Origin of the sequence: Shewanella sp. SP1S1-7 (assembly GCF_031932105.1) — a bacterium.
Classification (GTDB): Bacteria; Pseudomonadota; Gammaproteobacteria; order Enterobacterales; family Shewanellaceae; genus Shewanella; species Shewanella baltica.
Genome location: NZ_JAUOEU010000007.1, coordinates 57,672 through 115,342, shown reverse-complemented (window position 1 = coordinate 115,342; position 57,671 = coordinate 57,672). Strand labels below are relative to the sequence as shown.

The 57,671-nt window shown below is 47.2% G+C and carries 44 protein-coding genes and 2 pseudogenes (1 of these 46 only partly in view); 33 read left to right on the top strand and 13 right to left on the bottom strand.

Annotated elements, in window-relative coordinates; translation table 11 throughout:
• The first annotated feature begins 104 nt into the window (after positions 1-104).
• The 3 genes from Q4Q49_RS08035 to Q4Q49_RS08025 all read left to right on the top strand — a co-directional run bounded on the left by Q4Q49_RS08035 (position 105) and on the right by Q4Q49_RS08025 (position 3,989).
• Positions 105-800, top strand: coding sequence for a DUF4336 domain-containing protein (locus tag Q4Q49_RS08035; RefSeq protein WP_311999076.1), 696 nt, complete (start codon positions 105-107; stop codon positions 798-800).
• A gap of 460 nt (positions 801-1,260) precedes the next feature.
• Complete coding sequence (locus Q4Q49_RS08030; RefSeq protein WP_311999075.1) at positions 1,261-1,839, top strand: porin family protein; 579 nt, start codon at positions 1,261-1,263, stop codon at positions 1,837-1,839.
• Between the two features lie 1,313 nt (positions 1,840-3,152).
• Positions 3,153-3,989, top strand: coding sequence for a hypothetical protein (locus tag Q4Q49_RS08025; protein WP_311999074.1), 837 nt, complete (start codon positions 3,153-3,155; stop codon positions 3,987-3,989).
• Between the two features lie 423 nt (positions 3,990-4,412).
• Here the strand turns inward: Q4Q49_RS08025 and Q4Q49_RS08020 are convergent.
• From Q4Q49_RS08020 to Q4Q49_RS08010, 3 genes and pseudogenes are all read right to left on the bottom strand, one after another.
• Positions 4,413-4,799 (bottom strand): annotated as a pseudogene (locus Q4Q49_RS08020) (phosphoribosylaminoimidazolesuccinocarboxamide synthase); the annotation flags it as partial.
• A 300-nt stretch (positions 4,800-5,099) separates the two neighbouring features.
• Positions 5,100-6,203: a phosphoribosylaminoimidazolesuccinocarboxamide synthase gene (locus tag Q4Q49_RS08015; protein ID WP_006083223.1), complete on the bottom strand. Its 1,104-nt coding sequence runs from the start codon at positions 6,201-6,203 to the stop codon at positions 5,100-5,102.
• Entirely contained in the window at positions 6,190-6,618 is a 429-nt protein-coding gene (locus Q4Q49_RS08010) for a hypothetical protein (RefSeq protein ID WP_259574080.1), read from the bottom strand. Before Q4Q49_RS08010 ends, Q4Q49_RS08015 begins: the two co-directional genes overlap by 14 nt.
• Before the next feature lie 75 nt (positions 6,619-6,693).
• Between Q4Q49_RS08010 and Q4Q49_RS08005 the strand changes: the two are divergent.
• The 5 genes and pseudogenes from Q4Q49_RS08005 to nrfD form a co-directional block, all read left to right on the top strand.
• A pseudogene (locus Q4Q49_RS08005) lies at positions 6,694-6,816 on the top strand (SRPBCC domain-containing protein); the annotation flags it as partial.
• A 105-nt stretch (positions 6,817-6,921) separates the two neighbouring features.
• Positions 6,922-7,584 (top strand): pentapeptide repeat-containing protein, encoded by a 663-nt coding sequence (locus tag Q4Q49_RS08000; protein WP_311999073.1) that lies wholly within the window; start codon positions 6,922-6,924, stop codon positions 7,582-7,584.
• 431 nt (positions 7,585-8,015) lie between these two features.
• Positions 8,016-10,298: a thiosulfate reductase PhsA gene (gene phsA / locus Q4Q49_RS07995; RefSeq protein ID WP_311999072.1), complete on the top strand. Its 2,283-nt coding sequence runs from the start codon at positions 8,016-8,018 to the stop codon at positions 10,296-10,298.
• A gap of 12 nt (positions 10,299-10,310) precedes the next feature.
• A complete protein-coding gene (locus Q4Q49_RS07990; protein WP_113940053.1) occupies positions 10,311-10,877 on the top strand; it encodes a 4Fe-4S dicluster domain-containing protein in 567 nt (188 codons plus the stop codon).
• Between the two features lie 2 nt (positions 10,878-10,879).
• Positions 10,880-11,827: an NrfD/PsrC family molybdoenzyme membrane anchor subunit gene (gene nrfD, locus Q4Q49_RS07985; protein ID WP_311999071.1), complete on the top strand. Its 948-nt coding sequence runs from the start codon at positions 10,880-10,882 to the stop codon at positions 11,825-11,827.
• A gap of 104 nt (positions 11,828-11,931) precedes the next feature.
• Here nrfD and Q4Q49_RS07980 read toward each other — a convergent pair whose 3' ends face one another.
• Positions 11,932-12,675 carry a sulfite exporter TauE/SafE family protein gene (locus Q4Q49_RS07980; protein ID WP_012196613.1) on the bottom strand — a complete coding sequence of 248 codons (744 nt, stop codon included), beginning with the start codon at positions 12,673-12,675 and terminating at the stop codon, positions 11,932-11,934.
• Between the two features lie 134 nt (positions 12,676-12,809).
• On the bottom strand, positions 12,810-13,124 hold the full coding sequence (gene metJ, locus Q4Q49_RS07975; RefSeq protein WP_105251319.1) for a met regulon transcriptional regulator MetJ: 315 nt from the start codon (positions 13,122-13,124) through the stop codon (positions 12,810-12,812).
• Between the two features lie 212 nt (positions 13,125-13,336).
• Between metJ and metB the strand changes: the two genes are divergently transcribed.
• The 11 genes from metB (at position 13,337) to Q4Q49_RS07920 (ending at position 25,374) form a co-directional block, all read left to right on the top strand.
• Positions 13,337-14,500 carry a cystathionine gamma-synthase gene (gene metB / locus Q4Q49_RS07970; RefSeq protein ID WP_311999070.1) on the top strand — a complete coding sequence of 388 codons (1,164 nt, stop codon included), beginning with the start codon at positions 13,337-13,339 and terminating at the stop codon, positions 14,498-14,500.
• A gap of 11 nt (positions 14,501-14,511) precedes the next feature.
• Positions 14,512-16,905: a bifunctional aspartate kinase/homoserine dehydrogenase II gene (locus tag Q4Q49_RS07965; protein ID WP_311999069.1), complete on the top strand. Its 2,394-nt coding sequence runs from the start codon at positions 14,512-14,514 to the stop codon at positions 16,903-16,905.
• Positions 16,906-17,122: 217 nt separating this feature from the next.
• Positions 17,123-18,010 carry a methylenetetrahydrofolate reductase gene (metF, locus tag Q4Q49_RS07960; protein ID WP_006083212.1) on the top strand — a complete coding sequence of 296 codons (888 nt, stop codon included), beginning with the start codon at positions 17,123-17,125 and terminating at the stop codon, positions 18,008-18,010.
• A gap of 301 nt (positions 18,011-18,311) precedes the next feature.
• Positions 18,312-18,785 (top strand): transcriptional regulator SlyA, encoded by a 474-nt coding sequence (gene slyA / locus Q4Q49_RS07955; protein ID WP_006083211.1) that lies wholly within the window; start codon positions 18,312-18,314, stop codon positions 18,783-18,785.
• A gap of 8 nt (positions 18,786-18,793) precedes the next feature.
• Entirely contained in the window at positions 18,794-19,852 is a 1,059-nt protein-coding gene (locus Q4Q49_RS07950) for an HlyD family secretion protein (RefSeq protein ID WP_311999068.1), read from the top strand.
• A 210-nt stretch (positions 19,853-20,062) separates the two neighbouring features.
• A complete protein-coding gene (locus Q4Q49_RS07945) occupies positions 20,063-21,091 on the top strand; it encodes a DUF2955 domain-containing protein (protein ID WP_311999067.1) in 1,029 nt (342 codons plus the stop codon).
• 227 nt (positions 21,092-21,318) lie between these two features.
• Positions 21,319-21,945 carry a c-type cytochrome gene (locus Q4Q49_RS07940; protein WP_006083208.1) on the top strand — a complete coding sequence of 209 codons (627 nt, stop codon included), beginning with the start codon at positions 21,319-21,321 and terminating at the stop codon, positions 21,943-21,945.
• A gap of 10 nt (positions 21,946-21,955) precedes the next feature.
• Complete coding sequence (locus Q4Q49_RS07935) at positions 21,956-23,023, top strand: c-type cytochrome (protein ID WP_311999066.1); 1,068 nt, start codon at positions 21,956-21,958, stop codon at positions 23,021-23,023.
• An 850-nt stretch (positions 23,024-23,873) separates the two neighbouring features.
• On the top strand, positions 23,874-24,236 hold the full coding sequence (locus Q4Q49_RS07930; RefSeq protein WP_115335589.1) for a hypothetical protein: 363 nt from the start codon (positions 23,874-23,876) through the stop codon (positions 24,234-24,236).
• A gap of 75 nt (positions 24,237-24,311) precedes the next feature.
• Positions 24,312-24,719 (top strand): hypothetical protein, encoded by a 408-nt coding sequence (locus Q4Q49_RS07925; protein ID WP_115335588.1) that lies wholly within the window; start codon positions 24,312-24,314, stop codon positions 24,717-24,719.
• Positions 24,720-25,044: 325 nt separating this feature from the next.
• On the top strand, positions 25,045-25,374 hold the full coding sequence (locus tag Q4Q49_RS07920; protein ID WP_311999065.1) for a cysteine-rich CWC family protein: 330 nt from the start codon (positions 25,045-25,047) through the stop codon (positions 25,372-25,374).
• Between the two features lie 17 nt (positions 25,375-25,391).
• Here Q4Q49_RS07920 and Q4Q49_RS07915 read toward each other — a convergent pair whose 3' ends face one another.
• Together Q4Q49_RS07915 and Q4Q49_RS07910 are read right to left on the bottom strand one after the other, a co-directional pair.
• On the bottom strand, positions 25,392-26,504 hold the full coding sequence (locus tag Q4Q49_RS07915; RefSeq protein ID WP_311999064.1) for an energy transducer TonB: 1,113 nt from the start codon (positions 26,502-26,504) through the stop codon (positions 25,392-25,394).
• A 295-nt stretch (positions 26,505-26,799) separates the two neighbouring features.
• Positions 26,800-27,603 carry a hydratase gene (locus Q4Q49_RS07910; RefSeq protein WP_261273587.1) on the bottom strand — a complete coding sequence of 268 codons (804 nt, stop codon included), beginning with the start codon at positions 27,601-27,603 and terminating at the stop codon, positions 26,800-26,802.
• A gap of 316 nt (positions 27,604-27,919) precedes the next feature.
• Between Q4Q49_RS07910 and Q4Q49_RS07905 the strand changes: the two genes are divergently transcribed.
• Positions 27,920-28,894 (top strand): DMT family transporter, encoded by a 975-nt coding sequence (locus tag Q4Q49_RS07905; RefSeq protein WP_311999063.1) that lies wholly within the window; start codon positions 27,920-27,922, stop codon positions 28,892-28,894.
• A gap of 76 nt (positions 28,895-28,970) precedes the next feature.
• The gene (locus tag Q4Q49_RS07900; RefSeq protein ID WP_259511494.1) at positions 28,971-29,585 is read left to right on the top strand and encodes an HAD family hydrolase; all 615 of its coding nucleotides are present in this window, start codon (positions 28,971-28,973) and stop codon (positions 29,583-29,585) included.
• On the opposite strand, the gene Q4Q49_RS07895 is transcribed toward Q4Q49_RS07900, so the two are convergent.
• Positions 29,582-29,953: a DUF6677 family protein gene (locus Q4Q49_RS07895; protein WP_220776946.1), complete on the bottom strand. Its 372-nt coding sequence runs from the start codon at positions 29,951-29,953 to the stop codon at positions 29,582-29,584. The genes Q4Q49_RS07900 and Q4Q49_RS07895 overlap by 4 nt on opposite strands.
• Positions 29,954-30,169: 216 nt before the next feature.
• On the opposite strand from Q4Q49_RS07895, the gene Q4Q49_RS07890 reads away from it, so the two are divergent.
• Complete coding sequence (locus tag Q4Q49_RS07890; protein WP_106649350.1) at positions 30,170-30,694, top strand: type II secretion system protein; 525 nt, start codon at positions 30,170-30,172, stop codon at positions 30,692-30,694.
• A 145-nt stretch (positions 30,695-30,839) separates the two neighbouring features.
• On the opposite strand, the gene Q4Q49_RS07885 is transcribed toward Q4Q49_RS07890, so the two are convergent.
• The 3 genes from Q4Q49_RS07885 to uvrA all read right to left on the bottom strand — a co-directional run bounded on the left by Q4Q49_RS07885 (position 30,840) and on the right by uvrA (position 37,167).
• Positions 30,840-32,738: a DEAD/DEAH box helicase gene (locus tag Q4Q49_RS07885; protein WP_220591926.1), complete on the bottom strand. Its 1,899-nt coding sequence runs from the start codon at positions 32,736-32,738 to the stop codon at positions 30,840-30,842.
• A 195-nt stretch (positions 32,739-32,933) separates the two neighbouring features.
• The gene (locus Q4Q49_RS07880; RefSeq protein ID WP_311999062.1) at positions 32,934-34,103 is read right to left on the bottom strand and encodes a M20/M25/M40 family metallo-hydrolase; all 1,170 of its coding nucleotides are present in this window, start codon (positions 34,101-34,103) and stop codon (positions 32,934-32,936) included.
• A 181-nt stretch (positions 34,104-34,284) separates the two neighbouring features.
• Positions 34,285-37,167, bottom strand: a complete 2,883-nt coding sequence (uvrA, locus tag Q4Q49_RS07875; RefSeq protein WP_311999061.1) for an excinuclease ABC subunit UvrA — start codon at positions 37,165-37,167, stop codon at positions 34,285-34,287.
• A 415-nt stretch (positions 37,168-37,582) separates the two neighbouring features.
• Between uvrA and Q4Q49_RS07870 the strand changes: the two genes are divergently transcribed.
• The 6 genes from Q4Q49_RS07870 to yidZ all read left to right on the top strand — a co-directional run bounded on the left by Q4Q49_RS07870 (position 37,583) and on the right by yidZ (position 46,113).
• Positions 37,583-38,950 (top strand): MFS transporter, encoded by a 1,368-nt coding sequence (locus tag Q4Q49_RS07870; protein WP_006083193.1) that lies wholly within the window; start codon positions 37,583-37,585, stop codon positions 38,948-38,950.
• A 109-nt stretch (positions 38,951-39,059) separates the two neighbouring features.
• On the top strand, positions 39,060-39,764 hold the full coding sequence (gene ssb / locus Q4Q49_RS07865; RefSeq protein WP_006083192.1) for a single-stranded DNA-binding protein: 705 nt from the start codon (positions 39,060-39,062) through the stop codon (positions 39,762-39,764).
• 241 nt (positions 39,765-40,005) lie between these two features.
• Complete coding sequence (locus tag Q4Q49_RS07860) at positions 40,006-40,590, top strand: hypothetical protein (RefSeq protein ID WP_311999060.1); 585 nt, start codon at positions 40,006-40,008, stop codon at positions 40,588-40,590.
• 353 nt (positions 40,591-40,943) lie between these two features.
• Positions 40,944-43,751, top strand: coding sequence for an insulinase family protein (locus tag Q4Q49_RS07855; protein WP_311999121.1), 2,808 nt, complete (start codon positions 40,944-40,946; stop codon positions 43,749-43,751).
• Between the two features lie 228 nt (positions 43,752-43,979).
• Positions 43,980-45,173, top strand: coding sequence for an MFS transporter (locus Q4Q49_RS07850; RefSeq protein WP_311999059.1), 1,194 nt, complete (start codon positions 43,980-43,982; stop codon positions 45,171-45,173).
• Positions 45,148-46,113 (top strand): HTH-type transcriptional regulator YidZ, encoded by a 966-nt coding sequence (gene yidZ / locus Q4Q49_RS07845; protein ID WP_311999058.1) that lies wholly within the window; start codon positions 45,148-45,150, stop codon positions 46,111-46,113. The genes Q4Q49_RS07850 and yidZ overlap by 26 nt, the downstream gene beginning before the upstream one ends.
• Positions 46,114-46,130: 17 nt before the next feature.
• Here yidZ and Q4Q49_RS07840 read toward each other — a convergent pair whose 3' ends face one another.
• Entirely contained in the window at positions 46,131-48,848 is a 2,718-nt protein-coding gene (locus tag Q4Q49_RS07840; protein ID WP_311999057.1) for a DEAD/DEAH box helicase, read from the bottom strand.
• Positions 48,849-49,223: 375 nt separating this feature from the next.
• Between Q4Q49_RS07840 and Q4Q49_RS07835 the strand changes: the two genes are divergently transcribed.
• Both Q4Q49_RS07835 and Q4Q49_RS07830 read left to right on the top strand, forming a co-directional pair.
• Positions 49,224-50,597, top strand: coding sequence for a DUF4397 domain-containing protein (locus tag Q4Q49_RS07835; RefSeq protein WP_311900675.1), 1,374 nt, complete (start codon positions 49,224-49,226; stop codon positions 50,595-50,597).
• A 158-nt stretch (positions 50,598-50,755) separates the two neighbouring features.
• Entirely contained in the window at positions 50,756-51,877 is a 1,122-nt protein-coding gene (locus tag Q4Q49_RS07830) for a sterol desaturase family protein (protein WP_106651750.1), read from the top strand.
• Between the two features lie 190 nt (positions 51,878-52,067).
• Here the strand turns inward: Q4Q49_RS07830 and Q4Q49_RS07825 are convergent, their stop codons facing one another.
• Complete coding sequence (locus tag Q4Q49_RS07825) at positions 52,068-53,513, bottom strand: LysM peptidoglycan-binding domain-containing protein (protein WP_311906030.1); 1,446 nt, start codon at positions 53,511-53,513, stop codon at positions 52,068-52,070.
• Between the two features lie 220 nt (positions 53,514-53,733).
• Between Q4Q49_RS07825 and Q4Q49_RS07820 the strand changes: the two genes are divergently transcribed.
• The 3 genes from Q4Q49_RS07820 to Q4Q49_RS07810 form a co-directional block, all read left to right on the top strand.
• Positions 53,734-55,089: a leucine-rich repeat-containing protein kinase family protein gene (locus Q4Q49_RS07820; protein WP_311999055.1), complete on the top strand. Its 1,356-nt coding sequence runs from the start codon at positions 53,734-53,736 to the stop codon at positions 55,087-55,089.
• Positions 55,090-55,384: 295 nt separating this feature from the next.
• Entirely contained in the window at positions 55,385-56,605 is a 1,221-nt protein-coding gene (locus tag Q4Q49_RS07815; RefSeq protein WP_311999054.1) for an efflux RND transporter periplasmic adaptor subunit, read from the top strand.
• Positions 56,605-57,671: the start of an efflux RND transporter permease subunit gene (locus tag Q4Q49_RS07810; protein ID WP_311999053.1), read on the top strand. It continues 2,011 nt past the right edge of the window; the window shows 1,067 of its 3,078 coding nt (coding positions 1-1,067); the start codon lies at positions 56,605-56,607; its stop codon lies beyond the right edge, outside the window. The genes Q4Q49_RS07815 and Q4Q49_RS07810 overlap by 1 nt, the downstream gene beginning before the upstream one ends.

The window sequence follows — 57,671 nt, the reverse complement described above, 5'->3', positions numbered from 1 at the left end:
TTTTCATACTTTTGTGATGATGGCTGGCGGCTGATTTCGTGCTTCAATGTACGGTAAAGCGAAAGCTATTATTGATGGAATGATTGGCAGCATGGAGAGTTGATATGAAGCAACTAGCAAAGAACCTGTGGATTTTTGATGGTGAGGCCGTACCATTTTTTACCTTGCCCTATACCACACGGATGACAGTGATCCGTTTGAATAATGGCGCTTTGTGGGTACATAGCCCAATCAAACTCACCTCTGAACTTCAAGCACTGGTCGAAGCGTTAGGCGAAGTTCGTTATCTTATTGCGCCTAACCACTTGCACCACCTATTTTTAAAGGACTGGCAGCAACGTTATCCGCAGGCCCAAAGCTTTGGCACTGCGGAAGTTCAAACAAAGCGGCCAGATCTTCACTTTGATGGGCTGTTCACCGCTCAATTTCATGCCATGTGGGCGGCTGATATTGACCAACTTTTATTTACGGGCTCTCATTTCATGCAGGAATGTGTGTTCCTTCATAAAGCATCGCGTACTTTGATTGTGACGGATCTTATCGAAAACTTTTCACCCGAATCTTTTAATGCCTTGCAGCGGTTATTGGCTCGCGGAGCGGGAATACTCGCTCCAAACGGTAAAATGCCCTTAGATTGGCGCTTAAGTTTTATGTTTGCTAAGACACAAGCGCGCAGTCATATTGATAAAATATTAGCTTGGGAGCCAAAAGCCATCATCATGGCCCATGGTCTTATTATCGAGAATGATGCAACGGCATTTTTGGAAAAATCATTTTCTTGGGTAAATAGGGAAGGGTAATTTTATTATATTTTCCCAATGTCATTTTAGCGTTTAAACCGCTATATATTATCAGCGAATAAAAACGGACACTTTATAGTTGGATTCTGGCGTTAACTATCTGCAATATTATTTAAAATTAACCAGTGCGACATGAATGATGACTAATTTATGAGAGGTAGTAGGTTGATGGGATGTAGCGGGGTTGTGAATATATTTATTATCTATGAAATAGTTACAATGCAATAGGCAATAAATACATTCGCCAGAGTGAGTGCAACTTACAACTATTAATATATAAGTGATTTTAGCTGTTATTTTAGACGGTTTTTCTTCATTTTAAATTATCTTGGTTAAGGTATAGCATTGATAGTAATGTTTTTTATTAACTTTCTTAAATCTATTTAGCTTGAGTTCGGTAAGTCTGGCATTACTTTTGTAATGTACTTAGCGTATTTAAATAATTAACTAGGAGTACATTATGAAAAATACCATTCTTACTTTGGCCGCCATTATTTCTTTAGCCTCTGTTAGTGTTTACTCTCATGCGGAGAATATGAAAAATAATGATGTCGCAGAAGATGGCATTTATGTTGGTGCTAACTATGGTTATTTAAAAGTTGATGGTAAAGATGACTTCGATGACAATAGCGATGTTATTCAAGGACTTGTAGGTTATCGCTTCAACCAATATTTAGCTATCGAAGGCGGATACGTCAACTTCGGTGATTATGGCAATAGCCTTTCTAATGCAGAAACAGATGGTTATACCGCTGCGCTAAAAGTCTCATATCCCATTGTAGATCGCGTTGAGTTGTACGCTAAAGGTGGGCAACTATGGTATTCCACTGATTATGATGTGTTAGGTTATTCTGGAAATAAAGATGATGAAGGTGTGTTCGCCGGTGCCGGTGTTGCATTTAAAGTCACAGATCGATTCTTAATTAATGCCGAGTACACTTGGTATGATGCAGGAATTACCGTTGAGAATGTTAGCAACGGTGCAGATACAGACACAGACTTTAAACAAGCCAGTTTAGGTGTTGAATATCGATTCTAATTATTCGTTTTTGATATTTATAATTTAAGAATTAATTATCTAGGTGTGACACGCTAAGTGTCACACCTTTTTTATATTACTAATAAGCCCCTCCGAGTTTTTATTTTTAAATCAAAGTCAAAATCAAGGTCAACGTCGTGGGGTTTCACCCCACACCCGACCAAGAGGGGATCAACAGCAATTCCCTCTTGGATCTCCCTTGCCGCTCCCTAACGGAGTTGAAAGCCCCTTGGGCAATTAGCGCCCTTATGCTATCGCGTCAGACGCTCGTCCCTGATTCGACTGACGCTATCTCGGCATCTGATAGGCAGGATGCCTGAATGTCGTGAAGTGCATGGATGCACGAGAACGACCATGCCTCGCTCACGCAACGAACGCAAATGCCCGGCTGCAACTCCGAGGAGAGGTGAACTTCTGTCGCCGCGGTGTTGGCCGCAACCCCAAGAGAGTTATGCATGTCCGATCTTTGCATCCAAGTTCAGCACGGAGTTTGGTAAGTTATTTCATGTCCCATTCATTTTTGGTAGCTGGGCTCTTTGCCTTTAGCAACCAACGCCAACATTAAGCACTGTCATTCCAGTGACACGCCGCCTATATCTTAAAAAAGCAGTATCCATGAGGGCTCGACGGCGGCATCTGCTGCATATGGATGTGCGAATGCCGCGGTCACATGGATGTGAAAGAGCGGCCATGCCGCCAACCGTCACTTCCATATCAGTGCTTAATTTCGTTAATTTCCGAGTATACCTGTGGCTAAATTTAACAATGGCTGTCTCGGTAAAGCTGCAACTCCGAGGGGCGGTGAACTTCTGACGCCGCAGTGTTGGCCGTAATCCCAAGAGAGTTATGCATGTCCCATTTTTAAATCAATTTACAGTATGAATAAAAGTAAATAACGTCCATCAAAGCACAACAGCGGTAATGGTATTAATGAGTTAAACGGTTTGTCTTACTCAAAACCTGATCGGGACAGTGACCTTCGAGGTCATGTGGCTGCCTAGGAGGGTAAGACGTCAATTTTAATCTCATTAGGGCGCAACAGACGCCGGCGCTTTATTTTTTACATCAGGTCGCAAGACCGCGAACCATTAACGACTGATACCCCGTTGTGAAAGGTGATTTATCGATTAACGTAAATGTAGTTTGAACAAAATAGGACATTGACCTTGCTAAACCCGAGGTGACCATATATGTCCCATCATTTCGTTAATACTCACAGAACTCGTACCAAGCAGAGCTGGAATATAATAGATGAATGAGGCAAACTGAGTTAAGTGCTTAGCCAAAATACTTTGATAATTCAGGATAATATCATGAGTCGCCTTAACATTAAATCCGCAACACTGAGAAACCTCTTCCTTCGTTCTGGCAATCAGTGCGCTTTTCCTAAATGTGATGTAGAAATAGTTAACTCTTACGATCAGTATGTTGGAAATGTCTGCCATATTGAAGCAGCTGAAAAAGGAGGAGAGCGTTATAACCACTATCTGACAGATGAGGATCGTCGAGCTGATAGTAACTTAATTCTTCTTTGTGCAAACCATCACAAAGTAACCAATGATGTAGAAATGTATCCTGTTAAAGTTTTGCATTTAATGAAAATGGAGCACGAGAATACGGTTTATGGAAGAAATGTCGAAGCAAACAAAGTCGCATCTTTCGTCAACTCAACGCATGATGAAACGGTTAACCTCCCTCAAAATCTAAACAAAGTTAAAAGCTCAGCCTTAGATTACTTTAGTGAAGACGAATGGTCAGATGTCGTTCATCATGCCCAAACCTATTTTTCTCATTTTGTAGGAGTTCCTGAATTAACTCGTACACTTTACGCTCAAATTCTTCTTATTTCTGAAAGCTATGACCATTGCACGATTATTGATATTCGAAAAGCACCGACATACCTTAATCGTGCAATGGAAGATTTACATGTTCATTACACGATACTTGAAAAAGCAGGGCTACTTAGTGCGCAAATGGTAGACGATGATGTCTATCCAACTCAGGTTTATCGTGTATTCAATACTTTTGATCAACATGATATGCAAGCTTGGTTGTTGCAATGCATAAGAAACTATTACAAGCAAAGCCAACAACAACTCGCTTTTGTAGAACTTGTAACCGATCTTAATTTTAATTTGATGGATTTATAATCAAGATGTAAGAACCCATGAAAGATCGTACAGGCATAATTCTTTCTGAATTTACAGTCAACACCGAAGCCGCAGAAGTTCACCTTTCCCTGCGAAGTTGCTGAAGGCCGTTGAAGGAAATAGCGTGACGCAGACAGGACGTCTGCGTAGCTTTCGGGGGGAAGGGACGCCCCATCGGAAGCGTTAGCTATTTTCGAATAAGCACGAAGCTAGTACCTAATGCATGTAACTTCGCTAGGGGCGGCAAGGGAGATCCAAGAGGGAATTGCTGTTGATCCCCTCTTGGTCGGGTGTGGGGTGAAGCCCCACGACTTTGATCCAAACGAAGTTTGGAAAATCTACTTTTCGAAGCAAACAAAAGGCGCCGAAGCGCCTTTTCTACTCTTGGGGAAAGGGAAAACGCCCCATCCCATAATGATTTGATTAAACAATCAAATCATACTCCTCTTTGAGTATCTTAATAATATCTGCCTTTGGATTCGCTGGCAGCGGGATTGGAGCGCCAGTCACCTTCTCGGCAACGCCGGTGTAAGTGCGTGACACTTGCATCATGGCCTCAAGTGGGAGGTCATTGTCGCGAGCTAGGGCTTCACGCTCTGGCATTCTGTCTTTATTGAGCAGCACATCAGGATCGGGGAAATGATTCAGCAAGAACTGGCGGAAACCCTCTTTAGAGTTTTCTAAAATCTTGCCATCGCGGTAGGCGGCGCCGTCCCAAATACGTGATGAGTCTGGAGTGCCGACTTCATCCATGTAAATCAGTTTTGAGTTGCCATCTTTGTCAGTCACATAACCGAACTCAAACTTAGAAATTTAACGAGCCACCCATTGTTAAATTTGTAAAGTGTATGCTTGTAAAAAGGCATACAGATTACTGAAGAGTTGGTTGAATTAAGCATTGGCATGTAAGTGACCGTTGACGGCATGGATGCCGTCGTCGAGCCCTCATGGATGAGTTCATGGCGTGTCACTGGAATGACAGTGCTTAATCATCAGTGATGTATTGGTTAAGTTTGTGAATGACTTAAACAAAAAGGCGCCTAAGCGCCTTTTCTACTATTCAGTTATGGGCAAACCACCCAAAACCTCAGATTTGATTACAACTCTCTATTACACAATCAGATCATACTCTTCCCGTAGGATCTTGATGATATCTGCCTTTGGATTCGCTGGCAGTGGGATCGCCGCGCCAGTCACCTTCTCGGCAACGCCAGTGTAAGTGCGTGACACTTGCATCATGGCCTCAAGTGGCAGGTCATTGTCGCGAGCTAGGGCTTCACGTTCTGGCATTCTGTCTTTGTTGAGCAGCACATCTGGATCGGGGAAATGATTCAGCAAGAACTGGCGGAAACCTTCTTTAGAGTTTTCCAAAATCTTGCCATCGCGGTAGGCGGCGCCGTCCCAAATACGTGATGAGTCTGGGGTGCCGACTTCATCCATGTAAATCAGTTTTGAATTGCCGTCTTTGTCGGTGACATAGCCGAACTCAAACTTAGTGTCGACAAACACTTGGTCAATGTCGGCCAGTGCTTTTGAAATCACTTTAAAGCCATCTTTTAACAGCTTCTCGTACAGGTCGATATCTTCTAACTTTTCAAAGCCAAAGGCTTGGTAATTGGCTTCGATGTCGCTGCGGCTGATGTTCACGTCATCTTGGGCTGGCACGCCTGGGATGCCGGTTAAAATGCCCTTAGTCGATGGGGTGATTAACAGCTCAGGTAGTTTTTGATCTTTCTCTAAGCCTTCTGGCAGTGTGATGCCACAGAATACTCGCTCGCCTTTTGAGTAAGCGCGCCACATTGAGCCTGTAATGTACTGGCGGCAAATGGCTTCGACTTTAATAGGGCGGGCTTTTTGGACTATCCATACGAACGGGTGCGGGATATCCAAAATATGGCTGTCGGCTAGGCCGTTTTCGGCAAACAGTTTAAACCAATGGTTAGAAATCGCGTTTAATGCCGCGCCTTTACCGGGAATACCTTTGAGGCCGCCTTCACCGTGGAAGATACAGTCGAAGGCCGAGATACGGTCGCTGATCACCATGATAGCGAGCGGAGTATCTTCGGGGACGTTATAACCTTTAGTGGTAATTAAACGGCGGCTGTCGGCGTCGGTTAGCCAGTAAACGCTGCGAACCTTGCCGCTGTGGACTGGGCTGTCGGTGCGGATAGGCAAATCGTTATTGATGGCAAGTACGGAATCAGCAAGACTCATGACGAGTATTCCTTAGGATAGAGAGTGTAGGGATAAGGTTTTTATAAGTGTCGGTTTGCAGAAGGACTATGGCGTTAGCAACAGCCAGATTCATTGCAACCGCTTTATTATTCGCGCGTGGCTTAAGGCGTAAAGTGTTCGGCCAGTTTGCGGGATTTGATGTTAAATCTTGAACAGCAAAAGGGGTATTTTCGGGCGGTGTTTGAATTGTGTCAGCAGGAGATAATGCAAGGGATGGAACAAACGCAGGGCAAGGTTGGCACCACAGTGAAAGTGGTCTGTTAAAGCGGGCTGGGCCCGTGCCATTTTGCTCGAAAATGCTAACCATTAATCCGAGAGAACCTTGTGCTAGACTGCCGCGAAAAAGTGGCGACATTTTACCTTTATTGACGAAATTTGCCACGGCTATTTGCATTGTTCTTTGCTGATGTGCGAGCTTATGACACAGTTGCAGCCCACAAGACCATCAAGCTAAATATCCAATGGAGGGAAGTACACTGCGCGGGTGCAGCATTGGAATAGCGAAGATAGGCAGAATCATGAGGATATGGGGTTTCATCAGGGTTGGTCTAAGGCGACCGATCAGCTTGAGGAACTCGTCGCGAGCATTTAGCCGGTGAGTCTCAAGCCTCGTATCAGAGAGTAAACAATAAGCAGTACCTAGCCCAATTGCCCTGCATTATCATATTGTTGGGGATTGGGCAGGATTAGAGGTGTTATGTCGTCACAGAAAGAAGTGCCAATGCTTAAACAATCAGTGCTTGCGCCATCGCAACTGGCGCAAAGCGCGGTTTTGCAGGGCAATAGTTTTTTATCAAAACAGTTTAATGGTTTGTCGGAATTAGCCCAAGAGCTACAGGGCATCGAGTTCGAGGATTGCTGCTTTCAAGACTGTCATTTTAGCGAGAGCGTTTTTCGTAAATGTAAGTTTATCGATTGTCGCTTTGTACGCTGCAACTTGAGCTTAGTGAAAGTGCCCCAGTGTCAGTTCAGCGGGGTGGAGTTTGAAGAATGTAAGTTAGTCGGTATCGATTGGACCCGCGCCGCGTGGTCGCGTTTATCCTTTGCCGCGCCCTTTTCCTTTAAGCAATGCATTCTAAACGACTGCTCATTTTTAGGTTTGTCCCTCGATGAAATCATCATCGAAGAGTGTAAGGCCCACGATGTGGATTTTCGCGAGGGCAATTTTAATCAAGCCAATTTCACCTACACGGATTTTAGTCATAGTCTGTTTGGCCGAACTCAATTATTGGAGGCGGATTTCAGCGAGGCCACTAATTACGATATCGACATTTTTAACAATAAAATCAAAAGGGCTAAGTTTAGCCGCGACGAAGCGATTCGGCTGCTCAACTGCCTCGATATAGAATTAATGGATTAAGGATTGTGGTAGGTTTTTACTCAGCTTTTCACTCAGCATAGTGATGCTCATCCCACGAGTGTTATCGCAATTTACTGAAATATCTGTTTGTTTTTGAAGCCGCCATTTGTCCCATCTGGCGGCTTTTTCTGTCCGTTTTTTAAGACCTATTGATCTTATTCACGTATTTCAAGGTCAGTCTTAGGTTTTAGTTGCGGTAGATCACACCGAGCTTCCCCATGTGGTTTACCACAATACCCACCTACCTCTTTCGGGATAACAATCTCTGTGGATGAGCAGTGTATTCAGCGTATGCCGTGTATTTTGAAGATATGGTGGCGCTGTTTTTACGCTTTTATAACTAAAAAAGTAATCAAATCAGTGAGCAAACCTCTGCTCGATGGCGTCCAATGTGGCGACTGACGGGTGGGATGAGCGTGATGGAGGTAACCATGATTGAGCTTAATAGGCGAACCTTTTTAAAGGGAGCAGGAGCGAGCAGCGCCACGTGTGCGCTGGCCAGTCTGCTGCCGGGCAGCTTAGCGGCATTAGAGAATAAGCAGCTAAAGGGCATGGGCAAAGACATTGCCAGTATTTGTGAAATGTGTTCGACTCGCTGCCCAATTTCGGCGCGGGTGATTGAGGGCAAAAACGTGTTCATTAGTGGCAACAAGGCCGCTAAATCCTTTGGCGGTAAAGTGTGTGCCCGTGGCGGCGCAGGCCATAGTTTATTGTACGATCCACAGCGTATCGTTAAACCGTTAAAGCGGGTCGGTGAGCGCGGTGAAGGCAAATGGGCTGAGATCAGTTGGGATGAGGCTTATAAATTAATCGCTGAAAACCTCAATAAAATCAAAAAAGAACATGGCCCAGAAGCCGTGGCATTCTCGTCAAAATCTGGCTCACAAGAAAAGCATTTGTTTCACCTTGCGACCGCCTTTGGTAGTCCAAATACCTTTACCCACGCGTCGACTTGCCCTGGTGGTTATGAAATTGCCGCTAAGGCTATTTTTGGCACTAAGGTTAAACGTGATTTAGGCAATTCAAAATACATCATTAACTTCGGCCATAACCTGTACGAAGGCATCAATATGTCCGAAACCCGCGGCATGATGGCGGCGCAAATGGACAAAGGTGCCAAGCTGGTGGTGTTCGAGCCAAGATTCTCCATTGTGGCCGACAAGGCCGATGAATGGTACGCCATTCGCCCCGGAACAGACGTGGCCGTCGCCTTGGCGTTATGCCATGTATTGATTGAAGATAATCTTTACGACAAGGCATTTGTCGCGCGCTATGTGGAAGGCTTCGAAGCCTTTGCCGCCGAAGTGAAAGCCTATACCCCTGAATGGGCCGAAACCATCTCCGATGTGCCTGCCAAAGACATTCGTCGTATCGCCCACGAATATGCCGCTAAAGCGCCCCATGCTGTGGTCGATTTTGGTCACAGAGCCACCTTTACCACCGAAGAGTTTGAGATGCGCCGCGCCCTTTACGCCGCTAACGTCTTGATTGGTAACATCGAGCGTAAGGGCGGGATTTATATCGGCCAGAAACCCGGTGATTACAACAAGCTTGCCGGTGAAGCGGTTGCGCCCGTATTGGCAAAACCTGGCGTGAAAGACATGCCAAAACCAGCAGCGAAACGTATCGATCAGGTGGAAGAACAGTACGCCATGATGTGGACATCGGGCGGCGTTTACCAAACCATTCTCGATGCCACGTTAAGCGCTGTTCCTTACCAGTTACACGGCTGGGTGATGTCACGCACTAACCCAATGCAAACCATGACAGACAGGGCGCGCGTTGTTGAAGCGATGAAAAAGCTCGACTTTATCGCCGTGTGTGATGTGTATATCAGCGAAACCGCCGCCTATGCGGACGTGATTTTACCTGAGTCAACTTATCTTGAACGTGATGAAGAAATTGCTGATAAGTCAGGTAAAAATCCGGCCTATTATGTGCGCCAACGAGTCGTTGAAACCTTAGGTGATACTAAGCCTTCTTGGCAGATCTTTAAGGATGTGGGTGTGGCTATGGGCCTTGGCGAGTTCTATCCATGGGAAAACATGGAAACCCTGCAAATGCTGCAGGTGAACCGCGACACTGACCTGCTGCGCCGGATCAAAGACGAAGGTTTTGTGAGCTTCGGTAAGCCAATTATGTTGTGCGAGCCTAAGATGGTTGCCGAGTTTATTAAGGCATACCCCAATGCGCGACCTGCCGATGAAGACGGCACTTACGCCAGCGCACTCACCTTTAAAACCCCGAGTGGCAAGATTGAACTCACCTCCGCCAAAGTCGAAGCCATGGCACCGGGCCGTGGGGTGATCAAGTTCCGCGAAGTGAATCTTAAAAAAGCAGATGAGCTGTACTTTATCCAAGGCAAAGTGGCGGTGCACACCAATGGCGCCACCCACAATGTGCCTATGCTCGCTAACCTGATGTCGGATAACGCTGTGTGGGTTCACCCCGTCACTGCGGGCAAATTAGGGATCAGCAATGGCGACCCAATCCGCCTCACCAGCAGTGTTGGCACAGAAGAAGGCCATGCCTTAGTCACGCCGGGCATTCGCCAAGATACTGTGTTTGCTTACATGGGCTTTGGTTCTAAAAACAAAGAGTTGGTCAGAGCAACAGGCAAAGGTATCCACTGCGGTAACTTACTGCCGCACGTGACGGCTCCAGTGTGTGGCATGACAGTGCACACCACGGGCGTTACGCTGGCAAAGCGCTAATCGGAGGCTTAAATGAATAAACGATATGTAATGGTGCACGACGAGAATAAGTGCATCGGCTGCCAAGCTTGTAACGTGGCGTGTCGCAGTGAAAATGGCGTACCCGAAGGCGTTACTCGTCTGCAAGTGCGTGTGGAAGGCCCCTTTGGTGAGATGCCCAATCTGCACTTCAAATACCACAGGGTATCTTGCCAGCAATGTGAAGATGCGCCCTGCGTTAAGGTGTGCCCAACGGGCGCGGCCTATGTGGGTGAAGACGGCATTATCTCTATCCATACCGAGAAGTGTGTCGGCTGTATGTACTGTGTGGCAGCGTGCCCTTATAAAGTGCGCTTTATGAACCCAGAAACCAAGGCGGCGGATAAGTGTAACTTCTGTAAAGACAGTCGTTTAGCACGGGGCGAAGAGCCAGCGTGTGTGACTGTGTGTCCAACCGATGCCTTAGTGTTTGGCGATGCTAATGATCCGCAGAGTGAAGTAGCCATCATGCTCAACACTAAAATCACATACCAAGATAAAACCCATTTAGGCACTAAACCTAGGGTATATCGCGTTCCTACCAAAAGAGGGGGGATTTGATTATGAACAATACTTGGGGCGACATGGCGCAATATGATCCTGTCACTTGGCACTGGGTCATCGCCGTTTACCTGTTTATGGCGGGGTTATCCGCGGGCAGTTTATTGATTGGCATTGGTTTACGCTGGGCGAATAAGGAGCTCAGCGCGGGAGCCGAAAGCAGTATTCTTAAGGCGGCCGCCATTATTGGGCCTGTGGCAATTAGCTTAGGTCTAGCCTGCTTAGTGTTTGATTTAACCAAACCCTTCCACTTCTGGCTGATCTTAATTCACTATAACTTCCAGTCTGTGATGGCCATTGGGGTGCTGGCGCTGCTGGCGTATTCTCCCTTAGCCTTTGCGTACGCCATTATTGTGCTGCGGGATGACTTACCAAAATGGGGTTTGGGTTTCCTAACACCTATCGCTAAGTTACTTATGCCATTTCGAAAGCTGATTGAAGTATTGTTGTTTGTCCTCGCCATTGGCGTAGGGGCTTACACTGGCTTCTTAATTTCGGCGATGAATGCTTACCCTATGCTCAACACTGCGGTACTGCCTGCGCTGTTTTTAGTGTCGGGTTTATCGGCGGGCGCTGCGGCAAACGCGGTACTGGCACTCTTGCTGTTTAAGACTGACAGCCACGATAAAACTTTAGTCAAGATGCACGGTTTAGAGTTGCCTGTGATGGCGACTGAAATTCTGTTCCTGTTCATGTTGTTCTGCGCCTTGTACTTCAAGGGCGGCGCGGCGGCTGCGGCCTTAGCGTCGTTAACTTCTGGGTTATGGGCAAGCGTGTTCTGGATAGGCGTCGTCGGTATCGGCTTTGGTATTCCATTGCTGTTTATGCTACTACCTGCCGCGACTCGCCATACTAAGGGCGCAATGATCATGGTGGCTTGTGCGAGCTTAACGGGCGTACTCGCCTTAAGACACTTTATTGTGTACGCAGGGCAAAGCTATTTAAGCTGAGTGTAAGCTGGCTTTAGATATTGATAGATAAAGAAAAGCACTGACAATGTCAGTGCTTTTTATTGTTTGAATCTTCAGATGATTTGCCAATACAAGCAGGACACTTATTGGGGTAATAACTCGATAACCGACTTCACCGTTAGCACTAAGGCGCTGATACTGCACAGGACTAATGTCGCCATTTTAGTTTTATCTTTATCGACACTGCCCACTAATCGCCCCGCGACTAAATACCCTAAAAGCACTGAAGGCAGCAACATTAACGACAGCCACAGGTGCTTCAATTCTAATAAGCCAGTGATCGCCAGAATGACCATAGCTATGGTGGAACTAAAAATGAAGAAGGCCGACAGGGCGGCGCGAAACTGCGAGGCGTCTTTGCCTGACAATAGAATCGCCATCGGCGGGCCACCAATGGCGGCAATATTACCGAAAATCCCCGAGACGACGCCCGCCCCAAAGAGGGTTTTCTTATTCACTGGCAGGCTGAATTTATACAGGCTGAGGATAACCGCGACTGCCACAATGGCGGCGATGGATAACCCGAGTATGGGCTGAGGCGCAAACAGCAACAGACTCGCACCGATAAAACCACCGGGCACGCGACCTATAAGCGCATATTGCAAGCCATTGAATTCTAAATGACCACGTTCCCGGAATAAGGTCAGTAGCGAGATGGTAAATCCCATGGCAATAACGGGACCCGGTACGAGCTGAGGATCGACGATATACAGCAAAGGACTGGCGACAACCGCTAGGCCAAACCCAATCAGGCTCTGGGTTAAGGCGCCAAGAAACACAATCAGTGAGGCCAAGGCGAGAGTCTGTGGATCTATCATAGAAAACATAGGATTTCCTATATCCCAAACCACCTCAAGATGGTGAAATTTAAAGTTTGAAGTCGCTTGGGTATAAACAAAAAGGGATCGTTAACGATCCCTATTGATGAGCACTGTGATATGACTTTAAAAGCGACGAGTCGCTATTCCATGTCTTCCCACTCGATTCCCATTTGATCCATCAACAACTTGGCTTCTGCAGGAATGCTGTCTGGGTTATCTTTTGACAGATCTTCATCGTTGGGCAATGGCTGGCCAGTGTAGGCGTGCAAAAATGCCTCACACAACAGCTCGCTGTTGGTGGCGTGACGCAAATTATTGACCTGACGACGAGTACGTTCGTCCGTGAGGACCTTAAGCACTTTGAGCGGAATAGACACAGTAATTTTTTTTACTTGTTCATTCTTCTTGCCATGTTCAGCATAGGGGCTGATGTATTCCCCATTCCATTCAGTCATTGACTCACCTGTTATAACGCTAAATTCGGGGCAGATTTTAAACCCTTACAAAGAACAGTCAAATTATTGCTACTATTTCTTTGTGATTGCAAACAGATTTCTTTATGTTCAGACGTCTAAACGTCTTCACGCCTATTGACGATGGCGTTGTGCTTAGGTACATTTAGACGTCCAGACATCTCTATCAGTCTACCGAATTTAGGAGTCCACCCATGGCAGAGCGTCAATTAGCCACACTGGCAGTGCGTCAGGGTATCGAAAGCGATACTCAATATGGTGCAGTTGTGCCACCGATTTATTTGTCGACTAATTACGCCTTCGATGGTCATAAAAATCCCCGCGAATTCGATTACAGTCGTTCAGGCAACCCAACGCGCTGCATTTTAGGCGAAGCATTAGCGCAATTAGAAAAGGGCGCCACTGGCATAGTGACCTGCACTGGCATGGCGGCCATCACCTTAGTGACCACTTTGCTCGGCCCCGATGATCTATTGGTTGTGCCCCATGATTGTTACGGCGGTTCTTACCGTTTATTTACTAATTTAGCGAAGAAAGGCCAGTTTAAGCTGATTGTGGTCGATCAAACCGACAGCCAAGCGTTAACCGCAGCGATCGCACAAAATCCTAAGATGGTGTGGCTCGAAACCCCATCGAACCCGCTATTGCGAGTGGTGGATATCGAGGCCATTGCCAAGGCGAGCCATGAGGTCGGCGCGCTAGTCGTGGTCGATAACACTTTTTTATCGCCGATATTGCAACAACCCCTATTGTTAGGCGCAGATATCGTTATCCACTCCACCACTAAATATATCAATGGCCACAGCGATGTGGTTGGCGGCGCAGTGGTGGCTAAAGATGCACAAATCGGCGAAAGCTTACATTGGTGGTCGAACACTCTAGGCTTAACGGGATCGGCTTTTGATAGTTACTTAACCCTGCGCGGCCTACGCACCTTAGCGGTGCGAATTCGTGAACATCAAGCCAATGCCCAGCGCATTGTTGAGGTATTAACGCAAAGCCCTGTGGTGAGCAAAGTTTATTACCCCGGTCTTGCGGATCACCCAGGTCATGCGATTGCAGCCAAGCAACAACAAGGCTTTGGCGCTATGCTGAGTTTTGAGCTCAAAGGCGGCGAGGCCGAAGTGGTGGCCTTTTTAGGTGCACTCAGCTTATTTAGCGTGGCGGAAAGTTTAGGTGGCGTTGAAAGTTTGGTGGCCGTGCCCGCAACTATGACCCACAGAGCCATGGAGCCGCAGGCGCGTTTTGAGGCAGGCATTAAAGACACCCTATTGCGTCTATCGGTGGGTATTGAAGATGCCGCCGATTTAGTTGCAGATATTCAAGCAGGATTAGCCGCCGTTGCGGCTTGTCAGTAGAGGAATAATAGATGGCACGTTGTCACTTACATAAATTTGGTGGCTCCAGTTTAGCGGATGCCGATTGTTATCGCCGAGTCGCCCATATCCTGTTAACCCACGGTCATAGCGATGACCTTGTGGTGGTCTCTGCGGCGGGTAAGAGCACGAATTTCCTGTATAAATTATTAGCGCTGCGCGACGCTGGTCAGTTGTGGCAAGAAGAATTACAAGTGCTGACCAGCTATCAACAGGGGTTGGTAGAGCAGTTATTGTCGAACGAACAAGCCCGCGATCTGCGCGAGCGTTTGGCGACAGATCAGGCGCAACTCATCAGTTTATTGTCCCTCGACGAACGTAACGAATACCAAGTTAACCATGTGGTGAGCTTTGGTGAACGTTGGTCGGCACGTTTAATGGCGGCGCTGCTGCGCGAATCTGGCGTGGCGGCAAGCCATGTGGATGCCTGTTCAATTTTAGTGGCCGATGAAGCAGCCGTGCCGCAAATTCGGGTACAAGAATCCCGCGCTAAAGTACAAGCCCTATTAGCTGCCCATCCAAATGAGCGCTTAGTGATCACAGGCTTTATCTGCGCTAACGAGCGCGGCGATACCTTGTTACTCGGTCGAAATGGTTCAGATTTTAGCGCCAGCTTAATTGCCAGCCTTGCCGATATCGAGCGCGTGACCATTTGGACCGATGTGGAAGGGGTGTTCAATGCCGATCCTAATAAGATCAACGATGCCAAGTTACTGAAAAGCATGTCACTTGCCGAAGCCGACCGCTTAGCGCGTTTAGGCTCGCCAGTATTGCATTCGCGCACTTTGCAGCCTTTGTTTAATACCGACGTGAGTTTAGCGGTGCGTTCAAGTTATGCATCACACACCGACTTTACCTTGATTGCGCCCCACAGTTCGTCGGCGAGCGCGCCTGTGGTGACGAACCTCAATGCAGTCGTGCTGTTCGGCTTTAAGCTTACGGGCGAATTAACAAGCCTATTAGATTCGGTGATCGCCGCGGGTTTAACGCCATTGGCCCATTGGACGTCTGCCCATCAAAGGGTTGAGCTTGCCTATACCGCTGAAAATCAAAAACAAGTGCAAAGATTGCTCGATGCCGAGGCACAAGCATTAGGGATCAGCGAACAACAGATCAACACAGATCTCGGCCTAGTGGCGTTAGTGAGTGCCGATGCCGAACATTATCGCCGTAGCTTCGCCCGTTTACTAAGCCGTGATGCTAAACCTTTGTTTAGTGGCGACTTAAGTTTAGTGACGCTGGTGCCTCAGTCACAGGTGAATTTGTTAACCCAAAAGGTCCACCGTCGCTGCGCTGGGCCGCGTAAACGCATTGGTGTCTTACTGCTCGGCGTGGGCAACATAGGTGAGGCTTGGGTCGATTTGTTTAAGTCGGTGTCGCCATCACTGGATCATGAACTCGAAGCCAGTGTTGAGTTAGTCGGTTTAGTCAGTTCGAGTAAAGCCTTGATTAAATCCACAGGCATTAATCTTGCCGCGTGGCAGACTGAGTTTAATACCGAGGCTACGCCTTGGCAGTACGAGCACTTGTTCGAGCAATTAGAACGGGTTAACTGCGATGAGCTGGTGGCCTTAGATATCAGTGCCAGCGCCAGTTTGACACTGCAATATCCAGAGCTATTCGAGCGCGGTATCCATGTGGTGAGCGCGAATAAACTCGCAGGCTCGGGTCCACTGCCTTTCTACCGTGAGTTAAAGCAGCAATTGGGTAATCGTCGTTTATTTTGGCGCTATAACGCCAGTTGCGGTGCTGGTTTACCCATCCAACATGCGTTAAATGATCTGCGTAACAGCGGTGATAGCGTTGAAGCCGTGGGCGGGATTTTCTCTGGCACCTTATGTTGGTTATTTGAAAAATACGATACCAGCAAGCCTTTCTCTGAATTAGTGATTGAAGCCAGAGGCTTAGGTATCACTGAACCCGATCCCCGCGACGATCTGTCTGGTCGTGACATGCAGCGTAAACTGCTCATTTTGGCCCGTGAAATTGGCCTTGAAATTGAGCTTGAAGATATTGAATTACGCTCATTAGTGCCAGCCGACTTGGCCGATATTCCCTTAGATCAATTTCTCACCCGCATTGCCGAGTTAGATGCCGATCTGCTGCAACAATACGGTGCGGCGGCGGAGCAAAATAAGGTGCTCAGATACGTGGCATCCTTAGATAACAGCGGCCCAGAGCTTAAAGCCGAAGTCGGTTTGCAATGGATTGATGCCCATCATCCCTATGCTAATTTGACCCCAGGCGATAACGTGTTTGTGATCCGCAGTGCTTTCTATCAAGGCAATCCGCTGATCATCCGTGGACCGGGTGCCGGACGTGAAGTGACAGCGGCAGCGGTGCAGTCGGATCTGACGCAGATCTGTCGCGATCTCTTGCAAGATTAGACTGAAATTCAGCAGCTTAAAGGACTCATTCGAGTCCTTTTTTATTGGCTAGAATAAATCTATCGAATTAACCGAGATTAAATGCGGTTTATGGACATTTTTTGGCTTGACTTACATCTCAGTTTCTCTAGTATATGGACATATAGACGTCCAAACGTCCATTTGAACTAATTCATACTAGCAAAGAGTAGCGCCAAGGGCGGTTGAGGAAATACACATGGCTTTTCATCACGCACAACATTCACAATCGCTGAACCAGAGCTTGTCTGAGCTTAATGGCGATATTAATGTTTCTTTTGAGTTTTTTCCGCCATCGACCCCCGAAATGGAACAGATCCTGTGGAACTCTATTCGTCGTTTAGAGCCGCTTAATCCTAAATTTGTGTCTGTGACCTATGGCGCTAACTCAGGTGTGCGCGACCGCACCCACGGCGTGATTGAGCGTATTCAACAGGAAACGGATCTCGTTGCCGCGCCGCACTTAACCTTAGTGGATGCTAGTGATGAAGAGCTATTAGAACTGGCTAAGCATTACTGGAAATCGGGCATTCGTGACATAGTGGCACTGCGGGGTGATTTACCTGCGGGCAGCCCCAAGCCCACTCGTTTTGCGGTGGATTTAGTGCGTTTACTGCGCTCAGTGGCCGACTTTGATATTTCCGTTGCAGCCTATCCAGAAGTACATCCTGATGCGAGCAACGCACAGGCGGATTTGATCAACCTCAAGCGTAAGATTGATGCGGGCGCTAGCCGTGCCATTACCCAGTTTTTCTTCGATGTGGAATCTTACCTGCGTTTTCGTGACCGCTGCGTTGCCGCCGGTATCGACGTTGAAATCGTGCCAGGCATTTTACCTGTGACTAACTTTACCCAGTTAAAACGTTTCGCGGGCATGACCAATGTGTCGTTACCGGGCTGGCTACACAAGCAATTCGATGGTTTAGAAAACGATGCCGGTACACGCCAATTGGTGGGTGCAAACGTGGCAATCGATATGGTAAAAGTACTGTCCCGCGAAGGCGTGAAGGATTTCCATTTTTATACGTTAAATCGCGCCGAATTAACCTACGCCATTTGCCATACGTTAGGTGTGCGTCCTAAGTAAGCTATTGTTTAAAATGGTCTAAAAATTAAAGCGCTGATGAGAATCAGCGCTTTTTTGCTTTTAAAATCCTACAAAGCGTACGTTCCATTTTGTGCATTCTCTTCTATTGTATCGGTTTTACCTTATCTTCTTTTCTTGCTAATCGTATTTTTGATTATTTTCTAAAAAATTAATCGGATTATTTTTCATTGATTTAGCCCAAAAAGTCCCTTGAAAATGGTTAATGGTGTTATTTATCTCAGTTTACTTAGCCTGCTAACTAAGTATAATGCTTAGCACGCTAACTAAGTGGGTGAGCAAGATGCAAAAAGAATTAGAGCGATTGAAAGAGTTATCACTGGCGGAGCATTTAGGCCGTTTGCATCGATTGTGGCGTACCGTGGCCGATGTCGAGCTGGCACCTTTGGGATTAACTCATCCCCGCTGGACGGCATTGTGGAAATTACTGCGTTTAGGCGACAGCGTGAGCCAGAAAGTGTTGGCCGATGCCTTAGAAATTGAATTGGCTTCGTTAATGCGCACCTTAGGGCAATTAGAAGAGCAAGGTTTAGTCGAGCGTCATTGCTGCGACAAAGATAAGCGCGCAAGGATTGTGACGCTAACGCCTGCGGGATTGGATGTATTAAAGCAAATGGAAGCGCGGATAATTCAGGTGCGCCGTGAGTTATTAGCTGGGATCAGTGCCAGCGAGCTCAGCGAATTTGAACGCATTATTAGCCTGATTAGTGACAACGCCAGCGCCAAATTGGCCAAGGCAACAGCAACCATTTTGTGAGAAAGAAGATGACACCGGATCAACAGTTTGCCCGTTTAGTAAAATTTGCCATGTTCGGCTTTGTGATGGTTTTCGGCTATTTTATGCTCGCCGATACTATGATGCCATTGACGCCGCAAGCCATGGCCACACGTGTGGTGACTAAGGTTGCGCCGCAGATCAGCGGCAAAATTCAGACCATAGCCGTGACGAACAACCAAGCGGTTGCCAAGGGCGATTTGTTGTTTCAAGTCGATCCTGCGCCCTATGAGTTAGCGGTATCCCAAGCTAAATTGGCCTTAGAGCAAGTTCGCCAAGACAATGCCGAGTTAGATGCCTCGCTGCTTGCCGCGAAGGCCGACGTCAATGCCAACAAAACCACCTCACAACAGAAACGCAGCGAAGCTAAGCGCCTCGATGCCCTGTATGCCACCCATGGTGTATCGCAGCAGCAAAGGGATCAGGCCGATAGTGATGCCGCCGCCGCGGAAGCCAATTTGCTCGCCGCCAATGCGCGTTTAGAAAAACTTAAGGTGAGCCGTGGCAGTTATGGCGAAGAGAATCTTAAGGTGCGTCAGGCACAAAACCATCTTGCCCAAGCTGAGCTCAATTTGTCTTACACCCAAATCCATGCCGATCAGGACGGGATAGTGACTAACCTGCAGTTAGAAGTCGGGAGTTTTGCGACTGTGGGGCAACCTCTGTTAGCCGTGGTATCGGATAAGATTGATATTATTGCTGATTTTCGTGAAAAGAGTCTGCGTGGCGTCAATGCTTCATCGACCGCTTTGATTGCGTTCGATAGCGAACCTGGCCGTTTATATCGGGCGACGGTGAGCAGTGTCGATGCGGGCGTGAGTGCAGGGCAATTCGATGCCAATGGCCGTTTAGCGGCGCCGCAGGAGTCTGACCGTTGGGTACGTGATGCCCAAAGACTCAGATTGCACTTAATTTTGGATGGCAATGGGATGAAAGATCTGCCAGCGGGGGCGCGCGCCACAGTGCAATTGCTGCCAGAGAACGGCCTATTTGGTTTGCTTGCTAAGGTGCAGATTAAAGCAATCAGCCTGCTGCACTATATTTACTAGCCTATTTACTTGCTTGTTTATTAGCCTATTTGCTTGCGTATTGACTCGCCTCTCTACACGCACTAATTGTTGTTGAGGGGTAGCGACTCGCTGTTGGTGTTGTTTGCCGTGAGTCGCTTGAGTGAACGCTTCAAAGCAACATAAGTGTGAATGCAGCATAAGCCAGCTAAACATCCCCATTTTACGTATCGATAGAACAAGGCGACGAGCATGTTACTACGCTATAGCCCATTGACGGCCAACGATTTACGCCAGTGTTTACGGATTGCGACTGGCGCGACCATAGGTTTTACCCTGTGTAAAATTTTTGGTTGGAGCAATGGAGTCTTCTTCACTGTTACCCCCATGCTATTACTCGGACTCGTGCCAGTGATGAATGGCCACGCCATGCGCCAGTTATTGGCCTCATCTGCCATGGCGGGGTTAGAGGTTGGACTGCTCGGTGGTTTCTTTGGCAGCCATCCCGGCCTGATGACGCCCATTGTCTTTCTGTTATTTCTATACCGTTTTGCGGCCATGTCCCGCGGCAGTTTATTCCTCTTTGGCGCCAACGGAGTGCTCAGCCTTAGCATCATGCTGCACTTTGCAAGCTATCCCAATACCAATCTGAATGACTTAGTTTTCAGTAACTTTTGGGCGACGGCATTGTCGGTCGTTATTGCCTATGCTATGACGGCACTCTGGCCCGATGTGGAACCAAGGGCGGCTTACAAGCCAGGACCTAAGGCGCCACATCGAATGCGCCACGAAGCATTACTCGGCGCGACCATAGCGACCGCATCGTTTCTGGTATTCCAAATATTTGATCTGCGGGATTCTATGTCGGCTCAGGCGACTACCTTGTTGCTCTTGTTTCCTATGCATTGGAATGGCGCACTCGACTATGCCCGTAAGCGCGCTATAGGTACTTTGCTGGGCGTGTCGTTTGGGGTCGTTGTGCAGTTGGTACTCTATGACTGGTCAGGACTATTGATATTAATCGTCCCCTTGCTGTGGATTGGACTGATGATCTTTAGCCAAGCCCATGTGCGAGAGGCAAGTGGCTCAGGCGTGGGTTTTGGCGCCATGACAACCTTAGGCATTCTGTTTGGGCAGTATCTGACCCCAGGCAATGATTTAATCTTCAGCGCCTTGTATCGAGTGAGCAGCATTCTCACCGCCATCGTCGGCACGCTACTCCTGTGTTATTTGATACATAAGTTATTGAATCGTTTTGAATCGACGCGATTTGGTTATTGATTTAGGCTACTCGGGCTTGAAGACTTGCAGCATACCCTTTCAAAGAGTAAGGTAAATTTATCCCATTTGGATTGAACAATAAGTGAGCTTTAATGAACGCTAAGGCTCATTTATTGACTGTTTTAAAAATGGGCGGCTGACTCAAAAATGGGCTCAGTGTGTGAGCAGCAACATAAATAACAATTACCACCTATGCTTTAGAGCTTAACTCTCTTCAAGGATAGAACATGAAGATTAAAACATTCGTCATAGGCTTAACGCTATGCAGCGGCTATGCGGCCGCCTCCGTTGCGCCTTCTGGCAAACAATTGATGGAAATTATCCCCCAACCGGCACAGTTATGTGTGTCTTGTCATGGGGTAGAAGGTCAGGGCGTTGAACCGCTCGGCCCTCGATTAGCGGGATTATCTAAACAATATATCTCGACCCAGTTACAGCATTTCCAAGCGGGTGTGCGCCAAAATGCGACCATGATGCCGATGGCAATGACGCTGCAAGGTGATGGTATTGAGCAAGTGGCAAACTACTTTTCTGCAAAGCCTGCCAATGAGGTCAAGCCCGTTATCCGCGGTGAACAGGTGGTTTTTAATGACGATACCGCTCGTTTAGCCTACCAAGGTGATTGGTCACGTGGTTTACCAGCCTGCGTGACCTGCCATGGTCCTTCGGGGTTAGGTGGCGGCTTATTTCCCCGTTTAGCAGGTCAGCAAGCGAGTTATATTAAAACTCAATTACTGGCATGGCAGTCGGGAACGCGCAAAGGTGATGTCGATGGCATGATGGCGAACGTAGCTAACAAGCTTACCGCCGCTGAGGTTGATGCCTTAGCGAACTACTTTGCTAATTTGAAATAAGGAGCCGGCCATGAAATATTCCGCAATGTTATTACTGGCCGCGATTGGGTCGTTAACCGTGCAGGCACAAGCCGAATCGGATCCGGTGCAAGAGCGCCCAGATAAACAAGCCCCGCTGCCTTCTTTCCCTAAGATACCGGATCAAACCTATCTCGTCCCTAGACCTTTGAGTGCCATTCCTGAAGGCGCCTTTGGTGATAAAGTGCGTTTGGGTTATCAGCTATTTGTGAATACCCAACAGCTGCGTGATAAGTATGTGGGTAACGAGCTTAACTGCACCAACTGCCATATGGATGCGGGCCGAAAAGCCAATGCTTCACCCCTTTGGGGCGCGTATTTTGCTTATCCGGCGTATCGCAAAAAAGATAATAAGGTTAGTAGCTTTGAAGAGCGCATTCAGGGCTGCTTTAACTATTCGATGAATGGTAAAGCCCCTGCATCGGCGAGCCCTGAGCTAGTAGCGCTATCTGCCTATGCCTATTGGTTAGGCATGGGTGGTTTGATGGACGAAGCTAATATTAGCGGCCCAGTCCCTGAGCTTAGCGATGCCGAGTTAGTCAAAGGTGCTAAACGGGAAGACTTCCCGCTACCTGAGATATTAGCCAAGGCGATGACAGTTGAGCAGCGTGCCAACTTGCCGGGTCGTGGTTATCCTGAGATCCCAAAACCCGATCAAGCCTATTCACCTGAGCGGGGTAAAGAGGTCTATGTCGCCCATTGCCAAACTTGCCACAGTGTTGATGGCCAAGGTCAAGCGATTGCTGGCGTGTATGCGCTGCCGCCGCTGTGGGGGCCTAAGAGTTATAACTGGGGTGCCGGAATGCATAGGGTCAATACTGCCGCATTCTTCATCCATGAAAACATGCCTTTTGGTAAGAGTATGCAGTTAACTAACCAACAGGCTTGGGACGTTGCAGCTTATATCAACTCCCACGAGCGTCCACAGGACCCGCGTAGCAAAGGTGATGTGAAGCAGGCGCAGGAGAAATACCACAATGACAGCGATTACTATGGTGTCGAGGTCGATGGCAAAGTGTTAGGCACTGAGTCCTATCCCATTTTTCCTAAGAAGTCATAGTTGAGCGGCTTTGATTCAGTGCTCGCTTGATGAAATAAAGCGAGTGAATAAGTTGGACAGAAAAGCCAGCAAGCATTTAGCTTTGCTGGCTTTTTTATTGGTCAAATATGTGTTGGTCAATTACATGTGTTGGTCAATTCTACTGAGTCAGCTGGGATTTACGTTGTAGGGGTCTTCGTGTTTGCAGGTATCAACGTATAGATGAGTCATGGCATTCGCTCGTCGACTCGCAGCCAGTCCATCCGTGGATGCTCGACCGCCCCGTCCATGGGGCGGACGGTCGCCTCGCAAATCACCATGACTCGCCTTTCGGACATCAGTGTTAACTGTCGCTTTAAAAGCATACGGAGATTTTCGCTATAAGTGACTTATTCACTATCTCAAATGTGCAAAACGTATTGAGGGAGTCGAACCCTCGATACGTTTTCTAAGAAGCTGATTTACGTTGGTTTTTGGTCAAAGGAAACAAACTCTTGTTACACCTTACTGTATTTCTTTGGTAAGGGGAAATCTCGAGCGTTCTAACCTCAAGCACTGTTAAACATGCAGGTATCATGGGTAATTTAGATACCGCCTTCAAAGCGAGCCTATAAAGGTATCGTTTTTTGCTTGGTTTTTTTATGCAATCAAATGAATTTATTGCTCTTTCACTTTTCCTAATACTATTTACCACGCTAAAACGCTTCTCGGTAAATAAAGTCTCGATTTTTCTGGATGAAAAATATTGATAGTCCGCTGAGGATGATGCTAACTTATTGGCATAATTAAGTTATTTACTCGGTCATTTCCGAGTTAGGTTTTATTAGAAGAGTGGGTAATACATTGTTAGTTGCCATGGGGAGGTTCGAGCATGATTCAAAGCGAGAAGGATTTTATTGATTGGATTGACGGACAATTGATTGAGGACATTCCCGCTCAAATTGTTGCCTTCAATATCAATATATATGAATCTCCTTTCATTATTGAAATAGTTGGTTCCAGTGAGTTCGCCCCTGAAGATGAAGATTGGGCGTGCAACGAAGACTGGCTTCCTAAAAACCGATTAATTTCAGTTTCTAGTGCTCTCTTCGGAAATTCATGGGAAGAAGCTCAGGAGAATATTCTTGCAATGGCGAAGCGGTATCTTCAATCCCACTCAAAAAACGCTCACAAGCTAAAATCTGCAAAGGCTTTTGCGGTTGGATTCGTTGACGGCAATCTTAGCTATGTGTAGTAAGCAACTAACAAGCAAAGGCACCATCGCTCTGCGGGCAGGACTGCTTCGCCACTGCTTTGGGCGTTAAATTCCATGGATACTTTAGAGAGACTTGCAGAGAAAAATAAAGCTCAAGAAAAACATAGACGCAATGAGTACTTTCTTACAACTGTCATGATGTTAGTTTTATCTCCTTCTTTTTTTGGCATTGCCATTGATGTTGGCCTGATTGAATCTTCGGTAAACTTCAACCTTTGGCTATATGGCTTAGGTGCGCTTTGTTTTGGGTTACCTTTAGCTGCAATGGGCGATTTACTGCTTTTTACGCGTTGGTTAAAGCTACTAGGGTTGATTGCCGCTGAATGTTGGTTTGTTTACTTTTGGGCTTTTCAAATGCAATCTTGGTTAGCTTTCATTCCCCTAGGACCAGTATTTATTTGCCTGCAAATACAAATGCCAAGGATCAAACAACAAGATAAGTGTAAGCAAAATATCATTTAACAAGTTAAAACATTCAGCTAACTATTTACTTCCTTTATTCAGCTTACGGATTAATGACAAAACGCATTCGCCATGTATGCATCTGTGAACACACTTGCTCTAACGCAGGAATGCAGCTCTCTGAGCCAAATGAATACACCCAAATATCATTTAAGTTAGATAACTTGATGAATATAACCAATTGAAGGATAAGAAACACTGAGGTGTTAATTTGCACGCTGAATTGACATGAGCACCTTGCTTCATTGAATAATCTATCCCGCGCTTATTGAAAAACCATTATGATCTCCGCGCTATAACAACTTATCTTGCTATAAGGATTACCGTGTCTCAGCCATCGGAACAACCTAAGTTAGAAGCTGCACAAATTTGCCCCCTGTGCAAAGGCGCGAATCAATGTGCTGTGATTTTAGGTAAGGGTATTGAGGACTGTTGGTGTGCGCAGCAGATGTTCCCGCCTTTGGCTGCCTTGCAAGCGCAAGCATTAGGTTCGCTGCAAGGGGCTATTAGCCCCATTTTACCGTCTGCCGATGCGTGTATTTGCCAAACCTGTCTAAGCCAACTCAAGCAGAGTTTAAGTCAGGGGCAGATTACAACGCAGGATGAAAAAAGCCCATCGAGTGTGAGCGATGGGCTAGGTTATGAGGTGAAATAACGGGCTGAAGTAATGAGTTATCGACTGATTGTGTAATCCAGTTGCACAGTGGTTTGTGCCTCAACGGCTTTACCATTTTCAAACTTAGGTGCGTAACGCCATTTATCTATCATTTTTAGTGTTTCTTTCTCGAAGAGAGCACCACCCTTAGAAGCTAAAATTTCAGGATTTTTGACGAAGCCATGCTCATCGACAGTAAATTTAAGCTGAACCCAGCCACTTTTACCTCGCTGCGCATAGGACATTGGATAGTCTGGGACGGTACGGAAAATAGGTTGTTGTTCCTGTGCGTCGGCCCAAGGACGCATTTTGCCGATAGCAATACAGTGGGCGGTGGACTCGTCACGCTTTCCTTGGCGCTCATACAGTTCGACTAAATACGCATGGGCACTCAAGGCATAGGGATGACTAAAATTGAGTGCGTCGAATTGTTTAACCACTTCCAGCAGTAAAGGTTCGGCTTTACTATCATGTTTTTCCACAAATTCAACAGCGCCAACAGTAAAAGTTGCTTTGACTCTGTCTATGGCGTTCTCTGGTAATATTTCTTTATAAATATCATAGGCATCGAAGGCATAGCGTCTAACGCTTTTGGTGTATAGTTCTGTATTGGATAAGCGGTTAAAGGCTGCCATTTTTACATCAGCGATCAGTTTCTTTTTATCGGATTTTTCCGCAATTGCGATTGCAGTAAGAAAATCCTCTTTCGCATCTTTGGCTTCGACGGCGGTTTGCGCAGCGCCCAGTAAGGGATCGATAAGCTCAAGCGCTTGTTTACCATAATGAACTTTATAGTTTGCGAGAGCGAGCTGATACAACTCATTCGCCTTAGCCGTTTTTGGCAGATTCGTTTCTGTAAATGGGTAGGGTGCAACTTGCTTCTCTATCGCGCTGGCCCAATTCAAGGCGAGGTTAGCTAAGTCGACACTGTCTTTGGCATATTGAGCTTCGCCGAGTTGGTAAGCGGTTTTTGCGCTCGCTTCAATATTTGCAGCATCGCCTTTTTCTACGGCGGCTTGATAGTCACTATAGGCTTTGGCAAAGCTATTTTCTGAGGCGTGCACGCTAAGAGATGTGCCTAAAGTGAGGGCAAGAAGACAGGCTATTGGCAGCATTTTTCCGTGCGACATTCTATATATCCTTATTATTGATGAATTTAGATGATACATAGATGTGCGTTATGGGACAAGTCGGTTTGGCTTTTGTTAATAATGCTGGGGGAGTGCTGATAACTGAGTACTGATAACTGATAACTGATAACTGAGAATTGAGAGTTGAGAGTTGAGAGTTGAGAGTTGATAATTGAGAGCTGAGATTAAAAATAAGCGAGCCCAGTTTAAACCGAGTTCGCTTATTTATCAGTGCCTTGTCGCTTTACTAGCCGTTATGAGTTCGAATAGCCGCAAGTGCTTTTACTCGCCGCAATTACTTAGCTGTGAACGTTATGGCAAATTGCCCGAGTGCGCCGTATTCAAAGTCACAAACCTGCGCCAATGGCAGATCGAGGACGCCAGCGTAGGAGCCTGTGATCACATATTGCCCTTGAGTTAAGCCAATGCCTTGGGCGGATAAAAAGTTCACTAACCAGTAGAGTCCCGCTTTAGGGAAACCATTAGGATGAATGGCGGATTTTTGCAGTGTTTCGCCATTGTGAATGTTAACGCTGAGTTCGAAATGGCTGGTCTCTAAACCTGCTAGCGGATTTAGCACTGGCCCTAACCATAATCCTTGATTGACTAAGCCATCGGCGAGGGCATCGAAATGCGTCGCTTCACTGGGCGTATGGTAGCGGCTTTTGATCAATTCCAAGGCTAAGCGAGTGTGGCCTAAGGCCGCGTCGATTTCAGCCTCTGTGTAAGGTGTGGCTCTTGGTGGTAAATCGCGAGCAATCTCGAAGGCGAGTTCGGGTTCGACGCGGGCCAAGCCTTTAGTCGATGGATAGAGTGGGCAAGTGGCCGATTGCTGATACACATCCTTTTGATAAATAGGCGCTACGACGGTTTTTTCCGCCGAGGGTAATAGGCATTTCCACGCCGCGATAGGATTGTTGTTAGCCTTATAGATTGCTGCCACGGTTTGCTGAATGGCGAAGGCCTGTTCGAAGCTGGTTGGTCTCAGCTCTGGGAGCAGTAAATCGCCACAGGTGCCTGCGGCGCGGCGCTCGGCGAGTTCCTTTGCTGCGGCATGAATATGCGTTTTAACTTGTTCGATCGTGGCGGTAGATAACATTAACTTTCCTATTTAAAGCGTTCGCTTAAAAAGAAGTGGCCTAGAGAGTGTGTGAAGAAGCCATTTAATCGGCCAAATATACTCGGTTATTGCCATCGCGGGAAATGCCAATGTTGGCTTTCCTAGTAAATCAGCTGCCGCTGGGTCAAGAGTGCGGCCAATATTCCAATTATTGTAAGATGCTGAAACTTGCTCCACATCAGTGTCAGCTAAAGTATCCAATCTAACGCGAATGTTTCCATGATGTGCCGCTAGATATTGCGCTGACTCAATGCCAGAATGACGCTCCATTTTGCGGTCTCTACTGGACATCTCCGTGAACCTTAGCCATAACGCCCCTCAGGCAAATAATCATGCTCAACTCGGGCTGCTCTTCATCTCAGTTGCGATTGTATTTTGGGGCATGTTACCCATAGCTTTGAAGCTTTCGGGGGCTTTTATCGATCCTGTCACCCTGACGTGGTTTCGTTTTTTAGTCGCGCTTGTGGTCAGCATACTGATCCAATGGAGCGCGGGTAGCCTTAAGCAATTTGCGGCGCTCGATGCCAAAGTCTGGTTACGGCTAGTGCTTGCGGGCGTGTTTTTGATGCTCAATTATGTGTCTTTTGTTTACTCACTCGATTATCTCGCGCCGGGTGCTGCCCAGCTGAATTTCCAGACTTCGCCCTTTTTCCTCGCCTTCGGTGGTGTGCTGTTTTTTAAGGAACGGCTGAATGCGGTGCAGCTCAGTTGTTTTGCGACACTAGCCTTAGGCATGTTGATGTTTTTCCATCCGTATTTGGATTTATCTGGTGCCAATAATCATCAGGTTTGGATTGGGGTGATGATTATCCAGTTCTCGGCGTTGTCGTGGACTAGCTATGCCTTGTTGCAAAAATCATTATTGAATCGTTTATCGCCCGCGAACGTGCTTTTAGTGATCTATGGCTTAGGTATTTTCGTAATGGCTCCCTTTAGCGACTTTAGTCAGTTTGCCAGTATGGACAGCTTCGAGTGGCAGATTGCGCTGTTTTGCGCTGCCAATACCTTGATCGCCTATGGCTGTTTTGGGCAGTCGATGAAGTACTGGCCGACGGCACAGGTGAGCGCCATGTTGGCCCTAACGCCAGTATTTAGCTTTAGTGCCACTGCTTTGGTAGTAAGCATTGGCTGGTGGCCAGACGTCTTCCATGCCGATGAATTAGATGGATTATCTCTGCTGGGGATTGGCGTCATTATTGTGTCTGTGATGGTGGTACAATTACTGCCTCTGTATCGCAATCGTCAGGCGAAGCGTTTGCAGGCTGCCTAATATCCATGGTATTTGATTAGCCCAATGGTATTTAATTAGCATATGAAACATACATTTTTACCCATGGGAAAGGCCAGTGATCACTAGACTCAGCGATTTAAAACTTAAGGATATCCGTGGGGTCATCTTCGATCTCGACGGCACCTTAGCGCATTCTAATCCGGATTTTTCTGGGCTGCGGCGCGAGTTGGGGATTCATTCTGGTACGGATATCTTGGCCCATGTCGATAGTCTGAGCGCGGGTGAAGCGCAGGCTCAGGCGCTGGAAATCGTCCATGAGTACGAAAGACAAAGTTCACTCAATGCCAGTTGGATCGATGGCGCGCGAGAGCTTATCGAATGCCTAAGGGCTAAGTCGCTGCCCTTGGCTATTTTGACCCGCAATATGCCAGAAGCGGCGCAAATCACTATCGATAAGCTCGGCATAGATATCGAATTGGTGTTAACGCGCTACGACGCGCAGCCTAAGCCGCATCCCGAAGGCATTCACCTTATTTGCCAGCAGTGGCAACTCGCGCCCGCAGATATCCTGTATGTGGGCGATTATCTATTCGATCTACAAACCGCGCGTAATGCGGGTAGCCGCTGCGCATTATATTGCCCTGAAATTATTCCCGATTATGCCCACGAGGCCGACATGCTAGTGGCTTGCTACCATAGTTTTATCGAAGCGTGGACAGTGGGTGACTAGGCATTGTGTGGGGCTGTGACTGCATCTTGTTTATCTTGCTTTAGCCCTAAGCGTACACTATCCAATAAGGCAATCAGCCAGCAGAGGATAAATCCGTACATCAGCTTGTCTGCACCATCACGAATGGTTGCCGTGGTTTGTTTCGTCACTTCGGCCGCAATCATACCCATATCCAGCGGCAAAACACCAGTTTGAATATCCAGCGAGATAAGCTGCGCCACTTGCATGACTTGTTGCAGCAACAGGCCGAGACTCAGTATTGCCAGTACAAAAAACACTAAGGCACTGCGTTTATGTTGCAGATAAAAATGGCCGCTGCCAGGGGCGACGAAGGCGGATAATAGTCCAGCGGTTAGGGCTTTTTTCATGGGGAAACTCTCAAAGGGAACGCTTAGCGTTTGGGTGACATTGTTAAGCGAATAAGCATGATAGTCAATCTTGAGCCATGGCTGCTTATTAAGGAGCCTGTTTTGTTTAAATTGCGTCTTTGCGCTGCCTATTCGTCGTTTATCTATTAACATCAGTCTACACTGAGCGTATTCTTCCGCTGCTTGCATGGCAGCTTCTGGAGGAAAAGGAATAAAATGCAGATATCTTTAAATAAACGTGTTCAAGGGTTTACCTTAATTGAATTGGTCGTCGTGATCATTATTTTAGGTATTTTGGCTGTTATCGCCGCCCCTAAATTTATGAACTTGCAAAGAGATGCCAAAGTGAATGCCGTCAAAGGGTACTTGGGGCAGATGCAAGATATGACCAAGATGCTGCATATGAAAGCGCAAATCGTTAACACCACTGGCGACGATGTTACTATCGCGACCCAATACGGTGATTATCAATTCTATGCAGGCTTTCCTGAAACTAAGAGTGAATCAACGTCACCTAATTTGTATTTCTTAGAGACTTTTATGGATTTAGGCGTGCCTAAACAACAGACTAAAAATAATACCAGAAGGCAGGCTGATTACGGTGATATACAAGCATTTGAAGATAATGACTATTCGCGATTAGGTTATGGAACGGGAGATTTAACTGCTGGCCAGTGCTATGCCGAATATCACCATACCTCAACTGGACATTCGTTTTTATTCGAGACCGATGGATGCTAGTTTTAGCTGTTAGCAAATTCGTTATCTGAGGCCTGTATTCATGTTGTGAATGGTCGTAGGCTCTCTTTGTTAGAGACAGATTACTGATTTCAAGCCAACAAAAAAGGAGCCTAGGCTCCTTTTTTAGTCTCTAGCTTAAGCTAGATTAATCTTCACGTGGTTTACGTGGCTTACGCTCACCGGCAGGTTTGTCTGCACGAGGTTTGCGGTCAGCAAATGGCTTGTCACCCGTAGATGCTGCGCGAGGCTTACGATCACCCGCTGGGCGGTCACCACGTGGTTTACGGTCACCAGCAGGACGGTCTGAACGCGCGCTACGGCCTGAATCAACAAATACTTGATCGCCAGCTTCACGGATGTTCAATGGCTTGCCACAAACACGTACTTTACGTAGGTGCTGTAACACGTCTTTTGGCATGCCGTCTGGCAGGTCAACAGTGGTCACTGCATCGTAAAGTTGGATTGCGCCAATGTAACGGCTGTCGATGTTAGCTTCGTTCGCGATAGCGCCAACGATGTTACCCACACCTACACCATTCTCACGACCTACGTCGATGACGTAACGGCACATTTTCAAATCTGGGTTATCTTTCAACGCTTCAGCTGTACCTAAGCTGGCTGGCATTGGACGCGGTTCGCGACTTCTGCGTTCACCACGCTCACCACCACGGTCGCTACGCTCGCTGCCGCGATCAGTACGTTCACTGCGCTCATCACGGGCACGTTCTTGAATTGCTGGCAATTGAAGCGGGCGTTCTTGTTGTACTTGATGCAACAAGGCTGCGGCGAGAAGATCGGTATCGACTTCTAACTGTTGGCATAGTTGAGCAACCGCTTCTTTCATGAAATCTAAATCGCCGTTGATCGTCTCAGCCAATTGCTCACCTAAGCGAGATAGACGACGTTCTGCAACAGTCTCTGGGCTTGGGATTTTCATTGGAGAAATACGGCTGTTAGTTGAACGCTCGATCGTGCGCAGCATGCGCATTTCACGGCTTGTCACAAACAGGATCGCCATACCAGTACGGCCAGCACGGCCAGTACGGCCAATACGGTGTACATAAGCTTCGGCATCATACGGAATGTCGTAGTTCACAACGTGACCGATACGCTCAACGTCAAGACCACGGGCCGCAACGTCAGTCGCGATCAGTATGTCTAACTTGCCACGTTTCAGTTGGTCAACTGCACGCTCACGGGCTTGCTGGTTCATGTCACCATGTAGTGGTGATGAAGCATAACCGCGGGCTTCTAACTTCTCGGCTAACTCAACACATGAGTTACGAGTACGCACGAATATGATTACACCTTCAGTGTTTTCAACTTCTAATACGCGTACTAAAGCTTCGAGTTTGTTGTGCTGTGATACTTGCACGAAACGCTGCTCAATTGACTCAACCGTTGTTTGGCTTGATTCAATACGAACATGCACTGGGCTGCGTAAGTGTTGGTTTGCAACACGCTTAATTTGCTCTGGCATAGTGGCAGAGAATAACGCCAGTTGGCGCTCGCTTGGCGTGTGCTCAAGGATCCATTCGATATCATCGATGAAGCCCATTTTTAACATTTCATCGGCTTCATCGAGCACGAGTGCTTTTAATGAGTCGAGTTTCAAAGTACCGCGACGCATGTGGTCCATAACACGACCAGGCGTACCCACGATAACTTGTGGACCACGTTTCAGGGCATTCAACTGTTGTTGCATGCTTTGACCGCCGTAAATTGGCAGTACGTGGAAATTCTTCATAAATTTGGCATAGCTGCTGAACGCTTCAGCAACCTGAACCGCTAACTCACGTGTTGGCGCTAATACTAAAATTTGCGGCGTGGTTTGGCTGGTCACTTTGTTTAGTAGTGGTAAAGCGAAGGCGCCAGTTTTACCTGTACCTGTTTGCGCTTGACCTAAAATATCTTTGCCAGCCATAAGTGGGTCGATACTGGCTGATTGGATTGGCGTTGGTTTTTCATAACCTAGCTCGTCAAGAGCACGCAACAAATTCTCGGATAAGCCGAGTTCACGGAAAGTTCTTTCATCGGATGACATTGGGTTGTAGCCTTGTGGATGCGCGCGCGAAATGGCGCTAATAGTTTCACAGACAGAAAATCAACCCCGTGTCGATTTCCCGCGAACGACGGATTATAGCAGCATGGCGGCCACTTTACCAATCAGAGTCACGCTATTTAACCTGTTTTCTGCATTTTTTTCGCTAAAACTGAGCAAGAAACGCGCCACTTCCCATTAATTCTTTAAATATTCAACATTTAATTGAAGTAACTCGAATGCTGACTCTGTCACTGCCGCAAGAAAAGTGATGTCTATTGTCGCGACGGTATCCTCTGGTGTGTGATATTGGGGATGGGTCGGCACACCAAAATACAACCAAGGGATATTGGCTTTGTGGAAGGAATAGTGATCCGATGCCCGCAGCCAATCGGTACTTTGTATGCTTCGACCAACGGGTTTAGGGTGCGTGAGTTTAATGCAAAGTCGGTTCTGTTGATTCAGTAGGGGTTTAAATTGATTGAACTGAGTGAAGTTTCGACTGCCTTCGAGGTAAATCGCATAGGGCCTGCCGGGGTGACTCACCATGTCGAGGTTAATCATTAATTCAAATGTCGCCTCTGGCAAGCGGGTTTTGAGTTGTTCAACCAAGGCTATGCTGCCATAGAGCCCAGGTTCTTCGGCATCGGTTGCCACAAACATCAGATTCACCTTAGGTAAGGTATTCGGTTGCAGGGCAAATTGCTGCTGCCAATGTTTGGCAATCGCCAGCATAGCGGCGACGCCGGAGGCGTTATCATCGGCGCCGTGGTAAATCTTGCTGCCGCTCATGCCTAAGTGATCGTAGTGGGCGACGATAATACGCCATCGATTCGTCGGCTCTGTCGCCATGGCGGTGGCGACCACGTTGGCGCCATTTTCTTGGGTGAAGAAGGTTTGATATTCAAAGGGCACGATAAAGTCTGCTCCCCAAGGCTGTAAACCTAGCCCCTGAAATTGCTGCTTTATATAGTCACGACTTTTTTCTGCGCCTGGAGTTTGGGTTTTGCGGCCTTCAAATTCATCTGAGCTTAATCTTGTAACAATCGCTTGTAACTCTAAGGGTTCGGCCCAAGTGAGCTTAAGCTCAGTACGCGCACAGGTTTCGGGTGAACTGGCGCAGCCAGTGAGAGTCGTTGCAACAAAGCAGGCCAGTGCTAATAAGCCAAGTCTTTGGAATTGATCTCTTATAAGGTGCATGAACGTGAACTTGGCGAGCAGCTGACCGATGCGACTGTGGTTGAATTGAGTCGATGGGCTTAGGTTTATGTCACTGAGGTTTATGTCGCTTAGGTTTTTATTTAAAAGTGATTGATGTTGCCTCGGTAACATAAGGTGAGTCACTGGGGACTGAGTGCTATCACGCATGGACATTCCTTATCGCTGAAGCCTTCGCCAGAAGATGAATATCATCTTTGCCTAAATCCGATTCTAATTCAATGAGATCTCTATGTATGCGATAGCTTAAGCATATTGGATTGCTGAGCTAAAAAAAGCGCAGTGCTTATGCGACTGCGCTTCTATTCTACTCAGACCAAGGGCTCAAAACTCAAGCCTTGGCTTGATTGGCCTTTGCCATTTCAATATCCCGTTCCAGCAGTGGCTTTAAGAAGCGTGCCGTATGGGAGGTTGGATGCTCGGCGACGTCTTCCGGCGTGCCCGTGGCTAAAATCATCCCGCCGCCACCGCCGCCTTCTGGGCCTAAGTCGATAATCCAGTCCGCCGTTTTGATCACGTCCAGATTATGCTCAATCACCACAATCGTGTTGCCGTGGGATTTAAGACGATGCAAGACATCGAGCAGCAATTGGATATCGGCAAAGTGTAAACCTGTGGTCGGTTCATCCAAGATATACAAGGTCTTACCCGTATCACGCTTAGACAGCTCTTTAGCAAGTTTCACCCTTTGGGCTTCACCGCCCGAAAGGGTGGTCGCGCTTTGCCCGAGGCGTACATAGGATAAACCCACATCCATCAAGGTTTGCAGCTTACGGGCAATGGCAGGTACGGCATCGAAGAAAGTGCGCGCATCTTCCACTGTCATCTGCAGTACTTCGTGAATATTCTTGCCTTTATAGCGTACTTCTAAGGTTTCGCGGTTATAGCGCTTACCTTTACAGGAATCGCAGGGTACATACACATCGGGGAGGAAGTGCATTTCGACCTTGATCAAGCCGTCGCCTTGGCAAGCCTCGCAGCGGCCACCTTTTACGTTAAAGGAGAAGCGGCCGACTTGATAACCACGAGTTCGTGACTCTTGGGTTCCGGCAAAAATCTCGCGAATTGGAGTGAAAATGCCAGTATAAGTGGCAGGGTTAGAGCGCGGCGTGCGGCCAATCGGGCTTTGGTCAATATCGACCACTTTGTCGCACAGCTCCATCCCTTCGATACGATCATAGGGTGATGGCTCATCCACAGTCGCACCGTTGAGCATTCTATGGGCGATCTTGAAGAAGGTATCGTTGATTAAGGTTGATTTACCTGAACCCGATACACCCGTCACACAAGTGAAGAGGCCAATGGGAATGGTTAAATCCACATTGCGCAGGTTGTTGCCGCGTGCACCAAATAACTCAATCACTTGAGTTTTGTCGAACGGAATACGTGGCGTATCGATATGAATGCAGCGCTTACCGGAAATATATTGTCCGGTAACTGACTCTTCACAGGCGATGATTTTCTCAATCGGGCCGTCGCAAATCACTTCGCCGCCGTGTACGCCAGCGCCAGGGCCGATGTCGATCACGTGATCCGCCATGCGGATCGCATCTTCATCATGCTCAACCACAATCACAGTGTTGCCCAAATCCCGCAGGTGGATCAGGGTTTGCAGCAGACGTTCGTTATCCCTTTGATGCAGTCCAATTGAAGGTTCGTCGAGCACATACATCACGCCGACAAGTCCGGCACCAATTTGGCTGGCGAGTCGAATTCGTTGGGCTTCACCGCCCGAGAGGGTTTCCGCCGAGCGTGATAGGCTCAAATAATTGAGGCCCACGTTGACGAGGAAACCTAAGCGATCGCGGATTTCTTTTAAAATCTTCTCGGCGATCTGCGCTTTTTGGCCACTAAACTCGACTTTCTCGAAGTAATCTAAGGCTTCACCAATCGACCAAGTGGTAAGTTGCGGCAGGTTGATATCGCCTAAAAATACGTTACGGGCTTCTTCGCGCAGACGCGAACCACCACAGCTTTGGCAGGCTTGGGTGTTGATAAACTTGGCTAATTCGTCACGTACCGAGTTGCTTTCGGTTTCGCGATAGCGCCTGTCCATGTTGTTGAGAATGCCTTCGAAGGGGTGATTACGTACCACCACATCGCCGCGATCGTTGATGTACTTAAAGGCAATGCTATCTTTGCCTGAACCGTACAGGACGATTTTGCGGACTCTTTCGCTGAGCTGCTCATAGGGTACTTCGACGTCGAACTTATAGTGTTCGGCGAGTGAGCTGAGCATTTGGAAATAGTAGAAGTTGCGTCTATCCCAGCCGCGAATCGCGCCGCCAGCCAGTGAAAGCTCAGTGTTGCTGATCACGCGCTCAGGATCGAAAAACTGTTGTACCCCTAAACCATCACAGGTTTGGCACGCGCCGGCTGGATTGTTAAAGGAGAAGATCCTTGGCTCTAATTCCGCCATCGAATATCCGCAGTGCGGGCAGGCGAAGTTGGCCGAAAAGATCAGTTCTTCGCCTTTTGCTTTACCAGTACCTGTATCGTCATCCATGGTGGCAACGGTCGCGATGCCGCCGGAGAGTTCCAGTGCGGTTTCAAAAGATTCAGCTAAGCGTTGCTTGATATCGTCGCGCACTTTAAAACGGTCGACGACCACTTCAATCGTGTGCTTAACGTGTAAGTCTAAGGTTGGCGGATCGGTTAAATCACACACTTCACCGTCGATACGCGCACGGATATAACCCTGCGCCGATAGACCTTCGAGCAATTTAACGTGTTCACCCTTACGGGCGTTGACCACAGGCGCGAGCAGCATCAAGCGGCTGTCTTGGGGCATTTCTAACACTTTATCGACCATCTGGCTGACGGTTTGCGCTGCCAAGGGTTGATTGTGTGTCGGACAACGCGGCTCACCCACGCGGGCAAACATCAAGCGCAGGTAATCGTAAATTTCGGTAATTGTGCCCACGGTTGAGCGTGGGTTATGGGAGGTGGATTTTTGCTCTATGGATATCGCTGGGCTTAAGCCTTCAATATGGTCCACATCGGGCTTTTCCATCAAACTTAAAAATTGGCGAGCATAGGCTGACAGGGACTCGACGTAACGTCGCTGGCCCTCGGCATATAAAGTATCGAAAGCAAGGGAGGATTTGCCAGATCCCGATAAGCCCGTGATGACAATCAGTTTATCCCTTGGGATAGTCAGGTTGATATTCTTGAGATTGTGGGTGCGTGCGCCGCGTATTTCAATCTTATCCATCTATCGCTCTAATGCCATATGCTTAAAAAAATGAGCATAAGTATCGCACAGTTCCGCGGCTGAGTTTAGTTGATTCTGTGATCGGCACCAATCCTAGGGTTGGCACTGGCTTTTAATCACCTTGCTGACAGTGGCAGTTATGTACCGAGTGGATTAACTAAGATTAATGCGGTTGTTGCGTACTGACTCACAGGACAAATGTGAACACTATGTTAGACTCGTTTCCCTGTGCCTGAGCGTTAAATAGGGCAGAAAAATAAACATGTTAACCCGAGCACGGTCAATATAGGTCCGTGATAATCGGGATAAAAGTTAACTGTACAGGCAGTGGTTTAGGCCACTATTTCCTTTTGAGCAAATCCTTTTGGGTGTGGTAACATGCGCCCCTTAAAAGACTTCAATCCAGGGCAAAATCATGGGTAACAACGGACTTTCGGGTACTGAGAAAAAAGTCGCGTTTTCTTTAGCCAGTGTATTTGGTTTACGCATGATGGGCTTGTTTATGATCATGCCCGTCTTTGCACTTTATGGTCAGCACCTCGAAGGCTTCTCGCCGCTGTGGGTCGGTATTGCTATCGGCGCCTACGGTCTGACTCAAGCTGTGCTGCAAATCCCTATGGGGATTTTATCTGACAAATACGGTCGCAAGCCGATTATCCTTATCGGTCTGGTGCTGTTTGCCATTGGTAGCTTGATTGCCGCCAATGCTGATTCGATTTACGGCGTGGTGTTTGGTCGAGCAGTGCAGGGCATGGGTGCGATTGCCGCTGCCGTGTTGGCGCTGGCAGCGGATTTAACCCGCGACGAACAGCGTACTAAGGTCATGGCGATTATTGGTATGTGTATCGGCGGCTCTTTTGCGCTGTCCTTATTGGTCGGGCCGATTGTGGCACAACATGTGGGCTTATCAGGCCTGTTCTTCCTCACGGCGATTCTCGCTGTGACGGGCATGTTGATCGTGCAATTTTTAGTACCGAATCCGATTTCCCACGCGCCTAAGGGCGACACCTTAGCCACGCCTGCCAGACTCAAGCGTATGTTGACCGATCCCCAGCTGTTTAGACTCGATGCGGGGATCTTTATTCTGCATTTAGTGTTAACCGCAGTATTCGTGGCCTTGCCGCTGGATCTGGTGGATGCGGGGCTCGTGAAAGAAAAACACTGGATGCTGTATTTCCCCGCTTTTGTGGGCGCGTTTTTCCTGATGGTGCCGTTAATCATCATTGGGGTTAAACGTAAGAATACTAAAGCTATGTTCCAAATCGCCTTAGTGATCATGATAGTGGCGCTGCTGGCGATGGCTTTATTCTCTAATAACTTATGGGTGTTGAGCTTTGCCGTGGTGCTGTTTTTCACTGGCTTTAACTATTTAGAAGCCTCATTGCCCAGTTTGATTGCCAAATTTTGCCCCGTCGGTGAAAAAGGCTCGGCCATGGGCGTGTATTCCACTAGCCAGTTTTTAGGGGCCTTTTGTGGTGGTATGCTGGGCGGTGGCGCCTTCCAATTAGTGGGCGCGGTCGGGGTGTTTATTGTTGCTGTGATCTTAATGTCTATCTGGTTATTTCTGACATTGGGCATGGAAAATCCCGTGCTGTTAAAGAGTTACACCTTGGAAGCCGAAGTCAAAGACAAGGCACAAGCGCGGGATATGGCGGCTCAGTTATCACAGCTGATGGGCGTCGTCGAAGCGATCGTCGTGTTGGACGAGAAAGTGGCTTACTTAAAGGTTGATGAGCATTTCGATTTAAGAGAAGCACGAGCTGTGTTAGGCTCTGCTCAATAATATCTGGGTCTGCCGTGTGGTATTTGGGGAAGCTGATTTTCCTCTATGGCGACACAGATAAACAACATACTGAATTAATAGATTATTTAAAGAATCGCAGGAGATTTCAATGGCCAGTCGTGGTGTTAACAAGGTAATTTTGGTTGGCAATTTGGGACAAGATCCAGAAGTGCGTTATATGCCAAACGGTAATGCAGTCGCTAACATCACAGTTGCGACCAGCGAATCGTGGAAAGACCAACAAGGTCAACAGCAAGAGCGTACTGAATGGCACCGTGTGGTTCTGTTCGGCAAATTAGCTGAAATTACAGGTGAATACCTGCGTAAAGGTTCACAGGTTTACCTTGAAGGTAAACTGCAAACCCGTAAGTGGAAAGACCAAAGCGGTCAAGACCGTTACAGCACTGAAGTGGTTATCGATCAAAGCGGTAGCATGCAAATGCTAGGTAGCCGTGGTCAAGGTGGCCAAGCACAAGGCGCGCCAATGGGCGGCGGCATGCCACAAAACGCAGGTTACCAATCTGCACCACAACAAGCGGCACCAGCGCAAAATCAATATGCGCCAGCCCCTCAAGCTGCACCTGCTTACCAAGCGCCAGCTCAGCAACAATATGCTGCGCCAGCACCTGCTCAGCAGCAATATGGACAGCAACAAGCTCAACCACAGCAAGGTGGTTATGCGCCTAAGCCACAAGCTGCTCCAGCGCCTGCTTACCAAGCGCCAGCAGCACCGGCACAACGTCCAGCACCACAACCACAGCAAAACTTCACTCCAGATTTGGATGATGGCTGGGACGACGATATCCCATTTTAATTGCTATGAAGTACTAGCGTCAATTTAGATGCTAAAGTCGACATAATCTCATTTTGTAAAGCCCCGCAATGATTTGTGGGGCTTTTTTATGACACACACTTCTAGTTGTGACTAATTTGTAAATTAATTTATTTAGCAATATTCAGCTTTTCAATTAGAATGTTGCACGCATCACATCAAGATGATGTAACTAATAGAAAGCTATATGGCTTAGGCATTATTTATATAAAGGAATATTCCCATGGAAGAGACAATGAGTCAGGAAAGCAGTTTGTTGGAAAGTGATGATAAGTTAACCAAGGTAGAGAGTAAAAGTCACAGTGTGCCACTGTTTCATGTATCACTGACCAAGTTAATTATCATGTTTATTGCGACCTTTGGTCTCTACCAAGTTTATTGGTTTTATAAACAGTGGCAGGCTTTAAAAAATTACTATGACTTAGATGCATGGCCAATAGCGCGTAGCTTTTTTTCTATCTTTTATACACATTCTCTATTTGTTTATATTAGTGAATACATTAAAGAAGATAATCGAGAGTATCGCTGGAATAGCTCAGCTATGGCGACATTTTATGTTGTGTTGTTAGTCGTTGGCGGAATTCTTAATCAAATTGAAACGTTGCCAATATCATTAGTTGTGGCATCAATATTTATTCCATTAGCTGTTTTATATCCGCTGTATCAAGCTCAAAAAGCAGTTAATTTTGCACTTGAATCTGTGGAATATCCTGATAATTCGCGCTTAACTTGGTTGAATTGGATATGGATTTGTCTGTTTTGTTTCTATTGGGCGATGATTATTTATGCTCTCACCTTGTTAGTTTAAATTTCTGAATATGAAAGCGGAATATATTTCTAATCACTTATATTCTGCTTTTTTAACGTCACTGCTAACATCTGGGAGCTAATACGGTTGGTATAAGCTAATTTTTAGCTTACTGAATGCTATCCTTTGCCCTATCCCCTCGCGCTTATTTTTCAAGATATTCCTGCTAAATATCAAGGCTATAAACTATTTTTAGTACGCCATAAGGTATTGATTTTGTGACTTAAAGTGCTTTAGGTACTATAGTGACTGCTTATTTTATCTGAAACTTAGGTATGCGCTTCTTAGGTTTCTTGTTTGATTTTGGGGGAAAAGTGCGAATTTTAATGAATAATTTCAAGGCGATTAGCCTGATGCGCCAGTGGCTACTGCTGACATTGTTAACTGTGGCATTACCACTACAGGCGAGCGAAGAGCCGCTGTGGATGGGAACGCCTGACTTGCCCATGAGTGGGCGAGTCCATACTGGTGAACTTGCCAATGGCATGCGCTATTTATTAGTGAGCAATAAGACGCCAGAGCAGGCTGTCATAGTACGTATGCGGGTGGACGTGGGCTCAGTGGTGGAGTCTGATACCGAGCAGGGGTTAGTGCATTTTCTTGAACACATGGCCTTTAATGGCTCGACGGGTTTGGCTGCGGGGGAGATGATCCCGACATTGCAGCGTCTTGGTCTGAGTTTTGGCGCCGATACCAATGCTGTGACTGAGTTTCAGCAGACGGTTTATCAATTCAACTTGCCCAGTAATAGCCAAGATAAAGTCGATACCGCTTTGTTTTTAATGCGCGAAATTGGCAGTAATTTATTACTCGACCCGGCGCTTATCGAGCGTGAAAAAGCGGTGGTATTGGCTGAACTGCGTGAGCGTAGCAGTGCGGATCTGGAGAATTACCGCAATCAATTACAGTTTTTAATGCCAGATACACTGTTGTCAAAGCGCTTACCTGTGGGTGAGGCGAACAGCATCAAGAATGCTACTCGCGAGACGCTGCTGTCTTTATACCAAGGTTTTTACACGCCCTCACGCACCACCTTAATAGTGGTAGGTGATATCGAGGTAGCCGCAGTTGAACAAAAGATAAAACAACAGTTTGCCAGTTGGCAGGCCGCGCCTTTGGCGGCGAAGGTTAAGCCGCAAGCGCTAGGCACTGTCGCAGAGCGCCAAAGCGTCGATGCGGCGGCATTTTTCGATCCTAGCCAATCGACCTCGGTTTCACTCGGTATGCTCAAGCCTATGGCATACCCTGCCGACAGCCCTGCCGTGCGAGAGCAGGAAATACTGCTTGAACTCGCCCACGGCATCTTGTATCGCAGAATGGAGTCGCAGTTACTGCATAGCCAAGGTTTATCTGGCGTTAGCCTGCAGGTTGGGGATCAATTTGATATCGCCTATGGCACTCAAATGAGCTTAGGTACGCAGGAGAATAACTGGCAAGAAGGTATAGCAATATTGGAGCAAACCCTGCGCCAAGCACAAGAGTTTGGTTTTAGTCAGCAGGAAATTGACCAACAAATCAAACGTATGCACAAAGGGTATCAGCTCAGCGCAGCGGGTAGCACTACTATCCACAGTGTGAATATTGCCGAGGGGTTAGTGTATTCGGTCACGGAAAATCGCGTGCCTGTAGAGCCTGAGTGGCAGCTGGCATTTTTTGAAAAAATACTGCCGACAGTGACGCCGCAAAAGCTAAAGCAAGTGTTTAATCAGACATGGAATGCTACGCCGTATCTGTATCTGACGAGCAATAAGCCCATCGAAAATGCTGAAAAACAGCTTATCGCTAGCTATGAGAAAAGCCGCAAACAAGCTGTGAGTGCGCCAGCAACTAAGGCGATTGACGAGTTTGCATACACTCAATTTGGCGATCAAGGCAAGTTAATCGCCGATAGTCGCGATGCCGAAACGGGCATCCGCCAGCTACAATTTTCCAATGGCGTGCGCCTTAATCTTAAGCCTACTGACTTTAATAAAGGCACTACTTTGGTCAGCCTCAACATAGGCTTTGGTGAAGTGCCATTCCCTGAGTTAGATGGCCTGTCTTATCTGTTTAACAGTGCCTTTGTGCAGGGAGGGCTTAAGGCCCATGACTATGGCAGTCTGCAGGATATTTTTGCTGGGCAAGATATTTCCATTAACCTAGGTGTGCGTGAGCAGAGTTTTGGCGGTGAGATCAGTACCAATGCCGCAGAATTACGTACACAGCTTGGCTTAATGACGGCCTTTTTGATTGAACCTGGCATGAATAAGCAGGCTGAGCAATTGTTCCGCGAGCAAGTGATTGCCGAGCAGCAAAGTCTCCATAGCAACCCGCAAACTGAGTTTTCTAATCAGTTTGATCGTATCTCCCACAGCGGTGATAAACGCTATGGTTATGGGGAACCAGAAGAAATTTTAAAGCGTCAGTTTGCAGAGCTGGCGCCGAGTTTCCATTCAGCCGTCGAGCAAGGAGCAATTGAAATCGCCATAGTAGGTGATTTCGACGAAGCTAGCGCCATCGCTGCTGTGGCTGAAACTCTCGGGGCAATTAAACGCAGCCCCACTAAAAATAGCCAGTCGCTAGTGCCTGTGTTCCCGAAAGTGCCCGCTAAGATGACGTTAACACACTATGGTCATCCCGATTCAGCGGCGCTGGCCATGGTGTGGCCAACAACGGATATGACTCACTTGAGCCAACATGCGGGATTGGGATTGCTGGAGCAAGTGCTCGGCATTTTATTAACGGAGAATGTGAGAGAAAAAGCGGGCGCGAGTTATTCGCCATCGGCCTTTTCTTATAGTGATTTCAATGCCAGCGGTTATGGTTACTTAGGTTTGTTTAGCGTGACGACTCAAGCCATGTTGCCAACGGTTTCCGAGTATTTCACCGCTGCAGTTAACCAAGTGAAGCAGCCGCAGGGGATTAGCGAAGACTTACTTAACCGAGCCCGCCAACCAGTGCTTGAATGGATGCAAGCCGCGCCGCAGAGCAATGGTTTTTGGTTAGATTTGGCATCAAATGCCCAGAGTTATCCTGGACGCTTTGCTGCTTTCAAACAAAGACAAGCGTTGGCGCAGAAGATGACACCGGCAGAGCTTAGTAAACTGGCACAGCAATATCTGCCAGCTGATGGCAGTTTAACCATCCAAGTCCTTCCTGCACCACTTGAACCCCAGCAATGAGTGTTGGTGCATAGAATAGAAGATTGATCATTTACCGCCATATCCCCTGTGCTAGCCAGTGCAGGGGATATTTGTTTCTGTTCCTTCAATTTAGGGCCAATTCCACGGCCTATATTCCATAAGTCGCAAACGGAAATACCTGTTGTCGAAAATGCCACTCACTTAACTGCGGTCGCCCCACTACTCTAGGCGCAACTTATTTGCGAGGAGATGGATGGGGTGAGGTATATGTTGCGATATCTTTTGTGTAGTTTTTGTTTAGTGCTTCTGTATCCAACTGGGATAGATATGTACTTGGTCGGTTTGCCGCAAATCGCGCAGGATTTAGGCGCGAGTGAAGTACAGTTGCACATCGCTTTTTCTGTGTATCTTGGCGGAATGGCGGCAACTATGCTTTTTGCTGGCAGCGTTGCGGACCGATTAGGACGCAAACCTGTCACTCTATTCGGCGCTATCATTTTTGCCTTAGCTTCGTATTTAGGTGGCATGGCTGAGACAAGCAATCAGTTCTTACTCATTCGTTTTATGCAGGGAATTGGTGCCGGTTCCTGTTACGTTGTCGCCTTTGCTATTCTACGCGACACCTTAGACGATAAGCTCCGAGCTAAAGTGCTCTCAATGATCAATGGTATTACATGTATTATCCCGGTCATCGCACCTGTTATTGGGCATGTAATTATGCTCAAGTTCCCTTGGCAGAGTCTGTTTAGCACTATGGCTGGCATGGGACTATTAGTCTGTTTGCTATGTATTTTTATATTACGGGAGACTAAACCTGCGCAGAGTAGGATTGAGGATGTTAATCGTCAGTTGGCGCCGCAAGAATCTTTTCGTCAGTCCTTTTTCCTCAGCCGGCTTGTTATGACGACTCTAGGTGTGACTACGATTCTCAGTTATGTCAATGTGTCTCCCATGCTGATCATGGGGCAGATGGGGTTTGACCGCGGCCAATATTCTAATGTTATGGCATTGACAGCGTTAGTGAGTATGCTGGTATCGTTCTCGACTCCTTTTGCACTTGCTGTGCTTAAAGAAAAAAGTTTGATGTTGATTTCACAGCTGTTATTTGCAGCTGCCGCGCTAGTGTTTGTGCTAACTCAGGTGCAATATTTTAGCCTTAATGTGAATTTATTAGGCTTTGGTTTTGTCTGTAGCGGATTCGCTATTGGATTTGGTGTGACTATGAGCCAAGCACTGAGCCCCTTTGCATCGCGTGCTGGGGTGGCAAGTTCATTGTTAGGTATTGCACAGGTTTGTACTTCAGCACTGTATATTTGGCTGATGGGATTAATAGGTATTAGTCCACTTAACATATTGTTGCTGATATTAGCCTTGGGCTCTGTTATCAGTACCTTACTCATATTATGTGTGCCTACAGCACCGAGCGTTTATCTAGATGAAGAAATCACTCGCACGTCTTGACCTTAATCTATTGTTTACTCTACAACTTCTCTTACAAGAGCGAAGTGTGACTAAGGCCGCTAAAAAGCTCAATGTCACCCCATCGACCGTGAGTAAATCCTTGGCGAAATTGCGTGATTGGTTTGACGACCCACTATTCATTAAAACGCCTCAAGGATTGCAGTTAACGCCATTGGCTCAAAGCATGGAGCAAGACTTAGCCGATTGGTTACAAAGGGGCAAACAGCTTATGGGCAAGCGCGGGGACGATATGGCAAAAGGGCTCAGTTTTGAGCTAATGCTTGAGTCACCTTTGTCGCTCATTATGCTTAATCAATTAACGCAGGCTATTTACCAACACTACCCTGATGCAAAAGTGAAAGTACGAAATTGGGATTATGATTCACTAGAGGCCATTATTCGCGGTGAGGCTGACATAGGTTTTACAGGCCGAGAAAGTCATCCTCGTTCCAAGGAATCCCTTGATTTATTGCCGTATTTTATCGATTTTGAGGTTTTATTTACCGATCTTCCTCAGGTGTATTTACGCCGCGATCATCCCGCCTTGCAGGAAGAGTGGAATATAGACACTTTCTTAAAATACTCGCATATCAATATCTTGTGGGAAAAGAGCGAAACCTGGGCCTTAGATGATGTACTTATTGAGCTTGGTTTAAGTCGCAATATAGTGCTCACCTTGGCCAGTTTTGAGCAGTCACTGTTTGTCGCGGCAGAGCCTCACCACAGTATGATGGCAATCGCGCCGCAATATTGTGAGCAGTATGCCCACCAATTACACCCTGACTTAGTCAGTCGTCCTATCCCGATAAGTGGCGAATATCTTAATAAACTCGCCATTCCTTTCACCTTGATTTGGCATAAGAGAAACAGCCACAACCCCAAAATCACTTGGCTGCGAAACAAGATAAAAGCGATTTATCAGCCGCGTGGGTGTGATTAAGGCTGTTATTTGCAGCATTAACTCGGTTGTTTTATACCCAATTGCTGGCAAATATATTGGATACACAGTTCCCGCTGCTGACACCATAGCCCATAGCTGACGGGGATAAGTTTAATCCCCGCGCGCTGTAACAGTTTATACAGTTCAATATCGAAAAAATCCGCCCATGGCCCTGGGTAACCGATTAAATCTATTGCTAAATATTGGTTACCATAGCGGCACAGAATATCTAGTTCCAGCCCTGCCATATGGTAGGCGCGCCAGACTGTTATGCCTTTTGCTTCAATCGCCTGTGCAACCGACTGGCCGAAGCTATCGAGGGAATCGACATAATTATGTGCCGCTTGAAATTGGCCCGCCGATGTTAAGTAAGTTGCCAGTAAATTATTGTTGGGGAGCTCATGCGCTTGTACCGATAAAAATAGCCACTGCATTTGTTTAGCGCGGGTGATGGCGACATTGAACATATCGGCTCGATTTAAATACACGGCAGCGCGGCTGTCGTTGGCCGTAATGCTAAACGACAGCAGCATAATATCGCGCTCTTCCCCTTGAAATCCAAAGGGGGTGGCAATCCGTAATTGGTGACGTTCTATTTGCTGTGTGCTAAAACGTGCGAGAATTTGCTGGGATAAATACTCTGTCTGATTGCGAAAACAGGAGAGCACACCAATGCTGGCGGGCACTAATGCATTCTCTTGTTCATCAATCAGTTGAGCTAACTTTTCAATTAATGCCTCCGCTTCTATGGCGTTAATACCCTTGCTATCCCGGTTGCCAGTAACCTGGACTCTGTGTAAGTGCCCTGAACTTGTGCAGGGTCTGTGCTGCATAATCTTCAGCATACCTTGATAAAACTGCTGATTACTAAATTGGATCAGCTCAGGTTTACTCCGAAAATGCTCATTTAAAAATACCACTTGGGATTGGCTCGCAAGGGATTGTGATACTAAGTCGAGCATACTGGCATCACGGTAGCTCATTAGGCCGCGGCAATCCGCAGCAAGTCCGAGTTGGGTTTGGATTTGGGTTTGTTTTGCGCGGGATAAAAACGAGAAATGGCGCAGCTGTTTACTGTCGCCCACCACCAGTGCTGCTTTTGCCCGCTGCAATGCCGGTAAACAGGCGGCAATATTGGCTTGGGTCGCTTCATCAATAATCACTAGATCAAACATTTGCTGCTCCATGGGCAGCACTTTATGCAAGCTGGCAAGGCTAGATAACCAAATGGGAAAGGTTTGCTTTAAGGCATCAAAATCCGTTTTGTAGAAACCGTCGAGTTGCTTAGCGGACTGCCGAGCGCGAAGTGCACTGGCAAAACTCACCAGCGTACTGCGCTTATGTTTGAGTAATTGGTTTAATCGATAGTGAGTGGCCAAATGTAAGTATTTGAGGCTTAAGTCTTCTTTTTGGGCGATGAGGGCGGTTAATTTATCGAGCACATCCCATTGCTGAGCAAACTGTTTGATCCCGGCACGGTAAGCCCAGTTGTAAAATCCTAAGCGCCAGCGTGATTGTCCTTGTTGTAAGGTCGCCAGTTTTTGGCCGCGACGTATGGCGTGGCGGCAATGGTGTATAAAACCGGCTTCCATTTTGGTTTGCTCGCGAGTCACAGTATTAAGTTGCTGTTTTGCATTGAGTAGTAGGATATCTGAGAGGGTTTCTGCAGTCGCAGGATGCTGACCATGCAGCATTTCATCTATCTGGTTTTTAAGGACTTTAATAAACTGCGGCGAGCCGGCTCGAATAAGACTGCTCCCTAGCTGGAATTGTTGCTGCAACTTATCGGCAATCACATCAACGGCAACATCGGTGTGGGCAACGATGAGGACAGATTTACCCCTTAATACCTGCTCCGCCGCCACTGTGGCTATGGTGTAACTTTTACCCGTTCCCGGTGGGCCCGATATTTGCCCCAAAGTATGGTTGGCCGCCACCTTTAAGGCTTGAATTTGCGCGCGGCTTAATAGCCCAGGAAGGTAATGCTCTTGGGTATCGACATTGTGACTAAGTGGATCTCGAGTTGGCACTTGCCTAAACAGCGCTTGAAGCGGCGCAGAGTGTGAAGGCGCTGTGATGAGATTGTCGAGTTCGTGCAATATGCCGCGACTTGCCTGCGAACGCTCTGCAAGAATAATTTGGCTGCGACTAACCATAAACCGCCCACGTTTACGGCATAAGCCAGTGAATTCAGTCTCATCGATCAGCTTGGGAAAATGCAATAAATGACTGGTATCAACATCGGCTTGGCCCGCCCGCAGCCAAGCTATCCAGCCACTGACATCCGTTGGATTATCGCGTAACTCTTGACTTAAGCTGTGTCCTTCAACGACTAATTTTTCTAATAGTGCTTCATTGATGGTGAATGGCCCGCCGCCAGAGAAGCTGTTATTAGATTCGAGGTAAATGTTATCGCCATCGGCCTGTAACTGGCATTCACGGTACAGCAGTGGCGTGACGACTTTACGTTTTTCGCCATTAAGTTCGACTGTGCCGCAGAAAAATAAACAACAGTGCAATAGTACTTTTTCACGTAGATACAAGGCACTACGCGCCATTAATGCGGAGGCAGGAGCAAATGGCACCGGCAAGCGAGGCAGAAAGCCACTGCTTAACTCGTCTTCTCCTTGGAGTAATAGCTTTTCTTGCTCAGCAAGTTTGTGGCTAGACCAAAGGTTAATTTCAGCACTATCGTGTTGAAAACACTGTTTATAGTAGTTAAGAATCCCTTGCAAACCCTATCCATCCCAAAGGCTTAATTGGCGGTGCGAGAGTAACTCAATCGCATAAGTCGAACAAGGTTTGCACCAACTGTGGATGATTTCTCCATGGTCGCAATAGCCTAAAAGAGAGGTATTCGATATGCCAGCCTTATTGTTCTGGAGTGGAAGCGTTTTTGTAGATGTGAACTAAGGTATCAGCAATCGCATTTGTATCAATTAAGGGCCTGAAAAGTGGCGTTTGTATCAGTATTTGGCGTGTTATTGAAATGTTTGTTAAGTGTTTGGGTTTGTGAAATATTTGTTTTTGTTTTTAGTGGAAATTGCCATTGTTGTCATTGTATAACTGCGTAGACTGAACTGAATTTTTGTCTGCTAATGAGGGAAACAATGATAAAAAGTAAGCTAAAGGGATTCGCGGTTTTGACCTTCGCCTGTTTAGGCGTGACCGCTTGCGGTGGTTCTGATAATGACAAGGATGAGGATACCTCTAAAACTGATACTTATGTGCAATTCTATAATGCGACAGTGGGGAGCACTGCTACCGCGCTGAAGATTGGCGATAAAACCTATGAAAGCGTGAGCTACGCAGATGCGATGCCACGATTTACATCTACCCCCGGTGTGAGTGAGGTAGAGGTGATGGGTAAGGATGCGGCAAATAAAGATATTTCACTCTACAAAGAGAATATCGATTTAAAAACGGCAACCGACCATTTCTTTGTATTGCATGGGGATTTTGCCTCGCCAGCCCTTTTGAATATCAATTACTCGCGTACCGAGCTCGATAAACAAAATGCCGAAGCGGACAAGAGCAAGATGCAATTATTGATTGCACACACTGCGACTGATGCACCTGCCTACGATGCCTATATTGCCAAAGCGGATAAAGGCTTTGCCGATGCAGTGATGCTAGGCAGTGTCTCCTATGGTGAGGTTTCAACACCACAGATTTTAGATACAGGCGACTATAAAATTTATCTGACTGCGGCGGGTACGACCAATATCAGCTACACCACGGCAAGCATTAACTTTAAAACCAAGGTGCCTTATAAGTTGATTTTAAGGGAAAGCTTTGGCGCTTCAGCTGCTAAAATCAGTTTAGACAGCGTCGACTCAACCACCAATGTGCGTAACCATGTCGCCCTCGAAAGCAGTGTAGACTTTAGAGTATTTAACGGCTTGGCTGCACATAATGTCGATGTGAAAGTGGTGAGTAGTAAGCAAGAAGCGCTATTTAGCAATGTGGCCCCCTTCGGCGTAACAGCTTACCAAGGCGCCGAGTTTAATGACTTTGGTGTGAGCGTACTTGACCATACTAGCCAAGCTAAATTACTCGACAATGTGCTGATCACCCTTAATCAAGATGATATTAAAACCATCTTCATTTACGAGCAGGCGACAGAGCAGGGCAGCCAAGTGAAGGCGATGGAGATGAAGCAAACTCAGACTCCAAGTCCCTATAGCTTTAAGTTTGACATCGTGAGTTTTGCCGATAAAAGTAATCTCACTGTATATTTCTTAAAAGCAAATGACACGATTGAAACTGCGGTAAATAAAATCACTGCGGTCAACCCTGCGAGCCCTCAGTCAGTGACTGTACCTGCAGGCGAATATTCTATTAAAGTCATCGCAGTCGAAAACGGCACTAAAACCGTTGTCTATGCCTCCGATTTAATGGATTTCAGCAATGAAGACAATGTCACTATGGTGCTGAATAAAGATGCTGCCACTAGCTTTGGTTATAACTTGATTAAGCTCTAACCGTTAAGGTGAGTGAACTTAGCTAATACAAGAGCGCTACTTAGGTAGCGCTTTTTATTGATTGTGGCAGTGGGGTTAATGTAGGCTAATCGGCAAAATTAAGCTGAGTGGTGGTTGTGTGGATAACGCGAGCAGCATAGGAAAAGGAGTTCACTGTGATTAGCAAAGGATTTAAAGACGGCCATTTCCAAATTGGTGAAGGCAGTATTAGCGGCACCATAGCGTGCATGTTAGCCATATTATCGTTTTTAGGTGTATTGGCGTTTCATTTCCCTGAATACCTGACTACCCCCGAATTACGCCAAAGTTATAACGTCGATATTATTCGCAGTTTGATATTTGTCGCCTTAGTGGTGTCGGGCAGCTTAGGTTTATTAAATTTTATTCGAAATAAAAATAAACGATTTGGCTTTGTCGCTTGGGTATTTGTGAGCTTGGCGATTGCCTTTGGTGGTCATCAAGTCGAGGTCGAGCCTTTTGCCAATCATAAGGTCTCACTGGGGTTAGATTGGTTTATTTTAGACTTATTAGGTTCAACCTTAATTTTTATTTTTATCGAAAAATGGCTACCCCATAAACCTGAACAGCCAATATTGAGACCCGAATGGCAAGGGGATTTAAATCATTTTTTGGTGAATCATTTAGCGATTGGATTTGTATTATTGGTGACGAATCAATTTGTGCAGTCGACCTTTTCTTGGGCTATTTCCAGCACAGTGCAAAGCTTTATCGCAGGTCTGCCCTTTGTGTTGCAACTGCTGTTGATTCTATTGGTCGCCGATTTAATGCAATATGCGGCGCATCGCGCTTACCATGAGATCCCATTCCTGTGGCGTTTCCATTCGGTACACCATAGCGCCAAGCATTTAGATTGGTTGGCGGGATCAAGGCAACATATGTTTGAGTTGATCGCCACCCGTTGTCTAGTACTTACGCCGATTTTTATCTTGGGATTTTCCAAAGATATCATCAGTATTTATGTCATTATCGTTGGCGTACAGGCGGTATTTAACCATGCCAATGTCCAAGTTAACTTCGGTTGGCTACGTTACTTAATCGTCAGCCCGCAGTTCCACCATTGGCACCATGCTTCCGATAAGGCGGCTATAGATCGTAACTATGCCGCCCATTTTTCATTTTTAGATTACCTCTTTGGAACCGCAGTTCGAGGTCAGAAAGAGTGGCCAGAGCAATATGGTGTCGTCGGTGATTACATGCCCGTTGGCATGTTTAAGCAGCAATTATATCCCCTCGGTTTAGCGAAGAAGGACACAAAATAACGGCGCTGCATTTGGAGTGGTTCGTTTTGGAGTGGTTTGTTTTGGAATGATTATCTGGAAGTCAATGTGAGGTCAACTGAGTAGCAATGTTTAAGTGATGGTTAACTCTGACACTGGGACAGCAAAAAGCCCAACACAGCGTTTTTAATTGGCGCTTTGTTGGGCTTTTTTGCAGTTAATATCGCAAGTGTTATTCGCTGATTTTCAGCTCTTGGCCTGGCTTAATAATGCTCTTGCTATTGAGCTGGTTCCACTTCATTAAATCAGCCAGTTTGACCTTATTCTTACGGGCGATTTTATCCAGCGAATCGCCGGATTTTACCTTGTAGGTTTTGGCTTTTGCCGTTGGCATATCGGCCGATTTTGAGCTGGTGGTTTTAGTGCCGTTGGCATTTGTTTTGGTCGATGACTTGGCTTTGCTATCGGACTTAGTGTTGGCTTTAGCGGGTTCTGGCTCATTATCATTGGCTGCCATTGGCGTTAAGAGTGTGAGCTCTTGGCCGATTTTGAGGCGATCAGAGGTCAGGTTATTAGCCTGTTTTAATGCCTTGACTGATGTATCAAACTTAGCCGCGATTGTGCCTAGGCTGTCGCCGGACTTAACGATATAGCTTTGGCTGTCATAGCGTTTTTGGGCGTAGAGTTTGTCGTGATTTTCTTGATATTGGCCTATGTTTTCCAGCGGTAAGGCGATCTGATATTTGCCTTTGCTCGGGATCACGCCTTGGCGAAAGCCCGGGTTATAGGTTTTAAATTCTGCCTTGCTCAGCCCTGCCGCATTGGCGATTTGGCCGATATCCACGCCATTGGGCGCAGGGACTCTATCTAAGAAAGGGCGGTTCGCAATCGGTCGCACTTTTAGATTGTAATGATTGGGTGCGCGAATAATTTGAATAAAGGCCAGCCACTTAGGCACAGTTTGTACGCGTTTGGCCGGAATGCCCAGCGACCAAAAGTCCGTTGGTTTACCCTTGGCTTTATTCTTGTTGATGGCGGCTTTAATCACCAATTCACCGGTATTGTAGGCGGCGACGGCGTTGATCCAGTCTTTGTCTAAGGTGTCGTACAAATGCTGTAGATAGTCGAGCACGGCATCGGTTGAGGCCAGTGCATCTTTGCGACCGTCGTAGGCTGAGTTAACCGTTAAGCCAAAATTACGCCCAGTGGCGGGGATCATCTGCCACAGTCCAGCTGGGCCGTTTGCCTGTGCCAGTGGATTGTAACCACTTTCGACTATGGGTAATAACGCCAATTCTAATGGCATGTTACGGGCTTCGAGCTGGCTGACGATGTAATACAAAAAGGGTTCGGCGCGTTCGCCGACTTGGTTCATAAATTTCTGTTTATCATCGAAAAAGTTACGCTGTTTGCGCACTTCGGCATCGTCATGTACGTCAATGGTGTTGGCGTGTTGGATCTTTTCCCAAACGTCGCTGTACTGCTCAACCACAGCGGGTGGCGTGTGCTGCTGGTGTTGTGGCGAGTGCTCGTTAGCGTTACTCACATCATTTGCTGGGGCATTGAATTCTGTGGTTGATGGGCTTGCCGACGTGCTCGCGCAACCGCTCAATTGGGCCACGAACATGGCCAGCATTAGCACTGTAAAAGAGTGCGTTTGGCGAAAATGTTTCCGCATGATTGTCCTGTGATGAGTTAACTGGGCATTCCATATTGGTGCACATGCTAATCTGTTTTCGCGTTTCTGGATAGCTCCCCACGGTTTCCCCCTATTTACAGCGCCCGCTTAACGTCCGTTTAGCGCCGATCGCGCCGCCCTTTGGCTGTATATCTTGCGTTTAGCTTTAATCATTAATGCGCTACCATAGCGGCGATTTTTCATTGACTTGGGTAGCAAAGTGCAGACGTTAGCGCAGTTAAGAGCAGGGCAGTTACAAGGGATCACGCGTTTACAATTGGTCGAGGAGTTAACCGAGTTTCCGCGGGAGATTTTTGACTTAGCCGATAGCCTCGAAATCCTCGATTTGTCAAATAATCAACTGAGTACTCTGCCCGAGGACTTGCACCGTTTATCGCGTTTAAGGATCCTCTTTGCTTCTAATAACCGCTTCGAATACTTACCCGAGGCATTAGGGCGCTGTGCGAATTTAGAGATGATTGGCTTTAAGGCGAATCAAATCCGCACTGTGACTGCCGCTGCGTTACCGCCACAAACCCGCTGGCTTATCCTTACCGATAACCACATCGAGACCTTGCCTGCGGCTATGGGCGATTTACCTCGTCTGCAAAAATTAGCACTAGCGGGCAACCGGTTAACGGCTTTGCCCGAGTCGATGGCCAATTGCCGTAACTTAGAATTAGTGCGTCTATCGGCCAATCAACTGCAAGCGTTGCCAGCTTGGCTACTGGGTTTGCCTAAGTTGACTTGGCTCGCTTTTGCGGGTAATCCGTTCAGTCATACCTTGGTCGATCCCCATGCCGATGTGGCCACAGTGGCAAACGTGACTCTGCATGATATCAAGTTGGCAGAAAAACTGGGCGAAGGCGCCTCTGGGGTGATTTACCGTGGTGATTGGTTGAATCAGGCCATGGTCGCCGCGACGGGGTCATCACAGATTGCGGTAAAACTCTTTAAAGGGGAGGTGACCAGCGATGGTTATCCCGCCGACGAGTTAGATTGCTGCCTCACAACGGGAGATCACCCGAGCCTTATCAAGGTGGTGGCGCACATCAGCCAGAAAGACCAATTGGGCTTAGTGATGGAGCTCATCCCGCCCGGGTTTAGCAATTTAGGTTTACCGCCAAGTTTGGCAACCTGCACCCGTGATACCTTTCATGCTGATACCCAGTTCAGCCTTGATGACGTGACTAAGATTACACTCCAATTGGCCGATGCGATGGCGCACATGCACACCAAGCAAGTCAGCCACGGCGATGTCTACGCCCATAACATTATGGTTAATCAACAGATGAACCTGTTGTTTGGTGATTTTGGCGCGGCATCTAATTTACGCAATCTGTCTACAGTAGAGCGCTTGGCGATGGAAGCGATTGAAGTGCGCGCGCTGGGCTGCTTGATTGAAGATTTGTTGGCCTATGTGGATGCATCAGCCTATGTGAGTGCCTCGATTGGCCTTGAACACTATAAAAAGTTGAGTGCGATTAAGGATGAGTGCATGCAGTTGGATGTGACTCAGCGCCCCTGTTTTGCAGAGGTGAAAAAGGCCATCGAAGCCCTGCTAAAAGGCAAATAGTGGCCAGCTAACAGGTCAGTTTTACATCTGTTTCTAGTTTGTTGTGTTTTATATGTCTTTGTGTGATTTAAGTTTGCTCTATTGGGTTTAGCGTTAACTCATTGTTTTGTTTGGTTGTGTAGCCGAGTTTTTACTGGCACTGACTGGGATTATGCCTATAGGCTGTATACCCAAATAACCTCAAATTGCTGAAACAGGCATTTTGGGGGACTTGGTATTAGTCTTGGGTTCAATCCGGTTTGCTGTTGTCGGATAGGATGTCCGTTGAATAGTAAGAACGATAGGTTTGCATACTATGTTTACACGAACGCTGTTTATACAAAGAGTGACTGAACGAGCACGCAGTGCATGCGATATTTCATTTAAAAGCCAGCCCCACAATCTTCCAAAGGCGCCCTTAATCGCGCCTTTGACGTTTCTACTGGCGAGTCTTTTCACCTTAACCCCTATGGCTGTATTAGCGGCGGACAAGGTCGACGTTATCCCTGTGACGGTCGAGGCCATTAAAGAAACCTCCTTTGCCGATGTCGTCAACGAAGTCGGTAAAATTAACGCCATCGATTCGGCGATACTCAACTTTAACGCCAGCGAAAAAATTAGCGCCATTCATTTTAGTAACGGCGACAAAGTGACGAAAGGCCAAGTGATTGCCGAGCAAGATAACACTAAGGCCAAGGCCGATTTAGACAAGGCCAAAAGCACCTTAGCACTGGCAAAAACAAAGCTTGAACGGATTGAAGACCTGTTAATCAAAGAGCCATTTGCACTCTCCAAGCAAGATGTGGATGAACTGCGGGAAAATGTGAATCTGGCTGATGCCGATTTTCGTCAGAAACAAGCAACCATGAACGACTACTTGATCAAAGCCCCTTTCGACGGTCAGCTAACAAGCTTTAGCCAGTCCATAGGCAGCCAAATTGGCGCAGGTACCGCCTTAGTCACCCTTTATAGTTTAAATCCCGTCGAAGTCCGTTATGCCATTAGCCAGAAGGATTTAGGTAAGGCACAAAAAGGTCAGAAGGTGAATGTCACCGTTGAAGCCTATGGTAATAAGGTGTTCAATGGATTAGTTAACTATGTGGCTCCAGCGGTGGATGAAAGCTCAGGACGAGTTGAAGTGCACGCCGCCCTCGACAACCCAGAGTTCAAACTGGCGCCCGGCATGTTCGCCAATATTAAGCAGTTCTATAGCCGTGGGATTAAACGCTTATTAGTGCCGCAAAATTCGATTATCGCCAATAACGACGAACGCTTTGTCTGGTTAGTGCGGGGCGATAGCGCTGTAAAACAAGTGGTTAAACTCGCGCAAAACACTAATGATGGCTATACGGTTGTAACCGAAGGTTTAGCCGAAGGCGATCTCGTGGTTAAAACGGGTATGCAAAACCTCAAGGCCGATAGCAAGATCAAAGTCATTCAGGACAAAAGCGCGGCAGATAAAGCCACTGTCTCCAGTGCTAACTCTGGTGCGGCCGTAGCGCTAAGCGCTGAGCCCAGCACTGAGGGGGCCGAATAATGCGTTTACCCGAAGTCTGTATTCGCCATCCTATCTTCGCCTCCGTGCTCAGCATCATGGCAGTGTTACTGGGCTTGATTGCCTTTCAAAAACTCGATATCCGATATTTTCCTGAGCACACCACCCACTCGGCATCTGTGAATGCATCGATTGCAGGGGCGAGCGCCGATTTTATGTCGAGCAATGTGGCCGATAAGTTAATTGCGGCGGCTTCGGGCATAGACAAGGTCGATACTATGTCGACCGACTGTAGCGAGGGTCGCTGCTCGTTAACCATTAAGTTTGTTGATGATACCAACGATATCGAATACACCAACTTAATGAACAAGTTGCGTAGCAGCGTCGAAGGGATTAACGATTTCCCCCAGAGCATGATAGATAAACCGACCGTCACCGACGATACCTCGGCTACCGATGCTGCCAGTAATATCATTACCTTTGTGAACGCTGGTGGCATGGAAAAGCAGGCCATGTACGACTACATTAGCCAGCAGCTAGTGCCGCAGCTCAAGCAAGTGCAAGGTGTTGGCGCCGTGTGGGGGCCCTATGGCGGCTCACAAAAGGCGGTTCGAGTCTGGCTCAACCCCGAGCAGATGAAGGCGCTGAACATTAAAGCCGCCGATGTGGTGGGCACCTTAGGTTCTTACAATGCCAGCTTCACCTCGGGGGCGATTAAAGGCAAGTCACGGGATTTCTCGATCAACCCTTTGAATCAAGTTGAAACGCTCGAAGATGTGAAGGACTTAGTGATCAAGGTCAGCGAGGGCAAGATCATCCGTGTGGCCGATGTCGCCGATGTGGTGATGGGTGAGGAAAGTTTATCGCCGAGTCTGTTGTCCATTGGCGGACATAGCGCCATGTCGCTGCAAATTTTACCTTTGAGTAATGCTAATCCTGTGACTGTGGCCTCGAACATTAAGGCCGAAATTACGCGCATGCAGCAGCATTTACCCCAAGGGTTAGAAATGACCTTGGCCTACAATCAGGCCGATTTTATTGAGGCTTCCATCGACGAAGGTTTTTCCGCGCTGATTGAGGCGGTGATCTTAGTATCGCTGATTGTGGT

Bases quoted from the DNA above. Each gene is read 5' to 3' on its own strand.
- Q4Q49_RS08035 (WP_311999076.1), top strand. From the start codon at position 105: ATGAAGCAACTAGCAAAGAACCTGTGGATTTTTGATGGTGAGGCCGTA.
- Q4Q49_RS08030 (WP_311999075.1), top strand. From the start codon at position 1,261: ATGAAAAATACCATTCTTACTTTGGCCGCCATTATTTCTTTAGCCTCT.
- Q4Q49_RS08025 (WP_311999074.1), top strand. From the start codon at position 3,153: ATGAGTCGCCTTAACATTAAATCCGCAACACTGAGAAACCTCTTCCTT.
- Q4Q49_RS08015 (WP_006083223.1), bottom strand. From the start codon at position 6,203: ATGAGTCTTGCTGATTCCGTACTTGCCATCAATAACGATTTGCCTATC.
- Q4Q49_RS08010 (WP_259574080.1), bottom strand. From the start codon at position 6,618: ATGCAAATAGCCGTGGCAAATTTCGTCAATAAAGGTAAAATGTCGCCA.
- Q4Q49_RS08000 (WP_311999073.1), top strand. From the start codon at position 6,922: ATGTCGTCACAGAAAGAAGTGCCAATGCTTAAACAATCAGTGCTTGCG.
- phsA (WP_311999072.1), top strand. From the start codon at position 8,016: ATGATTGAGCTTAATAGGCGAACCTTTTTAAAGGGAGCAGGAGCGAGC.
- Q4Q49_RS07990 (WP_113940053.1), top strand. From the start codon at position 10,311: ATGAATAAACGATATGTAATGGTGCACGACGAGAATAAGTGCATCGGC.
- nrfD (WP_311999071.1), top strand. From the start codon at position 10,880: ATGAACAATACTTGGGGCGACATGGCGCAATATGATCCTGTCACTTGG.
- Q4Q49_RS07980 (WP_012196613.1), bottom strand. From the start codon at position 12,675: ATGTTTTCTATGATAGATCCACAGACTCTCGCCTTGGCCTCACTGATT.
- metJ (WP_105251319.1), bottom strand. From the start codon at position 13,124: ATGACTGAATGGAATGGGGAATACATCAGCCCCTATGCTGAACATGGC.
- metB (WP_311999070.1), top strand. From the start codon at position 13,337: ATGGCAGAGCGTCAATTAGCCACACTGGCAGTGCGTCAGGGTATCGAA.
- Q4Q49_RS07965 (WP_311999069.1), top strand. From the start codon at position 14,512: ATGGCACGTTGTCACTTACATAAATTTGGTGGCTCCAGTTTAGCGGAT.
- metF (WP_006083212.1), top strand. From the start codon at position 17,123: ATGGCTTTTCATCACGCACAACATTCACAATCGCTGAACCAGAGCTTG.
- slyA (WP_006083211.1), top strand. From the start codon at position 18,312: ATGCAAAAAGAATTAGAGCGATTGAAAGAGTTATCACTGGCGGAGCAT.
- Q4Q49_RS07950 (WP_311999068.1), top strand. From the start codon at position 18,794: ATGACACCGGATCAACAGTTTGCCCGTTTAGTAAAATTTGCCATGTTC.
- Q4Q49_RS07945 (WP_311999067.1), top strand. From the start codon at position 20,063: ATGTTACTACGCTATAGCCCATTGACGGCCAACGATTTACGCCAGTGT.
- Q4Q49_RS07940 (WP_006083208.1), top strand. From the start codon at position 21,319: ATGAAGATTAAAACATTCGTCATAGGCTTAACGCTATGCAGCGGCTAT.
- Q4Q49_RS07935 (WP_311999066.1), top strand. From the start codon at position 21,956: ATGAAATATTCCGCAATGTTATTACTGGCCGCGATTGGGTCGTTAACC.
- Q4Q49_RS07930 (WP_115335589.1), top strand. From the start codon at position 23,874: ATGATTCAAAGCGAGAAGGATTTTATTGATTGGATTGACGGACAATTG.
- Q4Q49_RS07925 (WP_115335588.1), top strand. From the start codon at position 24,312: ATGGATACTTTAGAGAGACTTGCAGAGAAAAATAAAGCTCAAGAAAAA.
- Q4Q49_RS07915 (WP_311999064.1), bottom strand. From the start codon at position 26,504: ATGTCGCACGGAAAAATGCTGCCAATAGCCTGTCTTCTTGCCCTCACT.
- Q4Q49_RS07910 (WP_261273587.1), bottom strand. From the start codon at position 27,603: ATGTTATCTACCGCCACGATCGAACAAGTTAAAACGCATATTCATGCC.
- Q4Q49_RS07895 (WP_220776946.1), bottom strand. From the start codon at position 29,953: ATGAAAAAAGCCCTAACCGCTGGACTATTATCCGCCTTCGTCGCCCCT.
- Q4Q49_RS07890 (WP_106649350.1), top strand. From the start codon at position 30,170: ATGCAGATATCTTTAAATAAACGTGTTCAAGGGTTTACCTTAATTGAA.
- Q4Q49_RS07885 (WP_220591926.1), bottom strand. From the start codon at position 32,738: ATGTCATCCGATGAAAGAACTTTCCGTGAACTCGGCTTATCCGAGAAT.
- Q4Q49_RS07880 (WP_311999062.1), bottom strand. From the start codon at position 34,103: ATGCGTGATAGCACTCAGTCCCCAGTGACTCACCTTATGTTACCGAGG.
- uvrA (WP_311999061.1), bottom strand. From the start codon at position 37,167: ATGGATAAGATTGAAATACGCGGCGCACGCACCCACAATCTCAAGAAT.
- Q4Q49_RS07870 (WP_006083193.1), top strand. From the start codon at position 37,583: ATGGGTAACAACGGACTTTCGGGTACTGAGAAAAAAGTCGCGTTTTCT.
- ssb (WP_006083192.1), top strand. From the start codon at position 39,060: ATGGCCAGTCGTGGTGTTAACAAGGTAATTTTGGTTGGCAATTTGGGA.
- Q4Q49_RS07860 (WP_311999060.1), top strand. From the start codon at position 40,006: ATGGAAGAGACAATGAGTCAGGAAAGCAGTTTGTTGGAAAGTGATGAT.
- Q4Q49_RS07855 (WP_311999121.1), top strand. From the start codon at position 40,944: ATGCGCCAGTGGCTACTGCTGACATTGTTAACTGTGGCATTACCACTA.
- Q4Q49_RS07850 (WP_311999059.1), top strand. From the start codon at position 43,980: ATGTTGCGATATCTTTTGTGTAGTTTTTGTTTAGTGCTTCTGTATCCA.
- yidZ (WP_311999058.1), top strand. From the start codon at position 45,148: ATGAAGAAATCACTCGCACGTCTTGACCTTAATCTATTGTTTACTCTA.
- Q4Q49_RS07835 (WP_311900675.1), top strand. From the start codon at position 49,224: ATGATAAAAAGTAAGCTAAAGGGATTCGCGGTTTTGACCTTCGCCTGT.
- Q4Q49_RS07825 (WP_311906030.1), bottom strand. From the start codon at position 53,513: ATGCGGAAACATTTTCGCCAAACGCACTCTTTTACAGTGCTAATGCTG.
- Q4Q49_RS07815 (WP_311999054.1), top strand. From the start codon at position 55,385: ATGTTTACACGAACGCTGTTTATACAAAGAGTGACTGAACGAGCACGC.